Source organism: Algoriphagus aurantiacus (genome assembly GCF_035156405.1).
GTDB lineage: Bacteria > Bacteroidota > Bacteroidia > Cytophagales > Cyclobacteriaceae > Algoriphagus > Algoriphagus aurantiacus.
Window position 1 is genome coordinate 1 of record NZ_JAXRUT010000035.1, and the last position, 50,777, is coordinate 50,777.

Annotated in this window: 55 protein-coding genes and 1 rRNA gene; 30 read left to right on the forward strand and 26 right to left on the reverse strand. The window is 39.9% G+C overall.

What is annotated here, in order from left to right; genetic code table 11:
• Positions 1–148: 148 nt before the first annotated feature.
• From SYJ56_RS23210 to SYJ56_RS23220, 3 genes are read left to right on the forward strand one after another with little or no spacing between them, the layout of a single operon-like run.
• Complete coding sequence (locus SYJ56_RS23210; protein WP_323838425.1) at positions 149–760, forward strand: hypothetical protein; 612 nt, start codon at positions 149–151, stop codon at positions 758–760.
• On the forward strand, positions 757–2,265 hold the full coding sequence (locus SYJ56_RS23215; protein ID WP_323838427.1) for a hypothetical protein: 1,509 nt from the start codon (positions 757–759) through the stop codon (positions 2,263–2,265). The genes SYJ56_RS23210 and SYJ56_RS23215 overlap by 4 nt, the downstream gene beginning before the upstream one ends.
• A gap of 24 nt (positions 2,266–2,289) precedes the next feature.
• Entirely contained in the window at positions 2,290–3,066 is a 777-nt protein-coding gene (locus SYJ56_RS23220; protein WP_323838429.1) for a hypothetical protein, read from the forward strand.
• A gap of 64 nt (positions 3,067–3,130) precedes the next feature.
• Here the strand turns inward: SYJ56_RS23220 and SYJ56_RS23225 are convergent, their stop codons facing one another.
• The 10 genes from SYJ56_RS23225 to SYJ56_RS23270 all read right to left on the reverse strand — a co-directional run bounded on the left by SYJ56_RS23225 (position 3,131) and on the right by SYJ56_RS23270 (position 12,034).
• On the reverse strand, positions 3,131–3,721 hold the full coding sequence (locus SYJ56_RS23225; RefSeq protein ID WP_323838431.1) for a porin family protein: 591 nt from the start codon (positions 3,719–3,721) through the stop codon (positions 3,131–3,133).
• 143 nt (positions 3,722–3,864) lie between these two features.
• Entirely contained in the window at positions 3,865–5,250 is a 1,386-nt protein-coding gene (locus SYJ56_RS23230; RefSeq protein WP_323838433.1) for a sodium-dependent transporter, read from the reverse strand.
• Positions 5,251–5,290: 40 nt separating this feature from the next.
• The gene (locus SYJ56_RS23235) at positions 5,291–6,226 is read right to left on the reverse strand and encodes an SDR family oxidoreductase (RefSeq protein ID WP_323838435.1); all 936 of its coding nucleotides are present in this window, start codon (positions 6,224–6,226) and stop codon (positions 5,291–5,293) included.
• Positions 6,198–7,043: a peptidylprolyl isomerase gene (locus SYJ56_RS23240; protein ID WP_323838437.1), complete on the reverse strand. Its 846-nt coding sequence runs from the start codon at positions 7,041–7,043 to the stop codon at positions 6,198–6,200. Before SYJ56_RS23240 ends, SYJ56_RS23235 begins: the two co-directional genes overlap by 29 nt.
• On the reverse strand, positions 7,040–7,969 hold the full coding sequence (hemC, locus tag SYJ56_RS23245) for a hydroxymethylbilane synthase (RefSeq protein ID WP_323838439.1): 930 nt from the start codon (positions 7,967–7,969) through the stop codon (positions 7,040–7,042). Before hemC ends, SYJ56_RS23240 begins: the two co-directional genes overlap by 4 nt.
• Positions 7,966–8,871: a 30S ribosomal protein S6--L-glutamate ligase gene (rimK, locus tag SYJ56_RS23250; protein WP_323838441.1), complete on the reverse strand. Its 906-nt coding sequence runs from the start codon at positions 8,869–8,871 to the stop codon at positions 7,966–7,968. The genes hemC and rimK overlap by 4 nt, the downstream gene beginning before the upstream one ends.
• A 61-nt stretch (positions 8,872–8,932) precedes the next feature.
• On the reverse strand, positions 8,933–9,370 hold the full coding sequence (locus SYJ56_RS23255) for an ATP-dependent zinc protease family protein (RefSeq protein ID WP_323838443.1): 438 nt from the start codon (positions 9,368–9,370) through the stop codon (positions 8,933–8,935).
• Position 9,371: 1 nt separating this feature from the next.
• A complete protein-coding gene (locus SYJ56_RS23260; protein WP_323838445.1) occupies positions 9,372–10,508 on the reverse strand; it encodes a DNA polymerase III subunit in 1,137 nt (378 codons plus the stop codon).
• An 11-nt stretch (positions 10,509–10,519) separates the two neighbouring features.
• Positions 10,520–11,716, reverse strand: a complete 1,197-nt coding sequence (locus SYJ56_RS23265; protein ID WP_323838447.1) for a GlmU family protein — start codon at positions 11,714–11,716, stop codon at positions 10,520–10,522.
• Positions 11,717–11,785: 69 nt separating this feature from the next.
• Positions 11,786–12,034 (reverse strand): type B 50S ribosomal protein L31, encoded by a 249-nt coding sequence (locus SYJ56_RS23270; protein ID WP_323838449.1) that lies wholly within the window; start codon positions 12,032–12,034, stop codon positions 11,786–11,788.
• A 284-nt stretch (positions 12,035–12,318) separates the two neighbouring features.
• Here SYJ56_RS23270 and SYJ56_RS23275 point away from each other — a divergent pair, with 284 nt between their 5' ends.
• From SYJ56_RS23275 to SYJ56_RS23300, 6 genes are all read left to right on the forward strand, one after another.
• Complete coding sequence (locus tag SYJ56_RS23275) at positions 12,319–14,019, forward strand: hypothetical protein (protein ID WP_323838451.1); 1,701 nt, start codon at positions 12,319–12,321, stop codon at positions 14,017–14,019.
• 60 nt (positions 14,020–14,079) lie between these two features.
• On the forward strand, positions 14,080–15,912 hold the full coding sequence (locus tag SYJ56_RS23280) for an ABC transporter ATP-binding protein (RefSeq protein ID WP_323838453.1): 1,833 nt from the start codon (positions 14,080–14,082) through the stop codon (positions 15,910–15,912).
• 29 nt (positions 15,913–15,941) lie between these two features.
• On the forward strand, positions 15,942–16,313 hold the full coding sequence (locus SYJ56_RS23285) for a hypothetical protein (RefSeq protein WP_323838455.1): 372 nt from the start codon (positions 15,942–15,944) through the stop codon (positions 16,311–16,313).
• Positions 16,314–16,374: 61 nt separating this feature from the next.
• Positions 16,375–17,913, forward strand: a complete 1,539-nt coding sequence (locus SYJ56_RS23290) for a YifB family Mg chelatase-like AAA ATPase (protein WP_323838457.1) — start codon at positions 16,375–16,377, stop codon at positions 17,911–17,913.
• A gap of 48 nt (positions 17,914–17,961) precedes the next feature.
• Complete coding sequence (locus SYJ56_RS23295) at positions 17,962–18,330, forward strand: DUF2214 family protein (RefSeq protein ID WP_323838458.1); 369 nt, start codon at positions 17,962–17,964, stop codon at positions 18,328–18,330.
• 462 nt (positions 18,331–18,792) lie between these two features.
• Entirely contained in the window at positions 18,793–19,527 is a 735-nt protein-coding gene (locus SYJ56_RS23300; protein ID WP_323838460.1) for an MBL fold metallo-hydrolase, read from the forward strand.
• A 53-nt stretch (positions 19,528–19,580) separates the two neighbouring features.
• Here the strand turns inward: SYJ56_RS23300 and SYJ56_RS23305 are convergent, their stop codons facing one another.
• Complete coding sequence (locus SYJ56_RS23305) at positions 19,581–20,681, reverse strand: trans-sulfuration enzyme family protein (RefSeq protein ID WP_323838462.1); 1,101 nt, start codon at positions 20,679–20,681, stop codon at positions 19,581–19,583.
• A 273-nt stretch (positions 20,682–20,954) separates the two neighbouring features.
• Here SYJ56_RS23305 and SYJ56_RS23310 point away from each other — a divergent pair, with 273 nt between their 5' ends.
• Genes SYJ56_RS23310 through SYJ56_RS23320 form a run of 3 tightly spaced genes read left to right on the forward strand, consistent with a single transcriptional unit; the run spans position 20,955 to position 22,954 of the window.
• The gene (locus SYJ56_RS23310) at positions 20,955–21,485 is read left to right on the forward strand and encodes an RNA polymerase sigma factor (RefSeq protein ID WP_323838463.1); all 531 of its coding nucleotides are present in this window, start codon (positions 20,955–20,957) and stop codon (positions 21,483–21,485) included.
• Positions 21,482–22,165 carry a hypothetical protein gene (locus SYJ56_RS23315; RefSeq protein WP_323838465.1) on the forward strand — a complete coding sequence of 228 codons (684 nt, stop codon included), beginning with the start codon at positions 21,482–21,484 and terminating at the stop codon, positions 22,163–22,165. Before SYJ56_RS23310 ends, SYJ56_RS23315 begins: the two co-directional genes overlap by 4 nt.
• 30 nt (positions 22,166–22,195) lie before the next feature.
• Positions 22,196–22,954 (forward strand): hypothetical protein, encoded by a 759-nt coding sequence (locus SYJ56_RS23320; RefSeq protein WP_323838467.1) that lies wholly within the window; start codon positions 22,196–22,198, stop codon positions 22,952–22,954.
• Between the two features lie 130 nt (positions 22,955–23,084).
• Here the strand turns inward: SYJ56_RS23320 and SYJ56_RS23325 are convergent, their stop codons facing one another.
• On the reverse strand, positions 23,085–23,561 hold the full coding sequence (locus SYJ56_RS23325; protein WP_323838468.1) for a DUF4293 domain-containing protein: 477 nt from the start codon (positions 23,559–23,561) through the stop codon (positions 23,085–23,087).
• Positions 23,562–23,663: 102 nt separating this feature from the next.
• Between SYJ56_RS23325 and truA the strand changes: the two genes are divergently transcribed.
• The 6 genes from truA (at position 23,664) to hemE (ending at position 29,303) form a co-directional block, all read left to right on the forward strand.
• A complete protein-coding gene (gene truA, locus SYJ56_RS23330) occupies positions 23,664–24,422 on the forward strand; it encodes a tRNA pseudouridine(38-40) synthase TruA (RefSeq protein ID WP_323838469.1) in 759 nt (252 codons plus the stop codon).
• A gap of 6 nt (positions 24,423–24,428) precedes the next feature.
• The gene (locus SYJ56_RS23335) at positions 24,429–26,201 is read left to right on the forward strand and encodes an ABC transporter ATP-binding protein (protein WP_323838471.1); all 1,773 of its coding nucleotides are present in this window, start codon (positions 24,429–24,431) and stop codon (positions 26,199–26,201) included.
• A gap of 129 nt (positions 26,202–26,330) precedes the next feature.
• Positions 26,331–26,912, forward strand: a complete 582-nt coding sequence (locus SYJ56_RS23340) for a hypothetical protein (RefSeq protein ID WP_323838473.1) — start codon at positions 26,331–26,333, stop codon at positions 26,910–26,912.
• Between the two features lie 117 nt (positions 26,913–27,029).
• A complete protein-coding gene (locus tag SYJ56_RS23345; RefSeq protein ID WP_323838475.1) occupies positions 27,030–27,545 on the forward strand; it encodes a hypothetical protein in 516 nt (171 codons plus the stop codon).
• A gap of 80 nt (positions 27,546–27,625) precedes the next feature.
• Positions 27,626–28,165, forward strand: a complete 540-nt coding sequence (locus SYJ56_RS23350; protein ID WP_323838477.1) for a hypothetical protein — start codon at positions 27,626–27,628, stop codon at positions 28,163–28,165.
• Positions 28,166–28,280: 115 nt separating this feature from the next.
• The gene (gene hemE, locus SYJ56_RS23355) at positions 28,281–29,303 is read left to right on the forward strand and encodes a uroporphyrinogen decarboxylase (protein WP_323838479.1); all 1,023 of its coding nucleotides are present in this window, start codon (positions 28,281–28,283) and stop codon (positions 29,301–29,303) included.
• A 33-nt stretch (positions 29,304–29,336) separates the two neighbouring features.
• On the opposite strand, the gene SYJ56_RS23360 is transcribed toward hemE, so the two are convergent.
• A complete protein-coding gene (locus tag SYJ56_RS23360) occupies positions 29,337–30,143 on the reverse strand; it encodes an MOSC domain-containing protein (RefSeq protein WP_323838481.1) in 807 nt (268 codons plus the stop codon).
• Between the two features lie 440 nt (positions 30,144–30,583).
• Between SYJ56_RS23360 and dnaK the strand changes: the two genes are divergently transcribed.
• Together dnaK and SYJ56_RS23370 are read left to right on the forward strand one after the other, a co-directional pair.
• The gene (gene dnaK, locus SYJ56_RS23365) at positions 30,584–32,509 is read left to right on the forward strand and encodes a molecular chaperone DnaK (RefSeq protein ID WP_323838483.1); all 1,926 of its coding nucleotides are present in this window, start codon (positions 30,584–30,586) and stop codon (positions 32,507–32,509) included.
• Between the two features lie 126 nt (positions 32,510–32,635).
• Complete coding sequence (locus SYJ56_RS23370) at positions 32,636–33,010, forward strand: co-chaperone GroES (RefSeq protein WP_323838485.1); 375 nt, start codon at positions 32,636–32,638, stop codon at positions 33,008–33,010.
• 55 nt (positions 33,011–33,065) lie between these two features.
• On the opposite strand, the gene SYJ56_RS23375 is transcribed toward SYJ56_RS23370, so the two are convergent.
• From SYJ56_RS23375 to rocD, 6 genes are all read right to left on the reverse strand, one after another.
• Positions 33,066–33,431: a hypothetical protein gene (locus SYJ56_RS23375; protein ID WP_323838487.1), complete on the reverse strand. Its 366-nt coding sequence runs from the start codon at positions 33,429–33,431 to the stop codon at positions 33,066–33,068.
• A gap of 292 nt (positions 33,432–33,723) precedes the next feature.
• Positions 33,724–34,908 carry a porin gene (locus tag SYJ56_RS23380; RefSeq protein WP_323838489.1) on the reverse strand — a complete coding sequence of 395 codons (1,185 nt, stop codon included), beginning with the start codon at positions 34,906–34,908 and terminating at the stop codon, positions 33,724–33,726.
• 93 nt (positions 34,909–35,001) lie between these two features.
• Positions 35,002–36,300, reverse strand: coding sequence for an ammonium transporter (locus SYJ56_RS23385; protein ID WP_323838491.1), 1,299 nt, complete (start codon positions 36,298–36,300; stop codon positions 35,002–35,004).
• Positions 36,301–36,819: 519 nt separating this feature from the next.
• Entirely contained in the window at positions 36,820–37,788 is a 969-nt protein-coding gene (gene hemB / locus SYJ56_RS23390) for a porphobilinogen synthase (RefSeq protein ID WP_323838493.1), read from the reverse strand.
• 3 nt (positions 37,789–37,791) lie between these two features.
• The gene (locus SYJ56_RS23395; RefSeq protein WP_323838495.1) at positions 37,792–38,445 is read right to left on the reverse strand and encodes an HAD family hydrolase; all 654 of its coding nucleotides are present in this window, start codon (positions 38,443–38,445) and stop codon (positions 37,792–37,794) included.
• A gap of 117 nt (positions 38,446–38,562) precedes the next feature.
• Positions 38,563–39,798, reverse strand: coding sequence for an ornithine--oxo-acid transaminase (rocD, locus tag SYJ56_RS23400; protein WP_323838497.1), 1,236 nt, complete (start codon positions 39,796–39,798; stop codon positions 38,563–38,565).
• 74 nt (positions 39,799–39,872) lie between these two features.
• Here rocD and SYJ56_RS23405 point away from each other — a divergent pair, with 74 nt between their 5' ends.
• From SYJ56_RS23405 to SYJ56_RS23445, 9 genes are all read left to right on the forward strand, one after another.
• The gene (locus tag SYJ56_RS23405) at positions 39,873–40,031 is read left to right on the forward strand and encodes a DUF5522 domain-containing protein (protein WP_323838499.1); all 159 of its coding nucleotides are present in this window, start codon (positions 39,873–39,875) and stop codon (positions 40,029–40,031) included.
• Positions 40,032–40,133: 102 nt separating this feature from the next.
• Positions 40,134–40,376 (forward strand): 50S ribosomal protein L28, encoded by a 243-nt coding sequence (gene rpmB, locus SYJ56_RS23410; protein WP_057939354.1) that lies wholly within the window; start codon positions 40,134–40,136, stop codon positions 40,374–40,376.
• Positions 40,377–40,407: 31 nt separating this feature from the next.
• Positions 40,408–40,590: a 50S ribosomal protein L33 gene (rpmG, locus tag SYJ56_RS23415; RefSeq protein ID WP_057939355.1), complete on the forward strand. Its 183-nt coding sequence runs from the start codon at positions 40,408–40,410 to the stop codon at positions 40,588–40,590.
• 37 nt (positions 40,591–40,627) lie between these two features.
• A complete protein-coding gene (locus SYJ56_RS23420) occupies positions 40,628–40,780 on the forward strand; it encodes a DUF4295 domain-containing protein (RefSeq protein ID WP_082632367.1) in 153 nt (50 codons plus the stop codon).
• Positions 40,781–40,871: 91 nt separating this feature from the next.
• Positions 40,872–41,828, forward strand: coding sequence for a signal recognition particle-docking protein FtsY (gene ftsY, locus SYJ56_RS23425; protein ID WP_323838506.1), 957 nt, complete (start codon positions 40,872–40,874; stop codon positions 41,826–41,828).
• Between the two features lie 118 nt (positions 41,829–41,946).
• Positions 41,947–42,798 (forward strand): SPFH domain-containing protein, encoded by an 852-nt coding sequence (locus SYJ56_RS23430; RefSeq protein ID WP_323838508.1) that lies wholly within the window; start codon positions 41,947–41,949, stop codon positions 42,796–42,798.
• Positions 42,799–42,803: 5 nt separating this feature from the next.
• Positions 42,804–43,292, forward strand: coding sequence for a hypothetical protein (locus SYJ56_RS23435; RefSeq protein WP_323838509.1), 489 nt, complete (start codon positions 42,804–42,806; stop codon positions 43,290–43,292).
• Positions 43,293–43,295: 3 nt separating this feature from the next.
• Positions 43,296–43,475: a type II toxin-antitoxin system antitoxin gene (locus SYJ56_RS23440; RefSeq protein WP_323838511.1), complete on the forward strand. Its 180-nt coding sequence runs from the start codon at positions 43,296–43,298 to the stop codon at positions 43,473–43,475.
• A 59-nt stretch (positions 43,476–43,534) separates the two neighbouring features.
• Positions 43,535–43,879: a hypothetical protein gene (locus SYJ56_RS23445; protein ID WP_323838513.1), complete on the forward strand. Its 345-nt coding sequence runs from the start codon at positions 43,535–43,537 to the stop codon at positions 43,877–43,879.
• Between the two features lie 15 nt (positions 43,880–43,894).
• On the opposite strand, the gene SYJ56_RS23450 is transcribed toward SYJ56_RS23445, so the two are convergent.
• Complete coding sequence (locus tag SYJ56_RS23450; RefSeq protein WP_323838515.1) at positions 43,895–45,388, reverse strand: TolC family protein; 1,494 nt, start codon at positions 45,386–45,388, stop codon at positions 43,895–43,897.
• A 182-nt stretch (positions 45,389–45,570) separates the two neighbouring features.
• Between SYJ56_RS23450 and SYJ56_RS23455 the strand changes: the two genes are divergently transcribed.
• Positions 45,571–46,335 carry a class I SAM-dependent methyltransferase gene (locus SYJ56_RS23455; protein ID WP_323838517.1) on the forward strand — a complete coding sequence of 255 codons (765 nt, stop codon included), beginning with the start codon at positions 45,571–45,573 and terminating at the stop codon, positions 46,333–46,335.
• Here SYJ56_RS23455 and SYJ56_RS23460 read toward each other — a convergent pair.
• The 6 genes from SYJ56_RS23460 to rrf all read right to left on the reverse strand — a co-directional run.
• On the reverse strand, positions 46,332–47,294 hold the full coding sequence (locus SYJ56_RS23460) for a glycosyltransferase family 2 protein (protein WP_323838519.1): 963 nt from the start codon (positions 47,292–47,294) through the stop codon (positions 46,332–46,334). The two genes, SYJ56_RS23455 and SYJ56_RS23460, sit on opposite strands and share 4 nt — an antisense overlap.
• Positions 47,294–48,256, reverse strand: a complete 963-nt coding sequence (locus SYJ56_RS23465) for a glycosyltransferase family 2 protein (protein WP_323838521.1) — start codon at positions 48,254–48,256, stop codon at positions 47,294–47,296. The genes SYJ56_RS23460 and SYJ56_RS23465 overlap by 1 nt, the downstream gene beginning before the upstream one ends.
• Positions 48,257–48,259: 3 nt before the next feature.
• The gene (locus SYJ56_RS23470; protein ID WP_323838523.1) at positions 48,260–48,808 is read right to left on the reverse strand and encodes a DUF4199 domain-containing protein; all 549 of its coding nucleotides are present in this window, start codon (positions 48,806–48,808) and stop codon (positions 48,260–48,262) included.
• Between the two features lie 7 nt (positions 48,809–48,815).
• Positions 48,816–49,328 carry a DUF4199 domain-containing protein gene (locus tag SYJ56_RS23475; protein WP_323838524.1) on the reverse strand — a complete coding sequence of 171 codons (513 nt, stop codon included), beginning with the start codon at positions 49,326–49,328 and terminating at the stop codon, positions 48,816–48,818.
• Positions 49,321–50,565, reverse strand: a complete 1,245-nt coding sequence (locus SYJ56_RS23480) for a dihydroorotase (RefSeq protein ID WP_323838525.1) — start codon at positions 50,563–50,565, stop codon at positions 49,321–49,323. The genes SYJ56_RS23475 and SYJ56_RS23480 overlap by 8 nt, the downstream gene beginning before the upstream one ends.
• Before the next feature lie 114 nt (positions 50,566–50,679).
• Positions 50,680–50,777: ribosomal RNA gene (gene rrf, locus SYJ56_RS23485) — 5S ribosomal RNA — on the reverse strand; the annotation flags it as partial.

Sequence of the window (50,777 nt, forward strand, 5' to 3'; positions counted from 1 at the left end):
GATCTGCTTGTATATGTTTGAATTTCAGATACTTAAATATACTCAAGTACACTGGTTCTATCTATATTCACCTCCCAATAATTCTACATTTTATTAATCGAACTCAGGTTATAAGGCTGTAGAACTGGTTGATTTATAAACTGGAGAAATGAAGGATTTCGGTCCTTTCGAACCAGGCAGCAAATTTCTCGATGGCATGGGTTACGTGCAAAGTGATTACGCTCCAGCCTATAGTGTGAATAGCGGGAAGTTATACCTTTCTCATGGTTCAGACCCTACGCTATACATTTATGATTTTTCCGCTAAGGAGGCAAAACTTGATACTGCTATTCATCTAGCTATACCTGATTTCTATGAGGTAGAAGGTATTCCACGATCTGAGTTCTCTCCTGGAAGTGTCACGATCAATGGAGGTACAGCTGCCATCCGTAACATCCTGGTCCTAAACGGAAAAATATTGGTTCATTACTACCCAGGGATAGACCCAAAAATCATTGAAGAAGCAAGGTCACTGTGGAGCGCAGGCAAAGAAGAAGAAGGTAATGCAATATATAGTAAAGCTTCAGCAGAGACAGAACCAGGGATAATGCTATTTGACGAAAAGAGCCTATCTTATTTAGGAACACTTGATTTTCTTGCCGGCACAAATACTGGTGGATTTATGGCAGATGAAGACTTTCTATATTTTCAAAGGGTACCAGCAGAGGATGTGGAAGAAGATTTTTTGAGGATTTATAAAATGAACTTGGTGGAGAAATGAATTATAGACATTGTTTAATCGCCATTTTCGCTTTCAGTTTTATAGCTTGTTCTTCTTCAGAAAATTCTAAGGAAGCATCTTCGGAAGTTTCAAACGAATGGGAACTTCAAATAGTGGATTCTATTCAGGTGGATTATTTAGGAAGTGTAAGGGGTGGAGAATTCAGAAATGGAAAAGGGGTGATTTTTGATTTTAACCCAAATAAGCTGATAGAATTTGATGAAACTGGGGAGATTCTAAATCAGCAATCTTACCCAAAGGAAGGTCCTGGAGCAGTAATTTATCCGACGACACTACGCTATGATGAACAAGGAAAACTCTATGGAATGAGTTTCTTAAGCTGGCTTTATGAATTCAATCCTGACCTTACCCTTAAACGACAAGTCGATATGCCGTTCTTAGCGGAATCCCAAGATGGGATGTCTTTTGGGAGAAACTTTGAACCCTGGAAAGATCACCTCATCGCTTGGTACCCTGGTAGGGATGGTGCAAATCAATATGATCCATTTTTCTTCAGAGATCACTTTCTTTTGGAAAAGCTTAATATCAACACCGGTGAAGCAGAACCAATTGTGAAGATCCCCCCGACATCCCGATATAGCAGTGATAAATATTATGAAAGAACGGCGTTGAGATTTGGTTTAGTTGATGAGGTTCTCTACTTGGTTCTAAACAATGAGCCATTTATCCATACTTATGATATGGTAGATGGTTTCAAATACTTGGAAACCATTGATTTTTCACCGTCGGTATTTTTCGATAATGGAGAACAAACGAAAGCTTATGAATATATATCAGGTTCCCGCATGCTAGATGGGAGAATTTCAGGTTTTTACCCTCGTTTAGATGGAATCTTTATCACTTATACTGAAGGTATTAGCGAGGATATTTTTATTCAGAATGAATTAAAGAACCCAAATAATTACCCACAATACATTGATTTTCAACGGCATATTTTAAAATTCATGAATACTGATTCTGTCTGGTCAAATGAAATAATCATTCCGAACAACATTGATCAAATTCTAAACATCGAATCCCTCTCCAAGCCCTTCTACGCTCTCCGAAATGACGAATACCTAGGCGAAGAGCAGGATTATTTGACTTTTTATAAACTGCAATTAGTACAAAAAAGAAACCTTTCCTACATATACATCCTCCCATTTGCTTTTATCTTAATAGCCTGCTCAGCTGAAAAGGAGGAAACGACCAACTCAACTCCACTTTCAGAGCAAGCTTTAGAATTTGAGATTTACGATTCTCTCGTGGTGGATTATTTGGGTATGCTTTCCATGATGGATATTAGCCCAGACGGCAATTCTATCTTGATGATTGATATGAATACGGACACGATTTTTGTAACCGCCAAGTCTGGAAAAATCCTTCATAAATTCAAAAAATATGGAGATGCACCAGGTAATTATACTAGAGATCGCTATGGAGTCGCTGTGTTCGCAAACAATCAAGAGTTCCTAATCCCAAGTACTTCGGGAATCTACAAGTAAGGTCTGAATGGAGATTTTGTCAAGATGTACAAGCCGGAATTTGAGTATTTCCCTAGTCTGATTATTACATCGGGAAATAGTTTACAGATCAAAGAGGGAAAAGTATACACGAATTATGGTGGGAGATATAACGATGAATTGGGGCGAAATGGAATAGATTATCAACAAAACTCCACGCAACTAGAAGTTTTACACCTAGAGACAGGAGAATTTTCAGGTGTTATCCCTTTTCCAGAAGCTTCAAAATTCAATAATTCAGAACTTGCCTACCAAGAAATCTTTTTCTATCCTAATTTCAGCATCCTCCGTGATTCATTGTACCTAATTTTCAGAAATGAGCCGAAAATTTTCACCTATTCAGTCACTGATCTATCAAGCCCCGCATCTGTACGCACTATTCCTTTTGAAGAATTCATAGAAAAAACACCTGAAGGAAAAAAACTGTCGAATGGTTTTAATTTTGAAGACCTTGTATTAGGCACTATCAATAACCTTATCCCTATGGGAAATGGGACATTTATGATCGATTACTTAGGAGGATTGAGTAAAGACAAATACGATCAGGCACTTGAGGAAGCAGGGGGGCAAACTAACAAAATCTGGCCATTTGCCACCAAATTAAACTCGGGTGGTTATGTGATTTTCGACGGTACTAGTATCAGTTCCCCCATAAGCAAGTCGAGCATTCTTGGAAAATTAGACAAATTCGTCTCCAAGGATGAAGTTTGGTTTTCGCTTAATTTTTCTGAAGCAGAAAACGATTATTCGGTAATCTATAAAACCAGACTGGTCGCCAAATGAAATCTAATAAAAAGCACGATTGATGAAGTTTATCAATCGCGCTTTTTATTGGATTTCAGGTCGCTTAGAACAATCTAAAACCAACGGAAAGAATCCACTGATTCGTTCGCTGATCAGTATTGAAGCCCGCGATACTTCCGTTCATCTTGTCCAAGGAACTTTCGTATTTCGCATCAATTATCAGATTTCCTATATCCAAACCAAGACCTGCTTGGTAACCTAGAGTTGCATTGTCAAAATCAACGCCTCGTACCGTTTCCCCAGCTTCCTTAAGCTCCGAGTTCACATTGATGCTTGCTATTGGGCCAGCCTGTACTCTCAGAAAGTTGAACATCTTAAATCCTACCATCACTGGTATATCCAGACGGTTGAAATCAGCTTCATATTCTCTGATTGGCTGATCATCCGGATCGAAAGTAAATTGTCCTTGCGTTTGCGTGTACAGTACTTCTGGCTGTAGGTATAAAGGGCCAAGACCTATTCTGGCAAAAACCCCGACATGATACCCAAATTTGGATTCACCATTTTTGAATTGATCACTTTTAAGATCCAGTTGTGTTTGGCTAAGGCCTACTTTTGGGCCCAAAGAAAATCCCTGCGAATAGCCAGTAAGTGCAAATACCAGCAGAATAAATGATAGAATGACTTTTTTCATTTCTTTATAGTTATTGGTTTAGTATGCTTAGTAACGACAGATTTTAAGAAAAATTAGCAATTCCCTTGCCAATACATGTTTTAGCATAAAAACAAAAAAGGAAGCCAATCTGCTTCCTTTTCGATTATCAATGCAAATAACTATTACGCAGCTTGAGCTGTACCGAAAACACCTACCATATTAAGAATCAGCAGAATTATCACAACTGGACAAACCCACTTAATGAAGAACATCCATCCAGATCTGAATGGGCCTTTGAAACCTGGTGCTCCAGAAGCCAATTCATCAGCAAAATCAGAGATTTTGGACGCCCAACCAGTGTATAGTGAAAGCATCAAGCAGATCACAATCACTGCAAACGTACCAAAAACAAAGTCCATAATTCCGAAGAAACCTTCCAATCTATTTCCGAAGAAATTGATGTGTAAATTGGCGAAGAAGGTACCTGGGATTTGAGAAAGTGCAGAAGGAACAGAAAGTGCCATAGCAGCGATACCCACTGTCCAAGTAGCCCGTTTTCTGCCCCACTTTTTATCATCGATCAGGAATGATACGGGAACTTCCAACATAGAAATAGTAGAAGTCAACGCTGCCACCATCAATAGAATAAAGAAAAGTCCCCCAACGATATTACCGCCCGGCATAGCATCAAATACTTTTGGCAACACATCAAATACCAAAGCTGGTCCTGCAGCAGGATCTTTTCCCGGAAGTAGCGCAAATAGTGCAGGGAACACCATCAAACCACCCAATAGCGCAACTGAAGTATCCATTCCAGCTATCCATGCTGAAGACTGAATTATGTTAGCTTTTTTGGGCAAATAGGAACCAAAAGTGATCATTAATCCCCATCCAACTGACATAGAGAAGAAAGCCTGACCAAGTGCCTGAAGCACTACTGCACCATTTATTTTAGAAAAATCTGGTTTCAAATAATACTCTATCCCTGCAGATGCTCCTTCAAGTGTAACTGATCTTCCAGCAATGAATATGATGATGATAAATAACACTGGCATCAGGAATTTGGATGCCTTTTCAATACCTCCAGAAACACCTCCTAATACAATTAAGATCGTCATTAATATAAATACGAATGTCAATGGAATGACATACATAGGAGTCTCTACAAAGACTGCAAAATCAACTGGTATATTAATTATTTCTGTAAAAATATAACCTACAGTCCAGCCTGCAATCACTGAATAATAACTGAATACAAAAAAGCAAACTATTACACAAAGGACTCCCGCCAACTGCCAGAAGCCATTTCCTCCTGTATCTCTGATCGCTCCAATTGGGCTTTTTCCTGATTTTCTACCTAAGGCAATTTCATTGAATAAAAGTGGTAACGCGATAAGCAATACGCAAACTATATAAACAAATACGAAGGCTCCGCCTCCATTTTCACCGACCAAATAAGGGAACCTCCAAATATTTCCCAGACCTACTGCGGATCCTGCTGCGGCCATGATAAAGCCAAGACTTGATCCCCATTGACCTCTTTCTTCGGTGTCGTTGCTAACTGCCATAAATTATTTTAAAGTTAAATAAAGGGTTTATAACTGCTTTTTAAGAGCGGGCTAAGATAATTTGTTTTGCTAAAATACCAATTGCCGTTCGGAAAGATTTCGGCTCAAAACCAAGCTGTTCACGAGCTTTGGTGATAGTAAATCCTGTTATTAAAGGTCTTTTTGCAGGCTGCGAAAAAGTACTGGAATCTGCTCGCTTGATTAATTCCTTGTTAAGTCCAAAGTACTCAGCGGTAATTATTGCCATTTCATAAGCAGATAAAAAGTCTGGTCCGCAAATATTAAATATTCCCTCTGCTTCTTTCTCTGCAATCAAAATGCAACCTGCTGCCAAATCCTCTGCAAGTGTAGGAGTACGGAACTGATCATCTACTACTTGGATTTCCTTCCCTGCTTCCAAGGAAGATTTTACCCAAAGGACAATATTGGTCCGGCTCATATCATGCGCGATTCCAAATACCAAAACTGTTCGCGCAATTGCCCATTTGGTCTTACTGTTCATGACCAGCTGCTCACCTTCGAGCTTCGTTTCTCCATAATAATTGACTGGAGCTGCTTCAGCATTTTCATCTAGAGGACCTTCTTCTCCTGAGAAAATAAAATCCGTAGACACAAAAATAAAATGTGCTTTTGCCTCCTCAGCAGCTTTAACGAGATAAGCTGTAGCGTTGACATTTGCGTCATAGCAAGCCTCCTGATTCAGTTCGCATTGATCCACATGAGTCATAGCGGCACCATGGATTATTATATCTGGCTTAATACCAGCTAAGGTTTTTTCTACCTCAGTCGCATTGGTGATATCAAGTGATACATATTCAAATCCTTCACCTGGTAATCTGCATTCGCCTTTGCCGCTTGCGACAACCTGAAATTCACCTTTCTCGATCAACTGAGCCACTAGCTTTTGTCCAAGCAAGCCATTTGCACCAGTGATAAATACTTTCTTCTTACTTTTCATCTGAGTAGCTGTAGTCATATTCTTTTTCGATTTTCTTTCGGGACATTTTTTCAACTTTCACAGTCATATAAACCGGCTCATTAGGTCTGTCTCTATACCCAGTAGAAACTTTAGATATCTCATCCGCCACTTCCAGTCCTTGGATCACTTCGCCAAAAACAGTATATTCTTTATCCAGGTGAGGCACCCCTCCCACCGTAGTATAAGCTTCAATCTGTTCTTTGGTGAAATCCTTAGTCAAGTTAGTGTTAAGCGATGACTCCAGTTCATCCCGCTTGGAAAGAAGCAACGTAGTCAAACTATCATATTTTTGCTCGTTATACAGGCGTACGTAAGTGTTTTTTAATTCCTCCTGGCTTCCTAGCTCAATGTATTTCATGAAAGATTTTTGCAAAAGCTCCATATCCGTGGTGAGCTCAAGCTCATCATAGACTTTCCCGATTGTAATGTAAAATTGAGAACCATTGGATCGACGCTCAGGATTAATACCATCAGGTTGACGGGCTGCCGCTATCATACCTTTCTTGTGATAATGATTCGATCTGATTTCGGCTGGAAGTGTTGGCCACTCTTGTGGGGGAAGATCCTCTTTCGTAAAAACGTCTCCTCCCTGAATCATGAAATCTTTCATAATACGCTGGAATTCGGTAGAATCAAACCTACCAGCTTCGGCCATTTTGATAAAGTTGGATTTGTGCTCAGGCGTATCATCAAAGAGAACTGCCACGATATTTCCGTAACTGGTCTCTATTGTAATCACGTAATCTTTCTCGCCTGCGCAGGCAAATGAGCTCGCGCAAAGGAAGAAAAAAAGTAAGGTTCTTAGAAATCTCATTTATTCAGTGTTGTTTTGATTTGATCCAAAATAACTTTTCCGCCTGCGGCGAAAACCTCGTCGGCCAGCTTTTGACCTAGTTTTTCTGGCTGATCAGCGTTCCCTTGTACTACAATGGATATGCGTTCTTTACCATCTAAGCTCACTATCCCTCCTTTTAAGGTAAGTTGGTCTCCCGTGAGATTTGCTAGTGCAAAAACAGGAATACTACAGCCACCTTCCAGCACTCTAAGGTAGGCTCGCTCAGCTCGAAGTCTTAAAGAGGTTTCACGATGATTGCAAGCCGATTTAATTTTTGACTTCAATTCCGAATCTAGCTTTTTCGCTACTTCGATAGCCACAGACCCTTGCCCTACTGCTGGAGTAAATTCATTCAAATCCAATTCCTTCACTATCATATCGTCATACTCCATCCGATGAGCACCTGCGTACGCCAGTAACAAAGCATCGCATAGTCCCTCTTCCATTTTGCGGATTCGAGTTTGCAGATTTCCACGAACATCCACCGTTTTTACATGTGGGTAAAAATGCTTCAAAGTAGAAACACGACGTGTGGATGAAGTACCTAAGACAATATCATTCTTTAGGGAAATTGATTTGTCATGAGATACCAACACATCATTTTCCTTCTCACGCTCGGTAAAAGCAATTAACTCAAAGCCTTCCGGCAAATTGGACTGCATATCCTTGGCACTGTGAACAGCAATATCAATTCGGCCATCCTGTAATTGATCTTCCAACTCCTGAGTAAAAACTCCTTTGCTCCCTATCTTGGCAATGGAAACATCAAGGATTTGATCTCCTTTCGTATCGATGATAACAATCTCTGTAATAAGTCCTGCTTTTTGTAATAGTTCCTCTACATGATACGCTTGCCAAAGCGCTAATTTGCTTCCCCGCGTACCTATTTTCACTACCTGACTCATTGACTTGATATTTTCATAGGGCGCTTAATCACCCCTTCTTCTATAAACTTCACGATTGCAGCAGCAATATTTATCCCTGTAGCTTTCTCAATCCCCTCTAGTCCTGGTGAGCTGTTTACTTCCAAAATCAATGGTCCTCTTGCTGACTGAAGCATATCCACTCCAGCTACATCCAATCCAAGTGCTTTCGCAGCACCCAATGCAGCTTGCTTTTCAGCCCGACTCAACTTAATAATGGTAGCTTTTCCTCCCCTGTGAAGATTGGATCTGAATTCGCCCTCTGCACCTTGACGCTTCATAGCTCCCACCACTTTTCCGTTCACAATAAATGCACGAATATCTGCACCTCTAGCTTCCTTAATAAATTCTTGAATAATAATTCTAGCTTTCAACCCGTGAAAAGCTTCAATTACTGACTGACTTGCTTTTTTGGTTTCTGCCAAAACAACACCCAAGCCCTGGGTGCCTTCAAGTAATTTGATAATAAGCGGCGCTCCACCTACATGCTCGATGATTTGCTTCTCTCCGCCTTTGGAGAAGTTGGTGAAGGCTGTTTTGGGCATCCCCAGACCTGCACTGGATAAGATTTGTAAGCTTCTCAACTTATCCCGGCTTCTTACTATCGCCTGAGAATTCACCGCTGAGAAAGCTCCCATGAGTTCAAACTGCCGAACTACGGCTGTTCCGTAAAAAGTAACTGATGCACCAATCCTGGGAATGATAGCGTCTATATCAGTGAGTTTTTCTCCTTTGTATATGATAGAAGGACCTTCTTGCTCAATGATCAAGTCACAAATACTATGATTTACTATTATTGCTTCATGTCCCGCTTTCTGAATCGCTTCAAAAAGCCTTTTGGTAGAATACAAACTTGGGTTCCTGGATAGGATTGCAATTTTCATAAGAAAATTTTTAGAGGGTGTGAGTCACTTTTTTGACTCGTAAGGTAAATCAGTAGTTAGCTTATTTTTTTCTGTATTGTCTGGCCAAATTGACTTTACATACATCTACAAGAAAACGATTTCTTAGGATTTTCCGTCCAAGGAGAATTGCATTTCTCATACTTGACCGATCCGATAATGTAAACTCTGCCGAATATACTTCATCAGCAAGTTCAAAGGTAGTCTCGATCAAATATCTAACCTCTGCATGACCGAATGAATTTTTCACTTTTTTCTCTCTGAAATGTTCAAAAGTGACTACATCACCTGTAAACGCTGTGTGCCCTGGAAGTAAGGGTTGGAATTGCAATACACGCTTCCCGTTCAATTCGATTACTTCTAGATTCTCAGCATGAATGCTGCTTGTATATGCCCCAGTATCCACTTTGCCCCACACCAAATTCAGCCCTAATTCCGGAAGCGATACTTTTTCCTTTCTTCCTATTATTTTTCGATCCATATCAGCTGATTTTCGCCATCAATCTAGTCACATTCATAGAAAGATCGGTGAATATAAATTTAGCGTTGCCATTTCTCTCCAAATGATAATGAGCAGTATTGAAATCACCATAAAGTTTGCCGACGTGCTCTTCCTTCAGGACTTTTCCACTGATATTATTGACAAAGGTGCGATCTTCATCGTGTGTACGAAGAAGCTGATCCAGACCGGCATTCTTCAATAATATCTCTCGAAGGACATTTAGGCCTGTCAGCAGGAGAGATTTCTGTGCTTCCTTATCTGATTTGTGAAAATCATCTGCTAGTCCAAAAATACTCTTGAAATCTGCTTTATAACAAGACAAAAACCATTCTCTGATTTTTTTCACCTGCAAGTCTTCTACCTGATCCACTAATCTGTATGCCTCCCTTAAATTTCCATCCGCCAGCATCGCTATTTGATCAGCGGACGCTTCATCACAAAGCCCTTTTGCAATTAGATGGCTTTTCACTTCCTCATCTGAAAACCCGCGAATTGTCACTTTCTGCGTTCTCGAAAGAATAGTTGTCAATAGCTGATCAGCATAACCCGTGATTAAAATAAAGAGCGTTTTCGGTTGCGGCTCTTCTAGTATTTTCAGTAATGCATTGGCAGCCGAAGGGTGTAGAAATTCAGGCGACCAAATCATCATTATTTTGTAACCTCCCTCGAAAGACATCAGAGAAAGGGCTTGAATGATTTTGCGGGCAGCTCCTTTGGAAATATTCAGTTGTTTCTTTTCGAAATTATTGAAATAGATAAAATCATGGACATTCCCGTAAGGTTGCTCAATCGCAAACTTCCTCCAGTTTGTCAGTAGGTCAACTTTTTCATCTTCTTCTTTATCATCATCCTTTGCGGTGGCAATAGTCGGAAAAGCAAAATTCAAATCAGGCAAAACCAATCGGCTCATCCGCTGGCAAGATGCACAAGTACCACAGGAATCTGTAGCTCCCGGATTTTCGCAGTACAAATAGGTGCACAGCGCCAAAGCCATTGTCAGATTAGCCGAACCCTCAGGTCCATGGAATAATAATGCATGCGCCAAATGATTGTTTTTGACAGCGTTGATTAGGTTTTCTTTGGTTTCGGGAAGCCCCGGTATATCTGCGAATTGCATAGATTATTTGATCAGGATGAGGTTTCCCAAATTCTATAGTTTTTGGACATTTCGAAAATTTGACGAAAGATTTCTTGTTCTTCCGTATTCATTCCCATTCCCCTTCTTGCCACCACAGCTTTTGCTGTCTCTATAAATTTTGGGAACAAAAAAGTAGAGAACCCTTCTTCTCCACCCCAAGCAAAGGAAGGGATAAATTTACGCGGAAATCCTGCCCCAAAGACATTTGCCCCAACTCCTGTTACAGTTCCGGTATTGAACATGGTATTTATCCCACATTTGGAATGGTCACCCATCATCAGACCACAAAACTGCAAACCCGTGTTGGCATAATTCCCTGCTGTATAGTCCCAAAGTTTAACTGAGGAATAATTGTTTTTCAGATTACTGGTATTCGTATCAGCCCCCATATTACACCATTCGCCTATCACAGAATTTCCCAAGAAACCATCATGACCTTTATTGCTATAGCCAAATATCACCGAGTTGGATATTTCACCACCAACTTTGGAATGAGGGCCGACTGTAGTGTCTCCTTTTATTTTCGCACCCATATTTACAGTAGAACTTTCGCAAAGCGCAAATGGCCCACGAATCAATGCTCCTTCTTGAATCTCAGCGTTTTTGCCAATATAAATTGGTCCATTATCCGCATTCAAAACTGCGGCACGAATCACTGCTCCCTCTTCGATAAAGATCTTATCAGGTGAATAAAGAATAGTATGAGGATCAGTATTTTTGACGCTTTTTCTACCTTGGGTGAGTAAGTCAAAATCCTTTTTGATTTCAGCTCCATTGAATTGGAAGATATTCCAAGTCTTCAAAAGTAAAGAGGGATCAGAATCCATCTGGATAATTTCCTTGCCCTTCACAGCGACAAGATTCTTTTCAGTTTCACCAATATAAGTAGCCATCAAAGTTTTTCCGAAATAGAGCGCCTGATCAACAGAAAGAGACTTTAGTAACCTTAAGCTATTGCCATCAGGAAGCCACGCTCCATTAATAGCCAACGCATTTCCTGCTTTTCTGGGAAATTTCTTCTGAAGGTAACCTTGGGTGAGAAATGAAACCGATGCTCCGGTCAGCTTTTCCCATTTTTCAGAGATTTTCAAGATTCCAATGCGAATATCGGCAACTGGTCTGGTAAAAGTAAAAGGAAGCAATGACCCGCGAATGGCGGGATCATCAAACAACAAAATCGAGTTCATGAGGCAAAAATAAAAAAGTCTCCCGGAATCCATGCTCCGGGAGACTTTTTAGCCTGAGATAAGAAAGAATTACTTCTTCTGAGCGTATCTTCTGTTGAATTTCTCAACACGACCCGCAGTATCAAGCATCATTTTCTTACCAGTGTAGAAAGGGTGAGACTGAGAGCTCACTTCCACTTTAAACAAAGGATATTCGTTACCATCTTCCCAAGTGATTGTCTCGCTTGTTTCGATAGTTGATTTAGTAATAAATTTAAACTCACTAGAAGTGTCGTAGAAAACGACGTCTCTATAGTTTGGATGGATATCAGCTTTCATATTATTGCTAGTTATATAGTACCTCTTTCAAATGAGGCACAAAGTTACCCTTTTTCAGAAAATCCACCAAATCTTTGTCAAGTATTTCTAAGTCAATTGATCAAAAGGATTTAAAAAATGGATTTTAGAGCACAAAAGAAGGGCTTTTGACTCAAAAATAAATAAGAATCAAGGCCAATTAGAATCGAAAATACTGTCTCAACTAGGTGCTTTAGCTGAATTACCTTCATTTCAATCATCCCCAATAGTATTCCATTTTCAGGAATGTTTTTTAGATTTAGCCAATGCTAAAGCCATACAAACACAACCTAAGCCCTAAGCTGCTTATTTTATTAAGCCTGTTTTTTCTTCCACTTTTTACCTTTGCACAAGGAAGCTACATCCCATTTGATCGGGATTATTATCAGAAAATCGAACGATATGAGATCTTGCAGGGAAGAAACAATGCCAATTTCCACACTGGAGCAAAGCCTTACAGAAGAGATCATGTGGCTGCATACTTAGATAGCCTCTCAGGACATGCCGTTATCCGTTCTAGATCTGATCAGTTCAATCTGGCTTATTTGAGTCAGGACAATTGGGAATTTGTCAGCAGAGAAACCCCTGAATCAAAAAAACCTTTCCTTAAAGGACTTTACAAACGACCGGGAGACTTCGCACATTATTATAGTGAAGAATTTGATATTCATGTGAGTCCTGTCATTTACCTAAATGGAGGCGTAGAGCCAGACAACGATCAAAACCCAAATCGACTTTCCCGCGGACTAGTTCTTCGTGGATCAATTGATAAGAAAGTGGGTTTTTACACATATTTCACCACATCAGAAGCATTTTTTCCAAGCTGGGTAAAAGGCTATGCAGAGCACAATGGCGCTGTTCCCGGAGAAGGTTTTTGGAAAGAATATAATGCTGACGGTTATAGCTATTTCTCAGCTTTGGGACATGTGAGTTTCAATATCACTAAGCATATTCAAGTGGAAGTCGGTCATGACCGAAACTTTATCGGGGAAGGCTATAGATCTTTTTTGTTATCTGACTTTTCTAATCCTTACATGTTTGTGAAGTTAAATACGCAGGTATGGAAGTTCCAACTAACAAATATCTGGACACAGATGACTGCCGATGTGGATTATGATAGAGGTAGACCTACTGACGGTCGATATCCTCAGAAATGGTTCTCCTTCCACCGTCTAGGTTTCAATGTAGGCAAAAACCTAAATCTAGGATTCTTCGAGTCAGTGATGACAGATAAAGCAGATTTCAATTACTACAATCCTATTGTCTTTTACCGCTGGGTGGAACAGTCCTTGGGAACCCCAGACAAGGTTATGCTGGGATTTGATGGAAAATGGAATTTCTATCCTTCCATGCAGCTTTATGGACAATTTGCACTAGACGAATTTGTATTCTCTGAGTTTTTCGGCCAAGATGGCAAAGGCTCTAAGCGAAATAAATACGGAATCCAAGCCGGCTTCAAATACATTGATCTGTTCAAAGTCTCTAATCTTGACTTGCAATTAGAATACAATTCTGCCAGACCCTACACATTTCAGGAGAAAACAGATTATCAATCGTACAGCAATTGGCGGACACCGCTGACCCATCCGAGGGGAGCAAACTTCCGTGAAATGCTGGGAATCATTAGATACCAACCTATTCCAAAACTGAATCTTACCTTCCTCACCATGTACCAACTCTATGGAGCAGATCTGGATGAGGCAACAAACTGGGGTGGTGATGTCCTGAAAAACAGACTTGAGGGAAGTCCGACAGGATTATTTGGCAATGAAATCGGCCAAGGAATAGAAAATAAGGTAATCCAGACAAATCTGAATGCCAGCTATATGCTTCGCCATAATTTCTTTGTTGATGCATCACATACTTTCAGACGGAGAACTGCTCAGGATCTAGACAGCCCAGAGACCACTCAATACTTGCAGCTGGCCCTTCGTTGGAACTTTATCAGACCGGATTACAACTATTAAAGAGGAACCTCAGCTTTCATTTTTGCGTACCTTGCGAGATTATTCCACGAATATTAGTTTATGAAGACTTACCTGCGAATACTTTCCTATGCCAAGCCTTATGGAAAATTCGTGCCTACTTATATCATTTACGCCTTTCTGTCTATCGTATTTGGACTGCTGAATTTCACATTACTGAAGCCACTTTTCGATGTAATCTTCGAGCAAGTAGATCCTGAGTCGCTCACGCAATATGCAGACAAACCTGAATTCAGTTTTTCGATTGAGTACTTCACCCATCTTTTCAATTACAATTTCCTTCAGGTCGCAGAAGAATATGGCAAAATGGGGACTTTATTTTATGTCTGTATTATCATCGTAGTTTCCGTCTTCCTGTCAAATCTTTTCACCTATCTATCAGGAGTAGTCTTAGCCAAGGTGCGTGCAATCGTCATCAAGCGCATGCGTATGGATATTTTTGAGCATGTCAGCAGTTTACACATCGGATATTTTTCCAATGAGAGAAAAGGAGACCTGATGTCCAAGATGACTAATGACGTGCAGGAAGTGGAAAACACGATTGTGCAGTCCCTTCGTGTGGTTTTCCGGGAGCCAGCAACGATCATCCTTTATTTTTCAGTACTGTTTTTCATGTCAGTGAAATTGACACTTTTCACCATTTTGATTATTCCTATCTCTGGAGCCATCATCGGTGGTATCACCAGAAGACTGAAGAAAAAAGCAGTTCAAAGCCAGCAATCTCTCGGTCGGATCGTAAATATACTAGATGAAACCCTTGGCGGAATGCGCGTGATCAAAGCCTTCAATGCGGAAGGTTTTATGAAAAAGAAATTTGATGGAGAGACTGACTTTTATGCAGATGTGAATGTAAACATGGCCCGAAAGAATGAACTGGCCTCTCCTATTTCTCAGTTTTTGGGTGTATTCGTAGTCGCTGGAATTCTAGTTTATGGTGGCAGCATGGTATTGAGCGGCAGCTCAGATTTGGGAGCTTCGGATTTTATCACCTATATTATTATTTTCACCCAGGTCTTAAATCCTGCTAAGGAAATATCCCGGGCAGTAAGTAGCATTCAAAGAGGTATTGCATCAGCAGAGCGGGTCTTCACTGTTGTAGATACACCTTCACAAATTACTTCTCCAGCTTCTCCAGCTGTTTTGAATAAGTTTGAGCATTCTGTTGAAGTCAATGATGTAAGTTTCGCTTACGAAGATCAACTGGTCTTGAAAAACATCAATTTTACACTTGAGCGAGGAAAAACCATTGCACTGGTAGGGCCTTCGGGAGGAGGAAAATCCACTTTAGCTGATCTTGTGCCACGTTTCTATGATCCTAGTGAAGGTCAAATTTTGCTGGATGGGAGAAACTTAAAAGATTTCAACTTAAAAGATTTACGTAGTCTGATGGGAATAGTGACGCAAGAATCCATCCTATTTAATGACACGGTATTCAATAACATCGCATTTGGAATAGAAGAAGCGACCGAAGAGCAAGTATTGGAAGCTGCGAAAATTGCCAACGCACATGAGTTTATCGTGAAAATGGAGGATGGCTATCAAACCAGCATTGGGGAGCGAGGTTCTAAACTCTCAGGCGGACAAAGGCAGCGTCTTAGCATTGCCAGGGCCGTTTTGAAAAACCCTCCAATTTTAATCCTTGATGAGGCTACATCGGCGCTGGATTCAGAATCAGAGCATTTGGTACAAGAAGCACTTACCAAACTAATGAGTAATAGAACCACACTTGTCATTGCACATAGGCTCAGCACCATTCAGCATGCCGATGAGATTTTGGTCATCGAGCGGGGAGAAATTGTCCAAAGAGGGACTCATACTGATTTGAGTCAAATTGAAGGCTTGTATCAGAAACTTTCTACTATACAGTCGGTTTAGTATATTCGTTAAAACTAATTTTAAAACCCATGAAAAAACTTCACCAAATCCTTCAAATAGCCCTTTTGGTCTATTTTGGTGCTTTTCTTATTTTCTTCATTGCTTTCGATACCCTTGGCGGACTCTTTGGAATGGAAGAAATCACATCAGATTCCATGGTAACAATTACTATGATTGGCTTAATTCTATTTCTTGCCGCTTGGGGAAGTAGCTATGCGGCATACAGCAGTCTTTCTTCCCAGATCAAAAAAATGGAAAACGAAACTCATGCACTTAAGGCCAAGATCTATGATTTCGAGCACCCTGTAGTACATACAAAGCCATCTGCGAGACCAAATATTCCTACGACCGATCCGGATCAAAGTAATATTCCTCCAAGACAAAATTTTACTGATAAGTAAGTTATTAAATTTATCAAACTAGTATATTGAGGAGACTAATAAGGTCTCCTTTTTTAATGTTATGGTAGCAAAAACTTTTGGAAGTGCAGTATCGGGCGTAGATGCGAATATTATCACCATCGAGGTAAACGTAGGGCAAGGAACCAATTTTTTCATGGTAGGCCTACCCGATTCTGCCGTAAAGGAATCTCAACAGCGGGTGGAAAGTGCCCTGAAATACTTTGGCTACAGAATGCCACGACAAAAAGTAGTAATCAATCTCGCTCCGGCAGACGTCCGTAAAGAAGGTTCTGCTTATGATCTACCTATTGCAATGGGGATCTTGCAAGCTTCTGAGCAAGTCGAATTCCCCGCTTTAGCAGATTACGTGATTATGGGAGAGCTTTCGCTGGATGGAAATCTGCGACCCATCAAAGGCGTACTTCCTATCGCCATAGAAGCCAGAAAAAAGGGCTTTAAGGGTTTTATCCTTCCTGTAGAAAATGCCAAAGAAGCTTCGATAGTGAATAGTTTGGACATCATCGGTGTGGAAACAATGCAGCAAGCCACTGATTTTTTGATGGGTGAATTGCAAATAGAGCCACTAGTAACTGATACCCGTGAGATTTTCTACCATTCCTTGGATGATATTGAATTTGATTTTGCAGATGTGCAAGGTCAGGAAAATATCAAGCGGGCGATGGAAATCGCTGCAGCAGGCGGACACAATGTGATCATGATTGGCCCACCGGGTGCTGGAAAGACCATGCTTGCCAAGCGCCTGCCTTCTATTCTTCCTCCCCTGACTTTGGTGGAGGCTCTGGAAACAACCAAGATACATTCCGTTGCCGGTAAGCTTGGCAAAAACGGATCATTACTAGCAAATCGTCCATTTCGATCTCCACATCACACGATCAGCGATGTCGCTTTAGTCGGCGGTGGTGGAAATCCTCAGCCAGGAGAGATTTCTCTAGCCCATAATGGCGTACTTTTTCTAGATGAGCTACCTGAGTTCAAACGCACTGTATTAGAAGTCATGCGACAGCCGCTGGAAGAGCGAAGGGTTACGATATCCAGAGCTAAGGTTTCGGTGGATTTCCCCGCCAACTTTATGCTCATCGCCAGCATGAATCCATGTCCATGCGGCTATTACAATCACCCAGACAAAGAATGCGTTTGCGGGCCTGGAATAGTACAACGGTATTTGAATAAAGTCTCAGGGCCGCTTTTGGATCGTATAGATCTCCATGTGGAAGTAACGCCAGTGAAGTTTGACGAAATGACCTCCACTCGCAAAACCGAATCCAGTAAGGAGATCCGCGAACGTGTAATCCGAGGTCGTGAGCGCCAGAAAGAACGATTTAAGGGAAACCCTGAGGTCTTCTGCAACGCCATGATGCCCTCACATCTCACTAAGCAAATTTGTCAGATCAATGAAGCTGGAAAAATGCTGTTGAAAACTGCCATGGAGCGATTGGGTTTGTCTGCCAGAGCATATGACAGAATATTGAAAGTGGCGCGCACCATTGCCGACATCTCCGGCAGTGAAGAGATCAAAGTCGAGCATCTTGCCGAAGCTATTCAGTATAGAAGTTTGGACCGTGAAGGCTGGGCTGGGTGAAAGAAGGAAATTTGAAATTTAAAATTATACATTTGAAATCATCTATCAATGACCTCCGAAATCCTCCTCCGCTACCTTCATTTTATCTGCATATTTGCGATCGTGGGATCGCTGGTTTCTGAACATCTTTTGCTGAAGAAGGAGCTTTCTCGAAAAGAAATCAAGAGAATTGCCACTATAGACGGGGTTTATGGAATGGCGGCTCTCATACTTTTGGCAGTTGGACTTACGCTCTGGCTGGGAGGATATGGAAAGCCGCCTGAGTTTTATACCCAAAATTTTATCTTCCATATCAAAATCACACTTTTTGCGATGATAGGAATTCTTTCCATTTACCCGACGGTATTCTTTGCAAAAACAGAAAAGGAAATCCCGATGAAGTCGTGCCTATTCCAAAAACAATCTTTATGCTGCTGAGGTTTGAACTTCTATTGTTATTTACTATTCCGCTTTTGGCAGGGTTGATGGCAAAAGGAATCGGAAGTTTTTAAAAAATATTCCTAAATTCCTCTTACGAACAACTAGTCTTTATCATGAAATCGAGCATGTCGTCAGCGACACAGTGGGATGAATATCCATAATGAGAGATTCCGTGTGACCTTTAAAAAAAAAAATTATAAAAAGATGAAATGAATCACAAAAAGAGATTTGATATTCTTCATGCTCGGCATATTTGCTTTCTTTTTATTTGAAACAATATATGATTGGGATGGTAGTGTAAAAGCAATTAAAGCAGGATATAAAGAGGGCTATAACAGCTTCAACGAACAGTGACAGGCAAGATCACATTGAAATCAAAAACGATCTTAGCCTTTTAGTAAAATCATTCTATTATCTGACACCAATCTTTTCCTCATATTTAAACTAACATAATCGCTCATGAAATACTTCACTTTTCTTTTACTATTTATCTCATTTGGTGTCTTTGCCCAAGATATAATTCCCGCAAATAATGGCGACATCACAATCAGTCCTATCACCCATGGTACTTTGGTCTTGGAGCATGGGGATCAGATTATCTACGTTGACCCTTATGGAGGTGCTGACGCTTTCAAAGGTCAGAAAAAACCGACTTTGGTATTGATTACGGATATCCATGGGGATCATCTCAATCAAGAAACATTGGATGGGTTAGATCTTTCAGGTGCAACTATTGTCGCCCCACAAGCAGTTGCGGACAAACTGACTTCAGGTACGGGAATGAAAGTAGAAGTTATAGGCAATGGTGAATCTAAAACCATTAATAAAATTACTATTAAAGCGATCCCAATGTACAACCTCCCAGAAACTGAGGATAGCCGTCACCCAAAAGGACGGGGAAATGGATACATTGTAACTTTAGGCGGAAAGCAAATCTATATCTCAGGTGACACTGAGGACATTCCTGAAATGAGAACACTGAAAAATATCGATGTAGCCTTTGTCTGCATGAATATGCCCTACACCATGGATGTGGAGCAAGCAGCAAGTGCAGTTGTAGCTTTTCAACCGGCGGTAGTCTATCCTTTTCACTATCGTGGAACCGATGGCTTAGGCGATGTGGAAAAATTCAAAACCTTAGTAAATGAATCCGCACCAAGTGTAGATGTACGTCTAAGAAATTGGTACGATTAAGCTAAATCCCATGTAAAAAAGGGGGATTAGATTCATTTTTATTCCCCCTTTTTTCATTTCAGCGCCTCTTCCATATCCTCCAGTAAATCATACAAATGCTCCAATCCCACTGATACACGGATTAAATTCTGAGGAGTCAAGGTATCTGGACCTTCACTTGCAGCTCTACGCTCGATCAAACTTTCCACCCCTCCAAGGCTTGTTGCATTGGTAAAGTATTTAAGTTTGGAAATCACCCGATCAGCATCATCTGCGTCACCTTTGACCTGAAAAGAGACGATTCCTCCGAATCCTGTCATTTGATTAGCGGCAATCAAATGTCCTGGGTGAGTTTTCAACCCAGGATAATAAACCTTTTCGACAGCCTCATGAGTTGAAAGAAAATTAGCTAGGACGATCGCATGCTCAGCATGACCTTTCATTCGATAAGGCAAAGTTTTGATACTTCTGCACAGATAATAACAATCCATTGGCGAAGGCACCGCGCCTCCACTGATCTGCACATTTTTCACTTTCTCCCAAAACTCGTCTGTTTCTTTGGTAATCAATGCACCTCCTAAAATATCCGAATGCCCTCCAAAATATTTGGTACTGGAATGCATCACGATATCTACTCCAAAAACAATTGGATTCTGAAAAACGGGAGTAGCAAATGTATTGTCACAAGCAACCATTGTCCCCTTTTCTTTAGCCATTTTTGCGACCGCACTGATATCAGTAATCTTCAATAAGGGATTTGAAGGCGTCTCCATCCAAACCAATTTTGTGTTTGATTTGAAGGCACTTTCTACCTCTCCCAAATCGGTCATGTCTACGAAAGTAGCTTCCAATATTCCTTTGAAAATGGAAAGGATCGCATTTTTTAACCCATGATACATATCATCAGGTGCGATAATATGGGATCCAGGCTCCAATGCTTGGAAAACCGCCACTCCTGCTGCATTGCCCGAGGAGAAAGCCGCTGCATCAGAGCCTTTTTCCAATCCTGTCAACAATTGCTCCAGTGCATGTCGGTTCGGGTTATTTGCCCTCGCATAGATCATCGACTCTGGCTGATGAATAAAGGTAGTACTCAGAGTGATTGGCTGCACGACTGGCCTTTCAGAATCCGTGACGATATTTCCTCCATGTATGGCGAGTGTTTCGAGTTTCATATGATTATAATTTGTCTTTTAAAGGCCATAACCTGTCCCGAAAATCGGGGTGGAATCTCGCATGGTTGATGACCATCCTTCTGTGTGTCGGTTGAGTAATGCTCGATTTCATATGCTGATTGTTAATACTTGCAAAAGGCTGAACTTGAAATTACCATTATTTCGGTTGACCCCGAAAAGAATTTGTAAAATGCCCTGAAGTCTGAAAAAAACTTTGAGTTACATTCCAACCTTTTACCTGCCAAGTAACTCTTTAAAGTACAAATCAATTCTATGAGTCCTCAAAAGCTAGACACAAACCTAATATCAAATGTCCTCAAAGGCGACAGGTCTGCGCAGTTTCAGCTTTTTGAATTGACCAAAGGCATGCTTTATTCGGCTTGCTTTAGAATAGTCAATGATGAGGATGAGGCAAACGACGTGCTACAGGATTCTTACGTTGAGATTTTCCAGAAAATCCATTCATTAAAACATCCAGAAGCTTTATTGGCTTGGATGAAAACGATCACGATTCGAAAGGCAATTTCGCAGACTAGGAAGAAAATCCATTTTGAACCGATCGAAGATGCGGAAAAGGAAACCAACGACACGTTTGATTCCTGGTTTGATGCAGAAATGCTTGATCAAGCCATCGAAAGCTTGCCTACCGGGGCGAGAGCAGTATTTCTACTTTTATCAGTAGAAGGCTATTCTCATCGGGAGGCTTCTACTATGCTGGGAATATCAGAAAACACATCGAAATCTCAATTGAACTATGCCAAAACGCTCCTGAGAAAGCGAATTACTAAACTACTGCAAGCATGAAATATAGCCCAAAACCAGATTTATGGAGTAAGATTCAGCAGCGGAAGGATTTTGATTCGCAGGTAAAAGAGCACGCCGAAAATCTTCCTGAGAGAACGCCGAAAATGGATCTTTGGAATGCAATAGAAAGTAAACTTGACCGAAAAACACCTGTAATCCCACTATGGAAATATGGAATGGTAGCAGCTTCTATTGGATTGATACTGGTGCTTTCTGGAATCGCTTATTTACAGTTTGGAGAAAAAGAAACGGAAACTCAATTGGTTACTGACATAAACGTACAAATTCCAGAAGCCCATTTACTTGATCAACAAACGACAATTCAACCAGAATCCTCAGAGGAGAAATTCAAACAAATTGAGCCAGATAATCCTAAACCGAACATAACTCAAAAGAAGTTAAGCGACAGAGAAACAACTAATCCTATCGTGTTTCCTAAGTTGGACTTACCTGATTTGGATACAAAAAATAAATTTGTCTCAGAATTGATAATTGCTCCTTCTCTAGAAGCAGAGGAACCCGAGACATTGCACAAAGTCCGGATTTCTTGGGGAATACAGGAAAAAAGTAAAATCAGAACAACCTTCGGCGCAAGTGATCCAGAGCAAATCACTTTTCAACAAACCGGCAGAGCAGATCCTTCAAAGAATTCGATAAAAATCAAATTTCAAAAGCAATAATTCACTGAAACTTCTATAAAAAAGAATATTATGAAACGACTATTATTAGTTCCTTTCCTGGCATTGCTATGTGCTTCTCAAACCATGGCCCAACAGGTAGAAAACGAAATTTCAAATTCAAATCAAGAATGGCTGGATAAGGATTGGCCAATAACAGACACCTTGGTATTTGATTTCCCAAATGAAAGTGCCTTAGTGCTATATTTCAATGACACGGAATTCACAGCAGATGAATTGACTGAAGAGTTTGAACCTTTGCTTCGCAAAGCAACAGACTTTCCAGAGTTTACCACTCTCGCTTATAGAATTGGGGAGAACTTTACCCCCACAAGTCTAAAAACTGTAAAACATCAGATTGAAAAAAAGTATGTCCCATATGTAGATAGTCTGGAAATGACTTTTCCCGTGGGTTTGGACCATACAGGAGGGGATTTCACACCGGTAGTCGGGTTCCGGGCACTTGTCAATTGGCGTAATTTCTCACTTGGAGGATCCATCACCAACACGGTTTATTTTCCTGAGCGGGTGGAAAACAACGTTAAGGTGAACAGTAATTGGTTTGCAAATGCAGAATTTGCCTGGGAATTTGGAAACCTGCAAGGCCCGCGCAGAAATACATTTGGTGTAGGCTATTTGATCAATGAAGACAAAAGCCAACTATTCAGTGGTACCACGATGCAAGCGTATTATAATAGAAAATTGAGCAAAAACATCTCCATCCAGGTTGGGGTGATCAGCACCGAGAACTTCAAAACCTTCTATCCTACTGTGGGTATTAGGTTCTGGTAATATGATCAAATCATTTAACAAACGAAAAAAGCCAGCGATTTGCTGGCTTTTTTCGTTTGAGTATTTAATGAGATTGCTTCGCTCCCTTGTCGCTCGCAAAGACGTGAACTTCTGTCACCCAACTTAGGGCTTACCTAATTCTATCCACTGATTTAAGCAAAGCCACATCTTTTCTTATAAATCGATTGGCAAGCATATTACAAACCATCGCTGCCAAAATCGCCCAAAATCCAATTTGATAGTTGCCATTATCCGCAGCAGCCATTTCTTTATTCACATCATTTGTAGTCAAAAAAACAATTACAACAAGTCCTACCATCAACAGGGAATTGACCATATTAATCATCATTTGTCTACCGAGGTTTCTATATTGGAAGATCGAAATAATAGCCATAAGACCTACAAATGAAGCCAATGCAGCGATATACCAGTTAGATGTGGATTGAAGTATTTCACCTGTGGAACTACTCTGCTCTAAAAACAATGCGTTGAGTTTCCAAGTTATACCGGAATCGGCTACTTCTTGAGTCCATAGGTCTAAGCCTAAAGTCAATCCCATGGCCACAGCCACTAGGAAAAGGAAAATTGATTGTAAGCGCTGGATCATTTCTTTCTGATTTTTTGGCAAAGAAAAGGTCTTATGACTTCATTAACAAGGAAAGCAGGTTTCTCACCGTGATTTGATTGGGAATAGTATCTTTGCAACCGTATGAGTGAGCGCAAAAGATATTTCCTGAACATTAGTTACAAAGGCACGTGCTATCATGGCTGGCAAATTCAGGAAAATGCATTTACTGTCCAAGAAGCTCTGGAAGCTGGGCTTTCCACTTACTTCAGAAAGCCAATCTCAGTGATGGGGAGTGGACGTACGGATACAGGAGTGCATGCAAGCATGCAGATTTGTCATTTTGAACCTTTGCAGGAAATCGAAAGAGAAAAGTTCATTCGGGCTATCAATGGTATATTGCCAAAGGACATTTCGATTAATTCTATCCGGGAGGTGAAAGCGGATGCACATGCTCGCTTTAGCGCCAAAAGCAGATCCTACGTTTATCGGATGATTTTGCAAAAAAGCCCTTTTCTGGAAGATTATGTGTGGAGACATTACTTCAATCCAGATATTGATAGAATGAATGAAGCTGCCAAAATACTTTTGAAACACCAGGATTTTGAGTGCTTTAGTAAGGTGCATACAGCAGTTAAACATTTCCGATGTGAAATAAAATCGGCTCATTGGGAACAAAAAGAGGGAGAATTGCAATTTCATATAACTGCAAACCGATTTTTGCGTGGAATGGTAAGAGCAATTGTGGGAACACTTGTAGATATTGGCCTTGGGAAAATGGAACCTGCGGAAATGCATCAAATCATAGAATCACGCAATCGGGAAAAGGCGGGAAAATCAGCTCCTGCAAGAGGGCTATTTTTAAGCCATATTGAATATTCAGAAGACATTTATTTAGACTAGTTTACCTTGAGCCTAGAACAAGAAAAAACCCCCTCCGGCGAAATCGTCGATTCGAAAGTACTCAAGCAGCTATACGGTTATGTAAAGCCATACAAGCCTCAATTCTATTTTCTGATTTTTCTTACCATAGCTCTTGCCGTTTTGGCACCAACTCGCCCTTATTTTATTCAGATAGCAATAGATGATTATGTGGCTGTAGGTGATGCAGCAGGACTTTTAAAAATCATTTATCTCCTTATAGGATTAATGTTTTTGCAGGCCTTGGTCCAATGGGCTCATACCTTTTACTCAGGCTGGATAGGTCAGGTAATTATCCGGGATATAAGAGTGAATCTCTATAAGCACCTACTCAAGCTTCGCTTAAAATTCTTTGACAATACGCCAATTGGGAGATTGGTCACCAGAAACATTTCTGATATAGAAACGCTCGCTGATGTATTCTCTGAAGGCTTAGCGGCGATTATTGGAGATTTACTTCAGCTGGTTACTATTCTAGGCGTTATGTTTTACATCGATTGGAAACTTACTTTGGTGAGTTTGTGCACTTTGCCGCTCATGATTATTTCCACCTATGTATTTAAGGAAAAGATCAAAGTAACCTTCAATGATGTAAGAAACGCTGTTTCCAATTTGAATTCCTTTCTCCAAGAACATATCACTGGAATGAACATCGTGCAGATTTTCAATCGGGAGGAACGGGAATTTGAAAAGTTTAAAGAAATAAACAAGGAGCACAGAAGAGCACACATACGCTCTGTTCTATATTATTCCATTTATTTTCCAGTAGCAGAAATTATCCAAGCTATAGGAATTGGGCTAGTGGTTTGGTATGGTGCTGTGGGAGTATTGGGGATGGACATTGAAATCGGAGTTTTAATCTCCTTTATCATGTATTTGCAGCTTTTCTTCCGGCCAATACGAATGATTGCTGACCGATTCAACACACTGCAAATGGGCGTAGTTAGCTCCTCTCGTATTTTTAAACTGCTTAAAAGCGATGAGCATATTGCAAATGAAGGTGATTTCAAGCCTACTAAAGTCAAAGGTAATATAGTATTGGAAAATGTCTGGTTTTCCTATGTAGACGAAGACTATGTACTGAAAGACATCAGCTTTGAAGTAGAATCAGGACAAACTGTCGCATTGGTAGGCGCAACAGGGGCAGGTAAATCCTCAATAATTAATTTGATCTCTAGATTCTATGAAATCAACAAAGGCAATATATCCATAGATGGACACGATATCCGGGAATTTGAACTTGATACTTTGCGCAAGCACATAGGAGTAGTTCTTCAGGATGTTTTCCTTTTTTCTAATACAATTTTCTACAATATCACGTTGGGTAATCCAGACATCACCCGCAAACAAGTGATGTATGCTGTAGAACTGGCTGGCGCAAAAAGGTTTATAGAAAGACTCCCGGGAGGACTTGATTACAATGTGATGGAGCGTGGAGCTACACTTTCGGTTGGGCAACGCCAACTTATTTCCTTTGTGCGAGCAATGGTTTACAATCCCGAAATTATCATTCTGGATGAAGCTACTTCATCGGTAGATACAGAAACAGAAGAATTGATCCAAGAATCTATTGAGACTATGATGACTGGAAGAACTTCCATCGTAATTGCCCATAGACTTTCCACTATTCAAAAAGCGCATAAAATCATTGTCCTTAATAAAGGGGAAATTGTAGAGACGGGCACTCATGATTCTTTACTAGAATTAGGCGGTTACTACACCCAATTGCATCAGATGCAACTCAAGACAATGGCGATCTAGCCTGATTTTTGATTTCTAATACAAAACCTATATATCAAGTAAAATCGAGCATGACGCAGACGTCACACGGAGGAATGATTACAAGACCTGCGAGATTCAATGTGACCTTTAAAAACCAACTATAAACACATGAAACACACCTTAATTACCTTATTGGTATTATTACCATTTGTCAGTTTAGCCCAAGAAAGAGGAATCGGAATCCGTCTTGGTGAACCTCTTTCTATTACTTACAAAGATTTTATCTCCGAATACATCTCTATCGAAGGAATGATAGGAAGCGCAGGTATAAACGGGGCAAGCTATTATCAAAAAGACTTTGAAAGCAACCTGCCAGAGTCCAATGCATTTTATATTTCTCACGGTGCGAAAAAAGGCGTCTCCTTCAATGTACGCTCTGCCTATCATGAGGATATTACTGATGTATTTGGGATCACAGAAGGATACCTACTTGCCTATGGTGGTGCAGGTATTCAACTGAGAACTACCAAAGTCACTTATTCTTACGGGGACGGACAAACTTCTTCTCTAATAAAAAATGACAGCCGCACTAATGTTGATTTTGGACCAGAAGCATTTATTGGAGCTGAATATTATTTTGATGATGTACCCATCTCTGTTTTTGGAGAAGTGGGCTTTTTCCTAGAACTAATTGACCGCATAGGTCACATCAAAGGACAGGGCGGTATAGGTGTTCGATACATTTTCTAAGGATGAAATCGAGCATGTCGAAAGCGACACACAGAGGGGTGATTATTCACCGTGCAAGATTCTCCCGAATCAAGTTCGGGACAGGCTATATGACCTTTGAAAAACAATTATAAACACATGAAAAAGGTATTGATATTAGCCATCGCAGCTCTATCAGTTCTCGCAATTGTAGGATATTGGGGGTTTCAAAAATTAGGTGGAAATGCACCAATCGATATTCAGCTAGTGGAAAATAAGCCTGAAAATCTTGCCGGCATAACCTACAGAGGGATTCCGGGAAATGAAGAATTAGGGAAGGTTTTCGAAAGGATGGAAACTCAGAAAGGACGACATCCCGGAAGCTACCTTCATACCATTTATGAAGTGGAGCCCGCTGGCAAACTTGACACCATGATTGTTTTTGTGGGCATCAATCAAACCCTACCCATTACTGATTTAGAGTTTCGATCCTTTGAAAATGGAAATTATTTACTCGCTAAAATCAAAAGCAATAAATGGGTGATGCCCAGTCCAGATACCGTGATTGAAAAACTGTTAGAATTTGCCAAAGAAAATCAGTTGGAACTAAGCGGTGTTTATATTGATAAAATCATTTCGGAAGAGGAAGTTCAAGTGATTGCTCCAATCAAATAACAAGTTGTTAAGGATTTTTAACCAACTATTTCTTGGCACAATTCGTGAAAGAATCTTATTAACCTTAACAAACTACTCCTATGAAAAATATCAACGTTTTAATTTTGGCTCTTTTCGGGCTGGTAGTATTCCAAGCATGCGAAGGTCCTGAAGGCCCACAGGGACCTCCTGGTTTTGATGGTGAGCCTGGTATAAATATCGTAGGTACAACTTATGAAGTGGAAATTGACTTTACTGCTGAAAATAATTACGCTGATTTTTTTGATTTCACAGAACCATTAGTCGATGGAGACGCAGTACTTGTCTACATGCTTGAGGAGAATCCTGCGGCTGAAGGCGCTTTTGGATGGAGACTGTTACCGCAGACTTTCTACTTTGAAGATGGTATTTTGGTGTATAATTTTGACTATACATTAGATGACTTTAGCATCTTCATGGACAATTCGCCGATAGACTTCTCCAGTCTAGACACTTATTGGACTACAGATGTTCTTTTCAGAGTAGTCGTAGTTCCATCTGATTTAATCAGCGCTCGAGTAGATTACACAGATTATGAAGGAACGATGGAACTTCTAAACATTTCGGAAGATGACTTCGTAAGAATAGAATCTAAGAAATAAAAGAGTACACTATACCAACTATTTAACACAAGCTGGATCGATGTCTGACATAGGTCCAGTTTTTTTATGTGCTTATTTTACCTGCCAAAAATAATTTGGCGCTTATCTTTGCCCCATGTATTTGAAAAACGACCTCTTACTTCGAGCCGCCAAAGGCGAACCTACCGAACGAACACCAGTTTGGCTGATGCGCCAAGCGGGTAGAATTTTACCAGAATACAGAAAAGTACGAGAAAGTGTAAGTGGATTCATTGAGCTTGCTCAGACTCCACAACTTGCTGCGGAAGTGACTATTCAACCCGTCGATTTATTAGGTGTGGATGCTGCGATTATTTTTTCAGACATTTTGGTGATTCCTGAAGCTATGGGACTGCCCTATGAAATGGTAGAAAAAAGAGGCCCCTTATTTCCAAATACTGTAAAGTCAGAAGCTGATCTGAAGAAGCTGCATATTTCAGATGGCTCGGAGCTACAATACGTAACAGATGCTATTTCCATCACAAAAACAGCGCTGAATGGACGGGTTCCTTTAATTGGTTTTGCGGGTGCGCCATGGACTATTTTCTCCTACATGGTGGAAGGACATGGCAGTAAAACGTTCTCAGCAGCCAGAGAAATGCTGTACACTCAACCAGCATTTTCTCGCAAACTGCTACAAATGATCACTGATAGCACTATCAACTACCTAAAAGCACAGATCGAAGCAGGTGCGCAATTGGTTCAACTTTTCGATAGTTGGGCTGGGATATTGGGTCCAAAGCAATACGCTGAATTTTCCTTGCCATATATCTCTCAGATCTGTGATGCTATTACTACAGTTCCGAAAACCGTATTTGCCAAAGGAGCATTTTTCGCCAGAGAAGAAATGGGCAAATTGAATTGCGAAACAATTGGTTTGGACTGGAATATGGGAATCGCAGAATCAAGGAAGTTAATCGGTTCTACTAAAACATTACAGGGGAATCTAGATCCTGCGGCACTATATGGTACGGCCGATCAGGTGCGTGAAGCGACCGTTGAAATGATGGAACAATTTCGTGGAACCCGCCACATTGCCAACCTTGGCCATGGGGTATATCCGGATATTGACCCCGAAATGGTCAAGGTATTCATACAGACTGTAAAAGATTTTAAGTGATTAATAAGGAGCTTCAAGGCTCCTTATTTTATTTTATATTGACTTAATTTTATCTCCAACTTTTATAATCCCACTTGACAACGCCACCATATTTTGTCCAAAAAGTATTTTGTTACCCACTTTTCTATAAGTAGCCAAAGTTTTCAGCGGCTCAGCAGCTTTTATACCTGTTTCTTGATCCACAGTAGTCATGATACAGCGAGCACATGGTTTAATAACTTGGAAGTATAGGTCACCAATTTGCATTTTTTTCCAAGAATCCTCCGCAAAAGACTCTCCACCCGAAAAGACAATGTTTGGCCGAAAGCGATTCATAGGTACAGGAGTTTCTAATCTGGAGTTTAGATCTTCTAGTGATTCCTGGCCAATAAGTAGGTAAGGCATTCCGTCGGCGAAACTCACCGATTCTCCATTCACAGCATATCTTGGATCTACTTTTCGCTCTGTGGTATCAGGCATTTTCACCAAGCGAACATTCCTACCTAGCGTCTTGCTAAACCAATGATCAATTTTCGGATTGACCAGCCGAGCTGGCATCTCATCATCCCATACTGTCACAGAAGAGATTGCGTCTCCTTCCTCTGCAATTGGGATATGTATAAAATCGCTTGGATTCGAGATGTGGTATACTCTAAGAGAATCGACTCCAATTTCAACATGGAGCATTGCCATAAGCGGAAAGGAACGCTGAGACAGAAATTGACCAGTTTCATCAATCAGCATCCATCGCCGGTCGAGTTCAAATCCCTTTTCTTCCACTTTGGCTACCATAAGGCGCACTCCGGCGAGAGATTTAATTGGATAAATATATAAGTCTTGAATAACTAGAGGTTCTGGCATGTTCTAAAAATAAGTCTCTATGCTAGAAAACGCCTTCTTCAGATGAAAAAAATTTTAACGACAGAAACAAATCCTTTAAAATAAGTCCACATCGAAGCTACTATTTCAAATTCTCTATTGACTGTGAGTATTGCTACTCCCAGCACAATCACTAGGCACCATCGGCATCGTTCGTTCATATTTCCCCTAAAAAATGGTTTCATTATAACTAGTAGATGCATATCCGGGTTAATTGGTTGCAACTTCAAGGCACTATTTCTAAAAAACTGTCAGTTTGTAGTTTTCACTTCAACACATAAATGACAATTCAGTAGTTTTTCCCTCTGGCATATGTCATTTCTCCTGCCAATGTGACACAAAACTCCGTGATTTTCCAGATGGCACATCCATTGAAGAAAGGGAGTAGTATCAATTTGAAAAAAACTTAAAAACATATAATCATGGGAAAAATCATAGGCATTGACTTAGGAACAACCAACTCCTGCGTAGCAGTGATGGAGGGTAACGAACCCGTAGTCATTCAAAACAGTGAGGGAAGAAGAACCACACCTTCTATTGTGGCTTTTCTTGACAACGGAAACGGTGAGCGTAAAGTAGGTGACCCTGCAAAACGTCAAGCAATTACTAACCCTGCCAACACTATTTCCTCAGTTAAAAGATTTATGGGCAAAAGATTCTCTGAAGTTTCTGAAGAGAAAAAACATGCCTCATATAAAGTAGAAAAAGGATCCAACGACACTATTGTAGTGAAGATTGGTGACAGATCTTATACGCCACAAGAGCTTTCTGCAATGATCCTTCAGAAAATGAAGACTACAGCAGAGGATTTCTTGGGACAGGCCGTTACAGAAGCAGTAATTACTGTACCTGCATACTTTAATGATTCTGAGCGTCAAGCTACTAAAGAAGCTGGACAGATCGCCGGTCTTGAAGTGAAGCGAATCATCAACGAGCCTACGGCTGCGGCTTTGGCATACGGTATGGACAAAAAGCACAAGGACATGAAGATCGCTGTGTATGACCTTGGAGGTGGTACATTCGATATTTCAGTATTGGAACTTGGCGATGGTGTTTTCGAAGTGAAATCTACAAATGGTGATGTACACTTAGGAGGAGATGATTTTGATCAGGTTATCATGAACTGGTTAGCTGAAGAGTTCAAGTCTGAGGAGCAAATTGATCTTAGACAAGATCCAATGGCCTTACAGAGATTGAAAGAAGCTTCTGAAAAAGCTAAAATTGAGCTTTCTAGTTCTGCATCTACAGAGATCAACTTGCCTTACATTACTGCAACTCAAACCGGTCCTAAACACTTGGTGAGAACATTGAGTAGAGCGAAGTTCGAGCAACTTTCTGAAGATCTGGTAAGAAGGTCCATGGAGCCATGTAAAAAAGCTTTGGCAGATGCTGGCTTGAGCCCTTCCGATATAGATGAAGTGATCTTAGTAGGTGGTTCGACTAGAATCCCTAAAATTCAGGAAGAAGTTGAGAAGTTCTTCGGTAAAAAACCTTCTAAAGGTGTAAACCCAGATGAGGTGGTAGCAATTGGCGCTGCAATCCAAGGTGGCGTATTGACTGGTGAAGTGAAAGATGTTCTACTTTTGGATGTGACTCCACTTTCTCTAGGTATCGAAACAATGGGTGGTGTATTAACCAAATTGATAGAGGCTAACACAACTATACCAACAAAGAAATCTGAAACATTCTCAACTGCTGCAGATAATCAGCCAGCTGTGGATATACACGTTCTTCAGGGTGAAAGACCAATGGCTAAGGATAACAGAAGCATCGGTAGATTCCAGCTTTCTGACATTCCACCAGCACAAAGAGGAGTACCTCAAATCGAAGTAACTTTCGACATTGATGCTAACGGTATCCTAAATGTATCTGCAAAAGATAAAGGAACTGGCAAAGAGCAAAAGATCAAGATTGAAGCTTCTTCAGGACTTTCTCAGGAAGAAATAGACAGAATGAAGTCTGAAGCTGAAGCAAATGCGGCTACTGATAAAGCTGAAAAAGAAAAAATTGACAAGTTAAATCAGGCTGATAGCTTAGTATTCCAAACTGAGAAGCAGTTGAAAGAATACGGAGATAAGCTTTCTGAAGGAAATAAAACTGCAATTTCTGGAGCACTAGAAACTCTTAAAGCAGCTCATCAATCTCAAAACCTTGAGGGAATCGACTCTGCAATGGAAGGATTGAACAAAGCTTGGGAAGCTGCATCTACAGAAATGTACAATGCTGCAGGCGCTGAGGGTGCTGGAGCAGCTGGAGCTGAACCAACTGCTGGAACAGGTTCTGCTGATACTGGTGATGGAGTATCTGATGTCGATTACGAAGAAGTAAGCGAAGAAGAAAAAAAATAGTAGCTCCTTAAGCTAAATCAAGTTAAAATGGCATCTGTGTAAAATCAGGTGCCTTTTTAGTTACAGAACCAAGATCTTTAGATTACGATTCTTGGCCCTCAACTATTACTAAAGAATACTATAGCTATGCAATTGACATCTGACAATAAACTAAAGAAACTCATTGTAGTAGGTGACCGGGTTTTAATTCGGTTGAAAAAGCCGAATGAGAAAACAGGTTCAGGTTTATACTTACCTCCAGGGGTTCAGGAAAAAGAAAAAGTACAGCAGGGCTACATCATCAAAGCTGGCCCAGGGTATCCTATCCCAGTAGCTACAGATGATCATGAGCCTTGGATGGATAGTGAAGAAAAAATTAAATATGTTCCCCTACAAGCAAAGGAAGGCGACTTAGCTATATTCCTACTTTCGGGAGCTCATGAAGTAATTTATGAAGGGGATAAGTATTTTATCGTCTCTCAGGGTGCTATATTAATGCTCGAAAGAGAGCAAGACCTTTAAATACAAAAAGCTCGGAACTTACCGAGCCTTTTGTATTTATATTTTCCATCACTACTTAATGCCACCAATATTTTTTAGGCCGCATAGTTTTTGGGATTTTATAGCTTGCTTTTGATCCAGCAGCAGCCAATTCAGTGTCCTCCCAGACTTTGATATTCTTAGCTTTTAATCCTTTTGGATTGTTTACATTTTCACGGAAACTTACCGTTTTATAAATTCTTCTTTCTGCATCATTCCAGACCTTTGCATTTTTAGCCGCAGGCCCTTTTAATGTAAGTGGCGTTTGCTGATAGACTACTGCAATTGACTTACTTGTCTTTTGACTAAGCTTAGCATTTTTTGCTTTTGGCCCAGTTACATTTTGTGAAAATGCAAAAGTGGAAATCATCATAAATATGACAAGGAATATTGACCTTTTCATTAATTGTATATTTGGGTTGCTCATATAGGAATATACTGAAATGATAAGGATAGGTTACAGATATTCAATATTTTTTATATCTTTTTTTATAAAAAAGAAAATTTAATTTTATAAATACGGAAATTACATATTAAAACAGGTTTATTTAACAAGCGCTATTGGCTCAAACAGGCTAAGTATTTTGAAAACACAATTCAAATGAAGCCCGATTTCAAAAGAAAACCATAGAAAATAAAAAAACCGGGATGAAATTCATCCCGGCTTAATTTTAACAATAGACCCTGTATATTTTTTAGAATGCAAACACTGCTGCCAGCATAAATGAGGCTAAACTTTTGCTTGGATTCATATCTTTATTCATAAAGAAATCTTCTCCCATCGAATCTAATCTTAACTCAGGGATTAGAGTTAGGTTTTTGTGAACTTTTGCATTTCCTGAAAGAGTTACTGCGAACACGTTTCCATCACCATTTCCATCCACTCCAACTACACCCTCAAGTCCACCATTGAATACACTGAAGTATTCTCCACGAAGACCCAAAGCAAATTTCTCTGAAGTAGTCGCTTGCAAATAACCGGCAAAACCGTAAAAACCAGATCCATCTCCGTCCGTGTCCTGAACATCAGACCCACTGAAAATTTCACCTGAAGAGGTAGTATTATAAGTAGTATTCACCCCTAAATAAACTGCATCTGAAACATTAAAACCTGTCGTCAAATCAACCTGAAACGTATTCCCCATAGAAGTTTCACCTGGAATTAATCCTCCGTTATCTACATCCAGCCTTCCGTCTTGATCGCCATATACAAAATTCAAGTACGTACTTCCTGCATCAGTAGAATATCCCAATTGAGCTCCCATTGTATAAGTACCAGCTAAATTGAATTCAGTCATATCTGTAGGATTCATCACTGCTGCCATCAATGACCAATTATCAGAAAGTGCAAAATCAGCTTTCAAACCAGTATGAGAAAATGGACCATATGAGAACATGTAAGATGTAGAATAGTTGAAATTACCCGTTGGAGAAATTACTTCGTAACCCAAGAATGTATTGAAATTACCCATCGTTAAAGTCACTACATCAGATACATTCCAATACACATACAATTGATTGACTATTTGCGAACTACCTGCCATACCGCCTCCATATAATGGAGAACCAAATACGGCATCTTCACCTCTTGGACCAAATACCAAATCAGCTACAGCACCTATTTTTTCTCCTTCATAGGTAGCAATAATATTAGCCATGCCTAACGAAAAGCCAGGAAGATTACCAAAGGATGAAGCTGGAGCTTGAAAATTATCCCCTTTATTAGGTGCATTTAAATTGGTACGAAAATATGCATCTACCGAACCTGAGAATGTAAACTTGGACTGCTCCTCTTCTTCAATTACGGCCACCTCTTGGGCAAATGTATTTGTCGCACCAAGAAATAATAATGCTAGTATAAATTGTTGAATTTTTTTCATGTTTTTAATAGGTATAGGTTTATAAATAATAATTAGTGTTTTAATGCTGCCAAAGAATTAGGATTTTCTATTCTTTGGCAGCTAATGGATTGTCTATTCGTCATATACAATGGTATAGCCTCGGATTCCATGTTCGTGCGAATCCAATCCGCTACGCTCATGCTCCTCAGAGACGCGAATACCCATCGTCTTTTTAAGGACAAAGAAGATTAAGAAAGCAGCAGAGAAAGCAACAGCCCCACAGATTGCTACACCAGTTAGCTGAGTGAAAAATGAATGATCAGGATTGGTAGAAAAAATACCCACTGCCAGAGTACCCCAAATCCCACAAGTCAAGTGGACGGAAACTGCACCGACCACGTCATCAAGTTTAAATTTATCCAGTAATACAGCGGAATACACTACTAGTATTCCAGCCACAAAACCCACAAAGACAGCCGATAGAGGATTGATCACATCAGCACCAGCAGTGATACCAACCAAGCCTGCAAGCACTCCATTAAGGACCATTCCAAGATCAAGACGCTTAAAAACCAAGTTTCCGGCGAGAAATCCACCGATTCCTCCTGCACAAGCTGCAAGGCAAGTAGTTACCAATACAAAGGAGACTAATGCTGGATCTGCAGATAGCACCGAACCACCATTGAATCCGAACCAGCCCAACCAAAGTAAGAACACACCAATCACTGCTAGCGGAACACTCGCTCCAGGCTTGTCAACAGTCTTTCCGTTTACATATTTACCGATTCTTGGGCCAACTAAAATCACACCTGCTAGCGCTCCCCATCCACCTACTGAGTGAACCAAAGTACTACCAGCAAAGTCATAGAATCCCATTGCATCCAATGCTCCTCCACCCCATTTCCAACTACCTATTAGTGGGTAGACTATACCTACATATAGTAAGGTGAACACCAGATAAGCCCATAATTTCACTCGCTCTGCTATGGCTCCAGAGACAATTGTAGCAGCTGTTGCAGCAAACATAGCTTGGAACAGGAAATCTGTCCAATACGTATAACCTCCGTCCGCGTAGCCAGTAGTCACATCTGCATCTCCTGGGGAAAACCAAAACATACTCCATCCAGCTGAATCAAAACCAAACCATCCTGGGGTTTCAAATCCTGGATACATCAAGTAAAATCCCACAAAGGCATATGATAAAATACCGATAATGGGGGTAATCGTATTTTTGAATAAGATGTTTACAGTGTTTTTGGCTTGGCCAAATCCTGCTTCAACTCCAGCAAATCCCAAGTGCATAATAAACACCAAGGCAGTGGAGAGCATCATCCAAACATTGTTTGTCGTGAGGAGATTTTGTGCAATCTCGGCTGACAAATCCATTGTTGTGGCCACATCTTGGGCCAACAGTGTTGCGAAATACTTCATAGGTTAGATATAGTTAAAGAACAATTCTCAGAATTTACGATAGGTTTGATGAATGAATCAGAAATCGAATGTAATTATATTATTGCTAAAAAAACAAATCAATTTTTACGTTTTATACATTTAAAAGCAATTTTTACTATCAATTCACATCCATTTTTTACATTATTTGCAAAATTCTATAGATTTTAAGTCATTTTGAAAACTGTTTGTATTAAAAAATAATATTTGGTTAATATCTATAAAATTCTTCGAAATCGACTACACGACAGACTAATCAGAAGATTTATAGAAATAAAGCTCCCTTTTTGAAACAATATTTTAAAATAATAGAAAAAACAGGTTTTTTACGAAATAGATAGATTTTACGAAAAATATAAATTTTAAAAAAAATGATATTTTTTTTTACCCAACATTCAAAAAAGAAACAATATTTCTGACAATGCAGATAATTTTATGACCTATAGGCATAAAAAAAACCGGTATGGACCGGTTTTTACTCAAATTATAAATTACTAGACCCTACTTCACCAATCTTGCATATTCTTTGGCAAAATAGGTGAGTATTACTTTCGCCCCCGCACGTTTGATACTCAACAATATTTCAAGCATCGCTCTATCATTTTCTATCCATCCTCTTTCCGCCGAAGCCTTCACCATACTATATTCACCCGACACATTATAAGCTGCTATCGGCAAGGGGAAGTTATGTTTTAATAGGCTGATAATATCTAAATATGACAGTGCTGGCTTCACCATTAGAAAGTCCGCCCCTTCATCAGTATCTAAGTCTCCTTCGATCAAAGCTTCTTGGGAATTGGCAGGATTCATCTGATACGTCTTTTTATCTCCAAACTTGGGTGCAGAATCTAACGCATCTCGGAAAGGCCCATAGAACGCACTGGCGTATTTAGCAGTATATGACATTATGGAGGTCTCCGTATATCCATTTTCATCCAATAATTCACGTATATAACCTACTCGTCCATCCATCATATCGGATGGACCGAGGATATCGACTCCAGCATCTGCCTGTGCTAATGACATTCTGGCCAAAATCTCTAAGGTCTCATCATTCAAGATTTTTCCATCCTTCACCAAACCATCATGGCCGTCACTACTATATGGATCCATCGCCACATCAGACATCAGACAAACTTCTGGGAATTCCTTTTTGATCTCACGAAGCGCCTTCAAGTAAAAAGTTTCAGGATTATAGCTTTCTGAAGCTATAGTATCCTTCAAACTATCTGGATAAGCAGGAAAGACATCAAAAGCCTGTATCCCAAGCTTTAAACAGCTTTCGATCTCGCTAAGCATGGTATCTATGGAATATCGGTGAATTCCAGGCATGGAATCAATCGCAACCTTCCTATTGGTACCATCCACCAGGAACATTGGGAAAATGAGGTCTTTGACGGAAAGACTAGTCTCCTCCACCAGATTTCTGACAGCTTCAGATTTGCGATTTCTTCTGGGTCTTCTTAGCATTATTTAATTGAAAATTTGATGAATCTGTACAACGTCTAATTCTGTGTAATCCTTTATATATAGATCACAACTTGGCAACTGTTCTTTTGAATGACTAGAAAGCACGCCGACTACTTTCATACCTGCATTCAAACCTGCACTAGCCCCTGAGAAAGAATCCTCAAATACCAGACAATTTTCAGGTTTCACCCCAAGTTTCATCGCGCTCTTCAGATAAACCTCAGGATCAGGCTTATGCTTTGACACATCTTCTGAGGCAAGCTGGGACTGCATCTGATTCCCAATCCCAAGCGTACTGATAATCAAATCAAGATTTGCCCTTGGGGCTGAAGTTGCAACGGCCGTAAGCAAATCTTCTAATTTTAGCTTTTCAAAAAACTCCATAAATCCAGAAATCGGGTCAACTTCCGATTTGTAAATCTCTCTGAAAAGCCCTTCTTTCTCTTCTTCAAGCAAAGCCAGCTCTTCTCCCTCTATCTTCCTACCTAGGAAGTGACTTAGAATATAACCGTTATTTTTCCCGTACATATGTTCTACATACTCTGCTTCACTAGGGTTAAGGTTTCGCTTCGAAAAAAATTGTTGGAAGGCAATGGAATGAAATGGATTGGTATGACATATTACTCCATCCATATCAAATATGACAGCTTTTAACATGTGTTGGTTCAGTTTTTTATAGTCGTAAAATTAAACATAAGACACTAAAAAACCCTCCCAAGTTCCACAATATGAGGGAGGGGAGGGTTAATTCAAACAACGGACAAATACTGCCCTCTATTTTTCAAAAGTAGCTATTGTCTTCTCTATAATATCACTACACTCGTGAACCTGCTCTTCTGTCATTACCAGTGGTGGAGCAAAGCGGATGATATTTCCATGTGTAGGCTTCGCCAAAAGACCATTGTCTTTAAGAGCAATACAAATATCCCATGCGGTGCTACTTTCTTCTGAGTCATTGATGACTATTGCATTGAGAAGACCTTTGCCTCTTACTAACTTCACGAGATCTGATTTTTCTACAAGTTTCTGCATCCTCATTCTAAAAACATTACCCAACTTCTCTGCATTTTCAGCCAGTTTTTCATCTTTCACTACCTCTAGCGCTGTCATTGCTACTCGTGCACCAAGTGGATTACCACCGAAGGTCGATCCATGCTGCCCAGGTTTGATCACATTCATCACCGCATCATCTGCCAAAACAAGGGAAACAGGATAAAATCCACCTGAAACGGCTTTACCCAAAATCAAGATATCCGGTCTTACGTTTTCATGATCTACTGCAAGCAATTTCCCAGTGCGAGCTATTCCCGTTTGAATCTCATCAGCGATAAAAAGTACATTCTTCGCTTCGCATGCAGCTTTTGCTTCTTTTAGATAATTTTCACCAGGCACATACACTCCTGCCTCGCCTTGAATAGGCTCAACCAGGAATGCCACCACATCCGGGTTTGCTAGAACGGTCTTTAATGTATAAATATCATCAAAAGGGATCTTGACAAATCCAGCTGTGTAAGGACCGAAGTTTTTCCGTGCATTCTCATCATTAGAAAACGAAATGATCGTAGTAGTTCTGCCATGAAAGTTATTTTCAGCTACAACAATCTTAGCTCGATTTTCATCTACCCCTTTTTTCTCGTATCCCCATTTTCTAGCGATTTTAATAGCAGTCTCCACTCCTTCGGCTCCCGTATTCATCGGAAGCACTTTATCAAAACCAAAATAGTCAGTGACATATTTCTCGAAAGGGCCAAGCACATCATTATGAAAAGCTCGGGAAGTCAAAGTCAAAGTGCTCGCCTGCTCTATTAAAGCATCTTTGATACGAGGATGACAATGTCCTTGGTTTACCGCAGAATAGGCTGATAAGAAATCATAGTAACGCTTGCCTTCTACATCCCATAGAAAAACACCTTCGCCCTTAGCCAGTACGACAGGTAATGGATGATAGTTATGTGCACCGTATTTATCTTCCAACTCTATTGCTTGCTCACTTGAAGTGATAGTCTGCATGTTTTTCGTAATTTTGTGTACTATACAATAAGGACTCGTCAAGTCCAAATATAGTAATTGCCTTTGCCCTAACCATGAAAGATCTCAAGAAGCCTCTTCTAGCACCAGCATTAAGTTCGGAAGACTTTTATTTCAATGATCAAGGACTGATGGTTTTCACCAAAAAATATCACTTAAAACGCGGGTATTGCTGTGGGAGTGGGTGCAAACACTGTCCCTTCCCAAAAGCCTGAGATAAAAGGGAATATTTTTGAAATGCTTTGTTGCAAATCCCCGAAAAGTTCCGATATTTGCAGACTCATTACAGAAACGGATACAATTTACTATACATTACCATGGCAAAAGTTTGTGACATTACCGGAAAAAGACCTCGAGTAGGTAACAACGTCTCCCATGCAAACAACAAAACTAAGCGTAGGTTCTACCCAAATCTTCATAAGAAGACGTTCTACGTTCCAGAAGAGGATGCATGGATCACTTTGAAAGTTTGTACTAAGGCATTGAAGACTATCAATAAGAAAGGTATCACTGCGGTTTTGAAAGAAGCTCAGGATAACGGGATGATTGTAATCAGATAATCAAGGTCACGACCCTTAAATCAATACAAAGATGGCTAAGAAAGGCAATAGAGTACAAGTGATTATGGAATGCACGGAGCATAAAGCTTCTGGCTTGCCAGGTACTTCAAGATACATCACTACCAAGAATAGAAAAAATACTACTGAAAGATTGGAATTGAAAAAATTCAACCCAATCATGAAGAAAGTAACTGTTCATAAAGAAATTAAGTAATCTAGCTCGGAAGCAATTCCGTTAAAACAACAAGACCATGGCTAAGAAAGTAGTAGCAACCCTTAAAAAAGAAGGTGGCGTGTCTTACGCCAAAGTAATCAAAGCGGTAAGATCTGAGAAGACTGGCGCTTATACCTTCAGAGAAGAAATGGTTCCTTCCCCTTTGGTACAGGAAACCTTGAAAAAATAAGTTGCGAATCGCAACATAAGGCATTCTAGTCCCTCTGTCCATCGGTCAGCAGGGACTTTTTCGTTATATTCCAATTTTAAAACGCACAAGCATGGGAATCTTTGGTTTCTTTTCAAAAGACAAGAAAGAAAGCCTCGATCAAGGCCTTCAGAAATCAAGCGAAAATATTTTTACAAAACTCAGTAAAGCCGTAGTAGGCAAGTCCAAAGTTGACGACGAGGTTCTGGATGAATTGGAAGAAATTCTGATCACTTCTGATGTGGGTGTAGATACCACTATCAAAGTCATCCGACGAATTGAAGAACGAGTCGCAAGGGACAAATATGTCAATACGGCCGAACTAGACGTTATTTTGAAAGAAGAAATTGAAAATCTTCTCAAAGAAAATAACTCACAAGATCTGCTGGATTTTGATTTACCCGAGGGTAAAAAACCCTATGTGATCATGGTAGTAGGCGTAAATGGGGTGGGTAAAACAACCACCATAGGCAAACTTGCTAATCTTTTCCAGTCAGCTGGAAAGTCCGTGATATTAGGAGCTGCAGATACATTTAGAGCAGCTGCTGTCGAACAGCTGATTCTCTGGGGCGAAAGAGTCGGTGTACCAGTGGTTTCCCACGGCATGAATACAGATCCTGCATCCGTTGCATTTGATGCGGTAAAGCAAGGAGTAGATACAAATGCCGACGTGGTAATTATCGATACTGCAGGCCGACTTCACACCAAAGTGAATCTCATGAATGAGCTTGGAAAAATCAAACGTGTCATGCAGAAATTTATCCCGGATGCTCCTCATGAAATCCTATTGGTATTGGATGGGTCCACTGGGCAAAATGCATTTATTCAGGCTAAAGAATTTACTAAAGTGACAGAAATCACATCACTTGCCATCACTAAACTTGATGGAACAGCCAAAGGCGGAGTAGTAATCGGCATCTCAGACCAATTTAAAATTCCTGTCAAATACATTGGAGTAGGCGAAAAGATGACAGACTTACAGATTTTCAACCGAAAAGAGTTTGTAGATTCCCTCTTCACGAAGAAATAAAAAACCATATTTAATTAGATACCCCGACCACCATCGGGGTATTTTTTTTTTGCAAAATTTGAACTTTAATCAAACTTTAGCGTAATTTAGTATGATATCATTTTAACATCATACTAATATGGAAAAAGTAACAAAGCCTATGTCAGGATATTTCATGATCCTGTTTGTTCTTGGACTTATCATTTTTGCGGTAGCACTTTTTATTCAGCAAACAATGATAGCAGTCGGTATTTTATCAACGGTGGTGGCCTTGATCTGCCTTGGTGGGTTTTTCATTGTGGAACCAAACAAATCAATGGTTCTGCTACTCTTTGGTGATTACAAAGGAAGTGTGAAAGCAAATGGATTTTACTGGGTTAACCCTTTTATGACTAAGAAAAAAATATCACTTCGGGTGAGAAACTTTGAAAACAAACCTGTGAAGGTCAATGACAAGATCGGCAATCCAGTCATGATAGGTACCATTGTCGTCTGGCAGGTGGAAGACACATTCAAAGCTACTTTTGATGTAGATGACTACGAAAACTTTGTCCATTTACAATCTGATGCAGCAATTAGAAAAATGGCTGGACTCTATCCCTATGATAATTTCGAGGCAGAAGAAGCAGAAATCACATTGAGGTCTGGGGTTGAGGATGTAAACCATTCCCTAGAGCAAGAGATCAGCGAACGCCTTCATCATGCGGGAATTAGGGTGATTGAAGCGAGAATATCACATCTCGCCTATTCTTCGGAAATCGCTTCCGCTATGCTGCAAAGACAACAAGCCACTGCTATCGTAGCTGCTCGACAGAAGATAGTAGAAGGCGCAGTCGGAATGGTAGAAATGGCTTTGGCAGATCTTAAACTCAAAGAAATCATAGAATTTGACGATGAGAAAAAAGCGGTGATGGTATCCAACCTAATGGTAGTCCTTTGCTCGGACAAGAGCGCCAGCCCTGTGCTTAATGTCGGAACATTAAATCAATAGCAAAAATGGCCAATCGGATTTTCAAAGAAAGCCAAACTTACCTAGGCAGCTGGGTCATGTATGCAATCATCTTAACCGAGTTGCCAATACTGATATTATTGATTGTATTATATGCCACTTCTGATGACAAACATGAAATGGCAATTGCCCTGGGTGTAGTTCTAGGTACAATGGTTTTGATTTTCGGTTTAATTTTCAATCTGAAATTGGAGACTCGAATCGACAGAGACAGTGTTTCCTTCAGATATTTCCCATTCATTCTAAAATGGAGACAATTTCCAAAAGAAGTAGTTAAATCCTACGAAGTGATCAAGTATAGTCCAATCACAGATTATGGCGGATGGGGATTTAAGGGTAACAGAACCACCAGAGCATACTCTGTGCTCGGTGATGAAGGTCTTCTTTTGGATGTAGGAGAAAAGAAAAAAATATTGATAGGAACAATGAAGTCTAAAGAATTAGCGGACTTTATGGAAAACTGGATGGAGAAATAAGTTATGCCTAAGAAAAAAGCATTTGCACTACGGCTGGATGAGAATATGATGAAAGCGCTGGAAAAATGGGCAGCTGAAGAGTTCCGTAGTACCAATGGCCAACTCGAATGGATCATCCGAGAATCTCTAAAAAAAGCAGGACGCTTACCTAAAAGAGATAGGTCAGAGCCCGACTCAGAATAAACTATTAGCAGAATTGAGCGTTTACCTTTAAACAAATAACAGATAAAATCACCAAAACTATGAAAAAGTTAATAGTTGCAATATTTCTACTAGGCGGAATGACTCATCTGTCTTCCACTGAAGCTATAGCCCAAGAAGTAAGTATTACCGAGGTAAATACCAAGGTTCAAGAAAAAGTCGAAAAGGCAGAAGCAAAGCTTGAAAAGTACCGAGAAGACCATAAGAAAGCTTTAGAAAAACGTCGAGACTTAAGGGAAGGTTTTGAAAAGGATAATTCCGCAGGCAAGCTTTCTCCAAATGACATAGAGAAAGTCACCAAGAAAATTGATAAGCACTCTAAATCAATAGAGAAGCTAGAGAAAAAGATGGGGAAACTGGAAGAGTTCATCAACGAAAACTCCTAGAGAAGCGCTAATGCGCTAGTCCATTTCAGGAACATAAAGCAATTCTTCCTTTTCGAAGTCATATAGAGTGAGCGATCTCAGTTCATAATAGGCCATCCAAAAATCCCGCAGTGATGTGTAAAAGGCTCTTTTATTAGAGTCTTTTTCATTTTGGGCAATATTGAGATTGGTTATAGTAACATTGCCTGTCTGATATCTTTTAAGCGCAATATCGTATCGTCGCTGGGCTACATCGTCAGCTACTTTTGTGACATTTAATCGCTGCTTGATCATCAGGAAGTTTTTTGCCATCGTGAAAATTTCTTGCTCAAAATTGATCAGCTCCTGCTCTACTGTATAATTAACCAATTCCTGATTTGCCATTGCCATTGACATACTGGCTTTATTTCTTCCCCAGTCCAAGATAGGAATCGAAAAACCAAGGCTTACTAACGCCTGAGTATTGGGATTCTGATAGAGATCGGGGAAATTAAATGCAGCATTATTGTACCCATACCTAGCATTCAGTTGAACTTGGAATCGTTGTCCTTTTGCTTGGGCCACTTGTGATTCTGCTTCTATTTTTTGTCGATCATACTCAACTGCTTCTGCTCTATTTTGAAATGCCAGGTCAATTGCTTGTTCTACATTCACATCAAACTCTGGGATATTAATTGGGGAAACAAGATTGAGCTTAGAAGTCTGATTCAAGCCAATGAAAGAATTCATAGCAAATGCAGCACTTTCTAAGGAAAGCTGGGCCTCTGCCATCGCCTGTTGTGCATTAAGTACCGTTAATTCAACTTGCAAAAGATCATCTTCTGGCGTTATTCCTCGCTCATTTCTCCTCTTTTCAATCTCAAAAATATCTTCGGTATTCTTGAGATTTGTGGTTGCAATCTCAAAATTGACTTGTGCAGTCAAGTACTCAAAATACAATTGTGTGACGTATATTGAAACCTCCTCCATCTCTTGCACATATGCACGCTTACTCTCTTCATACAGTAGCGGTTCAATCATTTTATCCCACTTATACTGATTGTATGCGAAAATTGGCTGCTGCAAAGCCACATTTACTGGCACTCCTGAATACCTTGTCTGCGGCTCACCTGGATTAGAAAGAAAATTATCAAATCTGTTAGTTGATGTATTGACCGAAATTATTCCCCCGGTTAGTCCTATCACCTGTTCTAGTCCCAAACCCAAATCCATCAAATTTTGCTTCACAGGGAGAAAAGCAATCGAACCGTCTGGCTGCGTGATATTATTGAACGATTGGGAATATTGAGGAATTGTACCTGAAATTCGCAACTGAGGATTATAATTTGATTTGAACCGTCTATACTGCCAATAGCGGTTCTCTCTCTGGGTTTTTGCACGAAGAGCCGCGGGTGAATTATCCTTAGCCTGTTGTACCAGCTCTTTTAAGGTAAAAGTTAGCGTTTCTTGAGCATCAGCAAATCCGACAGTCGCACCTAAAATAGGTAGTATAGAAAGAACTTTAATAAAAAGTATTCTTCTGAGGTTCATATAGGCAATTTTTAGAATTGAAAAAGGAAAACTATTCACATCAACTAAAATACTGATTGATTTCCCACAAACAAGAAACTTATTGCGTTTCAAATCCTAAAAAATCTAAAAAGGCAAAATTTTCACTTTTCCTACGCTCCTTTTCACCCAATGAGTAACTTGCGAACTGATTAATATCATCGATGAAATCCATTATCAGTTTTGTTATTCGCTACATACCTAGACCGTTATTACAGCGAATAAGTCCTTTTGTGATGAAAGTCTTTGCACAGATGAATTCTGGCAAGGATGTATCCTGCCCAGTTTGTGAGCATAGTTATAAGAAATTTTTGCCATATGGACGAATTGCAAGGCCAAATGCACTTTGCCCAAATTGCTTGTCTCTTGAACGTCATCGATTGATGTGGCTTTACCTTAAGGAAAAAACAGAATTTTTTACAGCCCCACTTCGAGTGTTGCATGTAGCACCAGAGCATTGTTTTATTGAGCGGTTTGAAGCCTTAACAAACTTAGACTACATCACCGCAGACATTGAATCACCTCTAGCAAAAGTAAAAATGGATGTACACGATATTCCATTTCCTGAAAATAGTTTTGACGTCGTCTTTTGCAACCATGTCTTGGAGCATGTAGAAGATGACTTAAGAGCCTGTGCTGAGTTCAATCGTGTATTGAAACCAAGTGGTTGGGGGATACTCCAGTCACCTGTATACCCTATCGAAAAAACCTTAGAGGACAAGAATATCACTGATGCTTCAGAACGGGAACGTGTCTTTGGACAGCGAGACCATGTGCGCAAGTTTGGAAAAGACTATACAGAGCGCCTTAGAAAATCAGGAATACTGATCGAAGAGAATTTATTTGTGAAAGCCCTATCTCCTGAAATAGTAAAGCAAAATGCACTTCCCGCTGAAGAGGTGATCTTTGTATGTAGAAAGGGGAATTAACCTTTGACCAATTTTCTAAAAAGCTCTAATGGCAATCCGATGCCATATGACCAAAGTTGGGCGATAGAAGTGATCCAACTCAAAAATCCAACTTTCGCAGATTTATATTGAATCGCTGACGAGAGTAATACACATGTGCTCCAGATTAAAAACAGGATTGTTGTGAGTTGAAACAAGGGTTTATTCACAAAATAGAAAAGCGGAATAGTCAGGCAAAAAAGCAAAAAACCCGTAGGCAACCAATGAACAAGCTTGATAGCGCCAGGGTGAAACCTTGACACATTCACTCTATTTCTACCAAATGAAAATGCTTGCTCAGCAAATGTAAGAACTGTGTTTTTCCGCTTGTGATACACGAAAGCTTCTTCAACCAATTCAAGACGGAATCCTGCCTTCTTTATACGGATACTCCATTCGATATCCTCTCCCTGATTTGGATCTACAAAACCACCCGTGACCTCAAATACTTTTCGAGATACACCCATATTAAATCCACGGGCTTGATACTTAGATGGATCTTTCATTTTACCACGAATACCGCCCGTAGTCCAAAAGGATGTCATGGCAAAATCCATCGCTTTTTGCAAAGCAGAAAAATCATCATTAGCAGCATCTGGACCTCCAAAAGCATCAAGATTTCTACACTGGATGGCACTCGCGAGCTTACTTAAATAATCGGAAGGCAAAATCACATCAGAATCCAGCACGGCAAAAAAATCCCCTTCGGCGATTTTCATACCATTGTTTCTGGCAAATCCTTGCCCAGTGTTATTTTGAACTAAATATTGGATTGAAAGATCAGCTCTAAATCTTTCAATAATATCTCTAGAATCAATACTGGAACCGTCCTCGATCACTACAATTTCAAAATCCACATAGCTCTGTTTTATTAGGCTTTGTAGTAATTCGCATAACTCTTCAGGTCGATTATAAACCGGTATGATTACCGAAAACTTCATCAAAAGTCAAAGTTTATCTCTTCATCAATTTTATATTCTGTCTCCTTGGACTGATTGGAAGTCATCAATTCGGCAATAAATCCAGTCACGAATAACTGTACTCCGATAATCAAGGCAACCAATGCTAAAAAGAATAAAGGCTGCTCAGTGATTTCCCGTACTTTATGACCTTTACTTAATCCATAAACTTTTTCAAAAATCAACCAACAGGTAATAATAAAGCCTGTCAAAAAAGAAAAACTCCCTAAAAAACCGAAAAAATGCATGGGCTTCTTTTTATAGCGATGGACAAAAGAAACAGAGATTAAATCCAAAAACCCATTCAAGAAACGTTCAATTCCAAATTTAGAATACCCATATTTTCTTGCCTGATGCTGAACCACTTTTTCTCCTATTTTGCCAAATCCATTCCACTTGGCAAGTAAGGGGATGTATCTGTGCATCTCTCCATAGATCTGAATATTCTTTACAACCTTGAGACGGTAGGCTTTCAACCCACAATTAAAATCATGCAATCTGATGCCCGAGATCCATCGTGTCACCCCATTAAAAAAGCGGGAAGGGATAGTTTTGCCAATTGGGTCATGACGCTCTTTTTTCCAACCAGATACCACATCAAATTTCCCTTCAGTAACCATTACATACAATCCGGGGATTTCGTCTGGATTATCCTGTAGATCAGCATCCATAGTGATTACGACATCACCACATGCCTTTTTAAACCCCGCATCAAGCGCAGCTGACTTCCCATAGTTTCTGGTAAAATTGATTCCTTTCACCTCATTAGAATCATGAGATAGTGAATTAATAATACTCCATGAGTTGTCAGAACTACCATCATTTATAAAAATCAACTCATAAGAAAAGCCGTGATCATGCATGACACGGCTAATCCATTGAGTTAATTCAGGCAGTGACTCCTCTTCGTTAAATACAGGAACTACAACTGAAATTTGGGGCATAATTTAATAATCGAGAGACTTATCTTTTTTCTTTAAGATCGCTCCCAAAATTAAGGCAACTATTGCGTAAAAAATCAAAATAAAGCCAAAACCTTTTAATTGTCCGGTAACCGTAAAACCATCCAATGTCGCCTTTCGCATTTCTTCTAATTGCTCAGGCGGTAAGGAATCTGCAGAAGCACCAAATTTCTCCATTGTGTCCAATGTAGTTTGGAAAGTCTGATCCGCAAGTACTTGTGGAAGTGAAGGGTCTACTACCTGATAAAGAAGCATAAGACCGATTGTGCCTATCAAAGCTGAGATAACCAAAGAAATAAAACTAAAGTTAAAGGCACTACCAAATGACATGAAGCCTCCCCGTTCATTTCGATATTGAATACCAAAATAAATAACTAATGCCACCGCAATAGCCAGCGACACCAAGCCAAACCATCCTGATGCCAATAAAGATGAATCTACAAAATAAGCCAAAAAGGTAATAGCCAAAGACACTAAGCCAATTGTTAGCCCTGGCTTTATTGCTGCCTGAAAAGGGGATTGTTGTTCTTCCATGAGTTCGTTAGTTAGGATTTTTCCTCAAAATAATAGATATAATAATAGTAAAAAACAGACCAGGAATGATTTTCCACAACGCATCATTCAACGCTATGTCAAATGGAACCATATTTTTGATACTTTCCAAGGTCAAATCAAACGAACTTTCACCGACCTGGGCGATTATAGAGTCTTTGCTTTTTGCTAATACTTCAAGCTTAGAAAGTTTTATTTGATCAAATAAATCAGGATGTATTAGTAACAGAATCCATATGCCAACTAAAGAAATTACTGATTCTAACACATAGGTAACAAATCCTACCGACATGCCCTCTGCAAAAGATAAATAGCCATTATTGCTATACTCTTTGAAAAATTTGATGGCTAGAAAAATAGCGATCGGTGTAATAACATACCCAAATATCAGATTCAAATTAGTAGGATCTGGATATAAGAATGAAAGAGCGATAAAAGCAAGGATACTTAATACACCCGCTATACTTCCAAATTTGTAGGATGAACTAAAGTACTTATACATCCACTTCTATTAACTGACCTTTTTGAATCACATATTTTACCTGGCCTTTTAGAACTTTTCCATACCATGGTGAATTAGAAGAAAGAGATTTATTTGACTTTTCATTGTAAGTCCATTCGGCTTCTGGATCAAAAATTGTCCAAGACTGAGTTAATTCATGAGGCAGTAATTCCTTAGGTCCAGTCGTGATCTTTTCAATTAAAAGAGCCCAACCAAGTTCTTTTTCAAGTAAAATCATTGCTGGAAGAAATGTTTGTAAACCTACCATTCCAAAATTAGCCAGATCAAATTCCATAAACTTAGAATCTCGATCTTCTGGCTGATGATTACTTACCAATGCATCGATTGTTCCATCCTTGATACCTTCAATCAAAGCTTCTCTATCTAAATCCCCTCTGAAAGGTGGTAGTACTTTAAGATTTGGATCAAAATCCATTAAGTCTCCATCAGTGAAAAGCAATTGATAAATCGATACGTCCGCAGTTACATTAAGACCTTCAGCTTTTGCCTCTCTTATAAGATTTACTCCCTTTGCTGTATTGATTGTCTGAAAATGAACACGTCCCCCTGTATATCGAATGATTTCAAGATTTCTCTGAATTGCCACATCTTCTGCCAAATTTGGAATACCCTTCACCCCGAGCTTGGTAGAATTTTCTCCCTCGTGCATGTGCCCGAAAATGGCTAATAAAGGATCATAAGCATGGTCAAAGAGTACACCATTAAACTTTTGGAGATACTGAAGTATCTTCATATATCGGTCTCCATTTGCTAAAGGCTTCAACCCTTCTCCAAAAACAGAAACACCTGACTGATGATGCATATCAAGAATTTCGGTAAAATTTTCACCATCAGTATCCTTCGTTACTGCACCCTGAATCAAGAATTCAGGAGTATATCTTTTGGCTCGATTCAGCACAAAATCAACATCTCCTTTGGACTGAATAACTGGAAGAGTATTCGGCAAGATTACAGCTGCTGAAAAACCACTTGCGGTTAACGATTCAGCTAGGCTTTCAATAGACTCCTTATATTCCAGCCCTGGCTCCCCCATACCACACCTAAGATCAATCCAACCTGTTGATAATAGCCACCTAGATGCATTTATTTCCTGATCGGATTTTGATGTATTGCTAGCAGAAGCAAGCTTAAACTCTCCATTTTCAAAAACATAATCCTTTGATTCTTCTAAACCATCAGGATGAATAATACGGAGGCCTTTAAATAGAATAGACATTAAATTTACTTTGATGCAAAGCTGCAATAATATTCTAAAAATGAAAAATAGTATTACAAAATAAGGCTTTTATAAAACGCAAAAAGCCAGCTATAAAAGCTGGCTTTAGAATAAATGAGGCGGCGACCTACTCTCCCGGGTGTAACCCCAGTACCATCGGCGCTGCAGGGCTTAACTTCTCTGTTCGGGATGGGAAGAGGTGGGACCCCTGC

Bases quoted from the DNA above. Each gene is read 5' to 3' on its own strand.
- SYJ56_RS23210 (WP_323838425.1), top strand. From the start codon at position 149: ATGAAGGATTTCGGTCCTTTCGAACCAGGCAGCAAATTTCTCGATGGC.
- SYJ56_RS23215 (WP_323838427.1), top strand. From the start codon at position 757: ATGAATTATAGACATTGTTTAATCGCCATTTTCGCTTTCAGTTTTATA.
- SYJ56_RS23220 (WP_323838429.1), top strand. From the start codon at position 2,290: ATGTACAAGCCGGAATTTGAGTATTTCCCTAGTCTGATTATTACATCG.
- SYJ56_RS23225 (WP_323838431.1), bottom strand. From the start codon at position 3,721: ATGAAAAAAGTCATTCTATCATTTATTCTGCTGGTATTTGCACTTACT.
- SYJ56_RS23230 (WP_323838433.1), bottom strand. From the start codon at position 5,250: ATGGCAGTTAGCAACGACACCGAAGAAAGAGGTCAATGGGGATCAAGT.
- SYJ56_RS23235 (WP_323838435.1), bottom strand. From the start codon at position 6,226: ATGACTACAGCTACTCAGATGAAAAGTAAGAAGAAAGTATTTATCACT.
- SYJ56_RS23240 (WP_323838437.1), bottom strand. From the start codon at position 7,043: ATGAGATTTCTAAGAACCTTACTTTTTTTCTTCCTTTGCGCGAGCTCA.
- hemC (WP_323838439.1), bottom strand. From the start codon at position 7,969: ATGAGTCAGGTAGTGAAAATAGGTACGCGGGGAAGCAAATTAGCGCTT.
- rimK (WP_323838441.1), bottom strand. From the start codon at position 8,871: ATGAAAATTGCAATCCTATCCAGGAACCCAAGTTTGTATTCTACCAAA.
- SYJ56_RS23255 (WP_323838443.1), bottom strand. From the start codon at position 9,370: ATGGATCGAAAAATAATAGGAAGAAAGGAAAAAGTATCGCTTCCGGAA.
- SYJ56_RS23260 (WP_323838445.1), bottom strand. From the start codon at position 10,508: ATGCAATTCGCAGATATACCGGGGCTTCCCGAAACCAAAGAAAACCTA.
- SYJ56_RS23265 (WP_323838447.1), bottom strand. From the start codon at position 11,716: ATGAACTCGATTTTGTTGTTTGATGATCCCGCCATTCGCGGGTCATTG.
- SYJ56_RS23270 (WP_323838449.1), bottom strand. From the start codon at position 12,034: ATGAAAGCTGATATCCATCCAAACTATAGAGACGTCGTTTTCTACGAC.
- SYJ56_RS23275 (WP_323838451.1), top strand. From the start codon at position 12,319: ATGCTAAAGCCATACAAACACAACCTAAGCCCTAAGCTGCTTATTTTA.
- SYJ56_RS23280 (WP_323838453.1), top strand. From the start codon at position 14,080: ATGAAGACTTACCTGCGAATACTTTCCTATGCCAAGCCTTATGGAAAA.
- SYJ56_RS23285 (WP_323838455.1), top strand. From the start codon at position 15,942: ATGAAAAAACTTCACCAAATCCTTCAAATAGCCCTTTTGGTCTATTTT.
- SYJ56_RS23290 (WP_323838457.1), top strand. From the start codon at position 16,375: ATGGTAGCAAAAACTTTTGGAAGTGCAGTATCGGGCGTAGATGCGAAT.
- SYJ56_RS23295 (WP_323838458.1), top strand. From the start codon at position 17,962: ATGACCTCCGAAATCCTCCTCCGCTACCTTCATTTTATCTGCATATTT.
- SYJ56_RS23300 (WP_323838460.1), top strand. From the start codon at position 18,793: ATGAAATACTTCACTTTTCTTTTACTATTTATCTCATTTGGTGTCTTT.
- SYJ56_RS23305 (WP_323838462.1), bottom strand. From the start codon at position 20,681: ATGAAACTCGAAACACTCGCCATACATGGAGGAAATATCGTCACGGAT.
- SYJ56_RS23310 (WP_323838463.1), top strand. From the start codon at position 20,955: ATGAGTCCTCAAAAGCTAGACACAAACCTAATATCAAATGTCCTCAAA.
- SYJ56_RS23315 (WP_323838465.1), top strand. From the start codon at position 21,482: ATGAAATATAGCCCAAAACCAGATTTATGGAGTAAGATTCAGCAGCGG.
- SYJ56_RS23320 (WP_323838467.1), top strand. From the start codon at position 22,196: ATGAAACGACTATTATTAGTTCCTTTCCTGGCATTGCTATGTGCTTCT.
- SYJ56_RS23325 (WP_323838468.1), bottom strand. From the start codon at position 23,561: ATGATCCAGCGCTTACAATCAATTTTCCTTTTCCTAGTGGCTGTGGCC.
- truA (WP_323838469.1), top strand. From the start codon at position 23,664: ATGAGTGAGCGCAAAAGATATTTCCTGAACATTAGTTACAAAGGCACG.
- SYJ56_RS23340 (WP_323838473.1), top strand. From the start codon at position 26,331: ATGAAACACACCTTAATTACCTTATTGGTATTATTACCATTTGTCAGT.
- SYJ56_RS23345 (WP_323838475.1), top strand. From the start codon at position 27,030: ATGAAAAAGGTATTGATATTAGCCATCGCAGCTCTATCAGTTCTCGCA.
- SYJ56_RS23350 (WP_323838477.1), top strand. From the start codon at position 27,626: ATGAAAAATATCAACGTTTTAATTTTGGCTCTTTTCGGGCTGGTAGTA.
- hemE (WP_323838479.1), top strand. From the start codon at position 28,281: ATGTATTTGAAAAACGACCTCTTACTTCGAGCCGCCAAAGGCGAACCT.
- SYJ56_RS23360 (WP_323838481.1), bottom strand. From the start codon at position 30,143: ATGCCAGAACCTCTAGTTATTCAAGACTTATATATTTATCCAATTAAA.
- dnaK (WP_323838483.1), top strand. From the start codon at position 30,584: ATGGGAAAAATCATAGGCATTGACTTAGGAACAACCAACTCCTGCGTA.
- SYJ56_RS23370 (WP_323838485.1), top strand. From the start codon at position 32,636: ATGCAATTGACATCTGACAATAAACTAAAGAAACTCATTGTAGTAGGT.
- SYJ56_RS23375 (WP_323838487.1), bottom strand. From the start codon at position 33,431: ATGAAAAGGTCAATATTCCTTGTCATATTTATGATGATTTCCACTTTT.
- SYJ56_RS23380 (WP_323838489.1), bottom strand. From the start codon at position 34,908: ATGAAAAAAATTCAACAATTTATACTAGCATTATTATTTCTTGGTGCG.
- SYJ56_RS23385 (WP_323838491.1), bottom strand. From the start codon at position 36,300: ATGAAGTATTTCGCAACACTGTTGGCCCAAGATGTGGCCACAACAATG.
- hemB (WP_323838493.1), bottom strand. From the start codon at position 37,788: ATGCTAAGAAGACCCAGAAGAAATCGCAAATCTGAAGCTGTCAGAAAT.
- SYJ56_RS23395 (WP_323838495.1), bottom strand. From the start codon at position 38,445: ATGTTAAAAGCTGTCATATTTGATATGGATGGAGTAATATGTCATACC.
- rocD (WP_323838497.1), bottom strand. From the start codon at position 39,798: ATGCAGACTATCACTTCAAGTGAGCAAGCAATAGAGTTGGAAGATAAA.
- SYJ56_RS23405 (WP_323838499.1), top strand. From the start codon at position 39,873: ATGAAAGATCTCAAGAAGCCTCTTCTAGCACCAGCATTAAGTTCGGAA.
- rpmB (WP_057939354.1), top strand. From the start codon at position 40,134: ATGGCAAAAGTTTGTGACATTACCGGAAAAAGACCTCGAGTAGGTAAC.
- rpmG (WP_057939355.1), top strand. From the start codon at position 40,408: ATGGCTAAGAAAGGCAATAGAGTACAAGTGATTATGGAATGCACGGAG.
- SYJ56_RS23420 (WP_082632367.1), top strand. From the start codon at position 40,628: ATGGCTAAGAAAGTAGTAGCAACCCTTAAAAAAGAAGGTGGCGTGTCT.
- ftsY (WP_323838506.1), top strand. From the start codon at position 40,872: ATGGGAATCTTTGGTTTCTTTTCAAAAGACAAGAAAGAAAGCCTCGAT.
- SYJ56_RS23430 (WP_323838508.1), top strand. From the start codon at position 41,947: ATGGAAAAAGTAACAAAGCCTATGTCAGGATATTTCATGATCCTGTTT.
- SYJ56_RS23435 (WP_323838509.1), top strand. From the start codon at position 42,804: ATGGCCAATCGGATTTTCAAAGAAAGCCAAACTTACCTAGGCAGCTGG.
- SYJ56_RS23440 (WP_323838511.1), top strand. From the start codon at position 43,296: ATGCCTAAGAAAAAAGCATTTGCACTACGGCTGGATGAGAATATGATG.
- SYJ56_RS23445 (WP_323838513.1), top strand. From the start codon at position 43,535: ATGAAAAAGTTAATAGTTGCAATATTTCTACTAGGCGGAATGACTCAT.
- SYJ56_RS23450 (WP_323838515.1), bottom strand. From the start codon at position 45,388: ATGAACCTCAGAAGAATACTTTTTATTAAAGTTCTTTCTATACTACCT.
- SYJ56_RS23455 (WP_323838517.1), top strand. From the start codon at position 45,571: ATGAAATCCATTATCAGTTTTGTTATTCGCTACATACCTAGACCGTTA.
- SYJ56_RS23460 (WP_323838519.1), bottom strand. From the start codon at position 47,294: ATGAAGTTTTCGGTAATCATACCGGTTTATAATCGACCTGAAGAGTTA.
- SYJ56_RS23465 (WP_323838521.1), bottom strand. From the start codon at position 48,256: ATGCCCCAAATTTCAGTTGTAGTTCCTGTATTTAACGAAGAGGAGTCA.
- SYJ56_RS23470 (WP_323838523.1), bottom strand. From the start codon at position 48,808: ATGGAAGAACAACAATCCCCTTTTCAGGCAGCAATAAAGCCAGGGCTA.
- SYJ56_RS23475 (WP_323838524.1), bottom strand. From the start codon at position 49,328: ATGTATAAGTACTTTAGTTCATCCTACAAATTTGGAAGTATAGCGGGT.
- SYJ56_RS23480 (WP_323838525.1), bottom strand. From the start codon at position 50,565: ATGTCTATTCTATTTAAAGGCCTCCGTATTATTCATCCTGATGGTTTA.